Here is a 52713-nt window from a genome sequence, read left to right as displayed (position 1 = left end):
GGCAATGCCGGAATACAGGAGTCCTGTGGAGATGTGGATGGGTTCTGAGTTGGTACCGGCGATCATCTCATCAAGGCGGTTAATCAGGCGCTTGCCCTTCTCGCTTGACTCGGCGTACTGGCGGTTAACGTACATATCGCCCGTCACCTTCCCGTCTTCGTGGCTGACGTTCTGCAGCCATGCGCCGACGTGATATTCATTCACCGCCCGGACATCGCGAGCAGACACATGCTTGCCGTCAACCTTCGGGTGGCCCAGCGGCATCGGGTTACGCTCAAGCGTGTTGTAGGCCTTTTCGATTTCTGCTGCCGGGTACAACTTCCGGTTCATCACGATATCGTCCACGACAGGCGTGATGCCGCGAACCACGATATGTGGCTTGCCGTCGATGGTTTCAGTGGTGATGTTTGAAGCGGAGTTGACGACGGTCAGCACGTTAACGCGATTGCGTTTCATGCTGGGTCCTCATTGGTGGATTTCTGGCAATAAAAAAGGCCGCCGGAGCGACCTTTACTAAATTTATTGGTGTTAGATCTCTATATGAGTTTCATAAGCCTCATCAATACTATCAGCACCTTCATCTATCAGAGTGCTCAATCTTCGAGAACTAAGCTTTGCCCAATTTCCTGTCGTGGACATTACCATGAAGCATAAATCATCGTCATGGTTTTCAACCAGCATCCAACCCAACTCTGCGAGTTCATAGTCAAGCTCAGAAAGGAAAGATGTACGAATTGAGTTCCGACCTGACATTGTGCGAAGAGTGTTTTTCGATATCTTATATCTCGAAATATTTTTGTCCTTTTCTTGCCCGTAATAATAGGCGTTAAGAACAATCAGTTTAGCGGTGTGAGCAGCGGATAAACGATGTTTTGACATAATATGTCCTAATGTTTTGTGAATTAAGTTATGAACCACTCTATTGGCTCAAACCCAATATCACACAACACCAGTTCTGAGTCAATATCACAACAATGACTAGCTATAGATAGTGATATTAGTTTTATATGCCTTTCGCTCTTTCGCCAACTTATCTGCCAGCCCCTCATTGAAGATGCTACCGTCGTCGTTGAGCAGTACCGGAATCTGGCTGCAATAGCAGTTGTACCGGTTTCCGTTCTCAGCGTAGAAGTCCCGCACCTCTTCTGTGGTGTATACCTTGCCGTGGCGGCTGGCGTGCCAGCTGCGCGTGGTCGGCTTGAGCGCAGATAGCCACAGCAGGCCGGTATTCAGCCCAAGCCGATCCGCTGCCCAGTCTGTTTCGTTCCATTGCGCCTGCCGCAGCGCACCGACCTGCTCAGTCTGAGCGATGGTCTTGGCCTTCGACATCGAAACATCGAGGCGCTTGCTGATGACGCTGGCCGTCTCGCGAGGATTCACCCCGCGCGCGACCGCATCGGTAATGATGTTGGTCAGATCGCCGCGGGCGGTGTCGCTAATGACCTTCCAGTCACTGAACGTTGTAAGCCTGGCCTCCGCTATCTGGTTCAGATAACCTGGGCTACTCAAAAGTTGCGAGAGAGTTGTCTGGCTGGAGTACACCTGCGTCTGCTGCGAGAGGTTGTTGAAGGCCTCCAGCGTTCCGCGCTGCGCCTCTGCGGCGACGTAATCCATCGCCCACAGGTTTTGTTCGCCACCTTCCAGCAGGTAATCGTCGAGAATGGACTGTACCGCTTCGAGCAGGTCGGCCAACTCCTGCGCTGACATGTCGTAGATGAACTTGCCAGCGTTTACCTGGTAGAGCCGAACATCCTCGCCATGGTCGTGGCACAGGAAATGCCAGTTGTGGCTGTTAACCTCTCGCTCTCTACCGGTCAGACGTTGGTCGAAGAGCGATTTCAGAGCGCGCTTGATATCGAGATACCGCTCCTCGATATCCCGGAACATCGCGCTGACCTGCTTCGCTGATCGAGTCGGGTCAACCTTGCTGCGCGGAACTATCGGCAGCCCCACCTTTGCCGTCTGCTCCGGTGTCATCGGCCAGTGGATCATCGGTTGTCACCTTGTCATTCGGGTTAGGTGGTTGCTTTGGCTCAGGCAGAGGCTCGAGTCCTACAATCTCGCGAAGTTCGTTGGCCGTGAATGGCGGCTCGCCACCGTAGAATCCAGAGGTTTTCTGGACGATATCGGCCAGTTTCGAAGCGTTCTCGATTTTCTCTTTTTCGCCAGGTGCAAGCAGGTCAGTCCATGAAATGGTGACCTCTCCATTTGTCGGCGGATCGATAATGCCCAGGGTCCAGAAGCGCTCCAGCAAGGCTGTGATTCGGTCAGTCAGAAAGCCGTTACGGCGGGTGTTGCGGCGAATGGCCCAGTCGGTTTTATCCTCATCACTCGCTAGGCGCCCGGTCTGCTGACCAAACAGGATGGTGAAAGGGATTTGAACTGATGCCGCCAGTTCGTTCGCGGTGACCTCCCACGTCGGCCCAGGGTCGCCGGGTGTCACGCTCAGAACGTGCATCTGCCCGGCCTGCATAACCGCCGCCGCATCTGTGCCGCGGTTAAGCTTGTTGACCTTATCGCCCATCGCTTCGCCGAGGTCAGCATAACCAGCTTTCTTCGCCTGGTCGGCAAGGGTGGCCATGTCGGTTTCTTTGCTGAACTCGACAGCGATCTGCCGGCTGGCATTCTTCAGGAAGCCCTCAGCGCCACCGCCGGAAATCTTCTCAAGGTCGAGTCCTTTGTTGTATCCGGCCTCAAGCAGCGGGATTCCCGACAGAACGTTGTCATCTTCCGAGCCTTCGCAGAACAGGATCACCCGGCTCGGATGCACTGGCTCACCGCGCGTAGGACCGACGAAAGCCTCGTCTCCAACCGGCTGCTCGTTGAAGTTGAACATCTTCGGCTGGCCGAAGGTCTCGGACTGGCGATCGTTATCCCATTCGGCGACCGTTAACTGCGGCTCCCATGCCGGGATAAGTTTTACAAGCGCTGACTCGCCCAGGGTTTTCACCAGACTGGTATCTACTGGATCGCTCCATGGCTTGTTATCTTTCACCTGCAGCAGCAGTGCGGAGTAGCGCCCGACCATATTGCGGCGATCAGCATCCTTCACCTTCGGCCACAACTTCTTCATGAACTTGGTTACTTTCTTTTCCCAGGCGTTTGTTTTTTCCGCTTTCTGCGCTTCATCACCGTCAACAATGACCGGGTAGTCCTGCCAGCAACCATCCAGAAGACGATGCACAACAGCGAAGCCTGCGGCGTTGCGCCGGTACATGTTGTAAAAGTCATGGAAGGTAATGGTTCGCGGGTAGCCAAACTCCTGATAGAGGGTCGGGCGCTTGGTATTGCCTCCGCCGATACCGATGGCGTTAAGGTAATTCGCTCGCCGCATTTCAGTGGCGAGATTGTTCACAGCCAGTTGAAGGCCGTTATCTTGTTCGCTCACTGGCGATGCTCCTTAGAAGAATACTGTGCCGACCTGCTTGCGGTTGTTCTTCGCCACGGCAAAGTAACGAAAGCTGTCGGCGCCGTGCGATGTGAAGTCGTGAAGGGGTTTGTCTTTCCAGCAGCCGCGCTTGTCGTCCCACTCCTTGCGGTAACCTTCGAGGTGGGAGATGCCAACAGCGCACTTCTCCTCATCGAAAACGCAGGACTTGAGGATTTCACGCACCGACTCGATGCCGGTGTCGCTCCCCGCTTTCGGCACAACGCGGAAATTCATCGAATACATCCGGCCGTCAATCTCGTAGCCCTCGCGCGCCAGCTCTTTGCGAGACTTCGCATCAGCGGCAAACTCGCGGTTCTCGATGTCGTGCGGACCCCAGTGCTCACCGTACTCATAGCCGCGGTCTTTCAGCACCTTCATGTAGTGCCGAAGCCCCTCGCCAGAGTTTTCGTAGTAGTCGATGATGTGAAACTCTTCGCCGACCTCGCGAACGAACCAGATCGCCGTGGAGTCCCCCACACCAATATCCCAGAACGTGTGAACCGGTAGATGCGAGTTATCCGGGATTTGACCGATCCGCTTGTTGGTGTAGAGCCAGCGGAATTGTTTGGCGTAGTACGCGCCCTCGACCGACTGCTGGAAAGCCTCGGCCGGAATGGTCGGGTATTCGCGCTTCATGTCGTCGCCGAGCGTCTTTTCTTTGGCGTAATACCACGCCTTCTGCCTTTCGTTAACGACTACACCGTGTTTCGCCTCCATCTCAGCAAAGTACTCAATCAGGCGTGCAGGGAGCGGTTCTACCGGGTCAATTGCGTATTGCGGATTCTTCCACCAGGAGAAGAAGAAAAACTTCCAGTCCAGCGCAGATAACGGCTTGCCCTGCAGCAGTGCTTTCTCTGCCGTCTGGCAGTAATCGAAGAAGTAACCCGCCCGGCCCTCTGCGGTGCTCTCGATAGTAGCGAAGCATCCAGTCGATACCGCCTCAAACGCACCAGTGACGATTTCCCGGGCTTTATCCGGATACTTGGCGCATATCTTCCCGAATTCGGAAACATGCAGGTAACGCAGCGTGCCGCCACGAAATGAGGTACTAACGTATAGTGATCCGCCCTTCTTAAAGACCAGCTCACCGGCTGAGTCGTTGCTCGCCGGATTGGCCGCCTTTATCTCGGCCGGCAGCTTGTCGTAGGCATATTTCACCTTTTCCCGGCACAGGCGCTTTGCGTCATTCAGCGTGTGGGCGATCAGCGCGCACTTTGCCGACTCGAACAGAGCAGCGTCGAGCTGGATGATGCACACCTCTGTGGTAAATCCGAGCTGTCGAGCTTTCAGGATGATGTTGCGGGTGTGGATCCCCTCGAAGTATTCCCGCTGCTCCGGCGTCATTCTGAAGCGAGTCGGCTTACCTTCTTTGTCGGTGATCCAGTAAAGATTGTTCAGCCGCCAGTCTTTATCAGCTAGCAGCTTGAGATGCTCAGGTTTCATTACGCCCCCTGAGACAGTGAATCCATAAGGTCTGAAATTGAATCGACAACGTGTTCAGTTTTCACCTGCTCACGGAATGCCTGGACATCAATGTGCTTACCAATCAGTTCGAGGTTCTTTACCTTATCAGGCCACTTAATCTTCTTGAGCAGCGCGGCTGTGTTTCCCTCAGCTGACATCTCGACAACATCCAACCCGGATAGCGTCGTCCTCCAGACCTTAGGCCACTGAGACACCGGCTTGAGCTCACCGGTCGCGGTCAGGATGTCCAGCACGTCCATCTGGTCTATCTCAACAAGACGATTCAGGACGTATGTCGCATTTATACCAACCAGATCATTGCGCTGCGCTTTGAGTTCAGCAATTCTGGACTGGATGTCAGGTTTTGACAGGTTTTCGGACGCGGTGCGATTAGCTGTCTTAGCGCTGTACCCCGCCCGAATAGCCGCTTGCGTGGCGTTTAAATCGATGAGGTACTCGCGACAGAACATTTCTTGTTTGTCTGTGAGTGCCATGTATGTCTCATTTAAGAAGGAAGCTTTATGTCTATAAGTGAACGCAAACCAAAATTTAAGACCGGTGATATCGTTTATTTAGTTTCAGCCGGCCCGGCGATGGCTGTTCAGGAACCAATCATTAACACCTACAAGGAATTTACTGGCGATTACTGGTGCCAGTGGTTTGCGGGGAGGAAGCAAGAAAGAGCAAGATTCCCAGAGGACTCATTGACTGCAACCAACCCAAAGCCGTAAACCCAAACGCGCCGAAGTTATCTCTTACTGACGTGACGAACTGGATGATGGCGCAGTTGAAAAGTGACGATTGCCTATATCAGCAAGACGTAGTTGATTATTTAGTCAAAGTCGATAATGAGCAGCTTCTGAAAGAAAATGCTGATGGCAATCTGGTCTTATCTACGCCTGTCATTAACCAGTTCCGCAAAGTAAGCGGTGATAAAGTGGTTTGGGTTAAGCCTGAACGATACTGGCGATACCGCGTATCTGAAGATGAAGATGGTCGTGAGGCTCGTGGTTAACCTTAAGGGCGAACTATAGCCCTCTTTACGCCATTACGATGGACCTGCCTATGCTGGCGGCTATAATCGCGCCTTCGCAGGTGAAATTAACTGAGTGTTACCAAGCACTTCCAGGATTGTAGTCCTATCTCAATCACTGATGTGAGGAAACTATTATGGAGCAACATGACTACTCAGATATCGCTTTCCAGATAAGTACAATTCATGGATTTAAAAAGCTATTTATTGCCAGTGGGGCTGGAGTGGACATTCCGATCGATCATGGAAGATACCTTGTAGCGGTGAATGAACGTGGAGACAGACTGGCAGATAAATCACCAAATGGAACATGGATTATTGAAGGTAAATTTTATGCTGGCTTTGATCCAAACATCCCAAAATATAAACACGCGATAGAGGTTGTCCACCCGCCGCTTGAAAATAAGTAATCAATTAGACAAAAACTGAGTACGGATGTAGTCCTGCTACTGGCTGATTGCCCGGTAGTAGGCCTGCCAGCGGTACTTATCCAACCGAAGTTGGCGTAGACATTGAGAGGTTTCGACGTCCGATTGCAGGTCTTCGTCGGTGTCCTTCCCTGCGTCACTTGCTTTGCACGGAGGGCTCATCAAATCCGGGGATGGCGTTGGCAGCGTCGATAGCTCGCTGGCGCAGTTGCACAGCATCATCGTCAAACCGGCACACAGTACGATTCGGAGACTGGACATATTTCACCACGTCGCGGGTTATGGTTCGGTAGATGACCTTGCCCTCTTCTGTAGCGGCAGCGGCCTTTTCCTCAACTGGCTGGATAGTCTTTTCGGCTTTCTCTTTTTTCTTCGCCGCGAGGGCAGTGACATGGTCAGCGTGAGAATTCCAGCCAGACCGCCATGAGAAAATGCAGGAAAGCAGCAGAATAACTACAGCGCTGATAATGGCGGTTAACCGGCTCATTCATCTATCCCCCAACATGCCAGTGCGCTTTCCTGATCGCGACGAGAGACCTGTCCGTAACAATTGTTGGAACGCACGCGGCAATCTTTCCCGCCATCAAAAATCCACCGGCGAATTTCAGCGCAGGCACCTTTACGGTCACCTGCATTCAGCTTGCGGTAGAAAGTGGAAGGGAAGCACTTACCGGGCCCGATGTTATAGGGGCAGAAACTGGCAATCCCGACCTTTTGAGGAGGCGTCAGATGAACCCGCACATTCTGATCTACCCATGCCAGCGCCTTATTGCGCTCGACGGCATTTACCTGATCGCATTTGGCCTGGGTTAACTTCATCCCCTGCGTTACAGGTCTTCCATCTACCCGGGTAGCACCACGACATATAGTCCAGATACCGGCGCCATCGCGGTACGATATGAGGCTGTTACCCTCTTTCTCATCCAGGAACTGATCCATGAGAACGGGAGCTGATGCGCCAGCAGCGATAAGCGCCAGCATGGCCGCGCTGAGTTTTGTTTTCAGGGATGCCATAGTTATTCACCCCTCGCGGCTTTACGCCGATCTTCTTTAATTTTGAAATACAAATTTGTCAGGTAAGTGAGAAACCCAAAAACCAGACTTCCGATAACTCCAATAGCAGCCCATTGTGAAGGGCTAACCTTGTCGAGCAATTGAAAACCCCAGTAACCGGCATTTCCAACTGAAGCACCATATGCAACACCAGTCGCCATTTTCTCCATACGCTACTCACCTCCCCTCAGCGCTGAGCCAAAATACAGAAAAATTTTTAATATGTGTTGATCGTTTTTTTTTAAATGGATATAGTGAAAAAATCATCACCAGTGAATGACATACTTAATTTTCTTTCAAGCCATAAAAAAGATTCAGCCCTTAAGTTAAAGATTATCAACAAGACAATCCTAAGAAGGTTATTAAATGAATGGAGCATATGCACTATTAAATCTACTACCAGGAATGCACGCAAGCATCCTTTCAATTGTTGCCGCAATTATTACTTCTTGGTTCTTTTATGCTTTTCCAAAGCTAGTTGAAGCAAAAAACAATCTTGAATTACTTCTGTCCAACTCTAGCAATTTATTTACACCAGAAATCTGTAGTGAAACCGAACTTGACATCAGAGATTCTGATGGTTTGATTTCTTTTGAAAAAATACATCAACAATTGAACCACCAAAACTTTATCCCAAAAAACTCAGGTGCTAATGATAAAGTTCTTTTAGAAAATACCATCCATTACTTATTGATAATGGCATCTATAACAGGTGACAACACCTTCCAAAAATGGTGCAACCCAAAGCTTCGAGAAAAAGATTATAACTTATTCGATAATATCAATGGTAGAAACATTGCAATCCTTAAAGACTATATAAATATGACCATTGCAAGTTATGAATTTAGGGGCGACCAAATGAAACATCTCTTCAATACAGCTTATGAAATACAATTAAAAGAAACAATCAACCCACACGAAATTGGATACAATAATTTCATGGCAAGACATAAAAAAAATATAGAGCAATTTCAAAAAGATGGCGACATGGACGGTCTACAGGATTACATAAAAAAAGCGGAACCTTTCAAACAGAGTTACATAACTGACATGGAAAAACATGAACAAGAAATAATGAAGAATCCTTCATTCAGCCAAATATATGATTCAATAGCTTCAAGGTTATACGCGATTAGAGATATATTAATTCCCCAACTTGAAAATTCCTTGGCGCAAGTAAGATATTCCGAAAATTTACTCAAGCAGGGTGGGTTAATAAAAAATGTGGTACGTATAATATTTTTCAATGTTGTTCTTGGTATAGTGGCACCACTTTTTTTTATATCAATCGAATCAAATATGATTGATTGGAATTCTACTCCGGTAACATGGTTTACATTTACACTAGCAATGATAACTATTATTCCATATCTTACCATCTGTGCAAAAGCAATAAAGGCAATAAGGTAGCGGACAAGTCCACCCCAGCAAGCAATGATCAACAGAACCAGCCAGGACATCCCGGCAATGCTCTCTTTGTCTTGCATACGCTTAGCCATAGTTACCGCCTCCGATGAAAGATCGGGAAGCTGTGTGTGTGAGAAGGTCAGGGCCGTCGGGCTGATTTACCAACAAAGCGTCGAGGGTGATTCCCGCGACCCTGAAAATAAAAAACCCGCTCAAGGCGGGAAGGAATACCAAGGGTAAAAGCGACGGCGCGGTAGCCGTAATGGTCCCAAGGTAGAGGGATATGGCGGTTGTGTATTAACGGCCATGGTTTTCATGGAAGCCGTAAAAATTCTCGGCAGATTTTCTTGCTATCACGGCCTTTTCAAAGGTGGAAAAACTTCCAAGATTCATGTTTTTCCCATTTATGTTTATTTGTGACTTCCACTTTTTCAAAGAGTTATCAAATGTAACACCTACAACCCCAGACTTATTTCTCTTAGGTAAAGATAGATTCCGACAGTTTTGCTTCCTGGTGACCACTCGAAGATTTTCTATACTGTTATCGTCCCTTTGATGGTTGATGTGATCAAGTTCCATTCCTGCCGGTATATCTCCGAAGTGGTGTATCCAGACAAGCCTGTGAGCCATAAACCTTAGGCCATTAAGCTTTATATAAATATATCCGTTGGTGCTCAGACTTCCTGCATGCGTACCGGCATACAAGGTATTCCATCTTTCACATAGACCCGAGGTGGAAAACTCAGCTTCCGCCCTCTTTTTCCGGATCAGGCTTCCGTTTTCATAAATGAAATACTTTCTGACGGTATCCTGAGATGGATACTTTCTTTCGCTCATGCGTTTTCCTTACTTTGAAATGAACCTTTGCCGCAATGGAAATCAGCCCGTCGAGGCTCGCCAGCACTAACTGACTTCCTCAAAGGCTCATTTCAAAGGGGTTCGGATTCGACGTGGTTAAAAGCGCATTGCGGTGCGCTGTGTTATCTATTTTCTTGCGGGATGGAAGGCCATTATCTGGTGCTGGTTGAACCAACAATCTGGTTCAGGGCTCTTGCGCGGCGGGGGTCGACGTGTCGTGCAGCACGTCTCTACCCAAGAGCCCTGACCGGATAGCAGGCATAAAAAAGCCCAAGGCGTTAACCTAGGGCTTGAATTCTTTGTGTGTCGACAATCGAAGCTATGGCGACGATATCAGATTTACATGAAATATATGCCTTTCAGTTCGGTTTTGCAAGACTTACATCTAAATTTGTCGCCTTTTGTTGTGAACGTGATCGCGTTACCGATATGAGAGCGTCGCTATCAAGCTTCACAAAACCACTTCGCAGCGCCAGCCAATGAGGGAGGTAGGTTTCTGTCCATGTGGACTTTGCTACACCAACCAGCTCCGCCAGCGCCTGATATTCATACACCTCCCGGCCTGCTAGCTCGGCTTTGACGTCCTGCGCCGCCAGCCAGATGAGTTGACGAAGGCGATCGACTGTTTTCTTTGCAATGCGCACGCCAGCCAGCTTCTCGCTGAATTGCTCCCACGCCCACTGGGTGATCGCCACCTGGTGCTCCCAGCAGATATTGTCGCTGTAGTTCCATAGCAGCCACGATTTTTGGTGGTTGTCCAGCGACAGCAGAGCCCGTCGCCAGCTGGCCGTCGAATACTCAACAGGCAAAACGAGAGCGATTGATGAACCCTTAGCGCGGGACTGGCTGCCGCTCATCGGCGGGCCATCCGGGTTAACCATGCGTTGCTTGACCTCGCTATAAACTTTCTTCCTACCCCGGCTGCGCGCCGTAGCGGTGAATTTCGCGTTCTCTGCAAAGGCCACCAGTTGCCCTTTCGTCGCACCGCTCAGATCGGCGGTGGCCACTATCAGCTGCTGGCGAACATACTGGAGGTATTGGGTATTTATCATGCTGTCTCTCCCAGGGTCTGATAGATGCGAACGAAATTTCTCAGTATGCGGTAGTCAACCAGTACGGTGCCGCGGTGCCGGCAAAGTCGGAGCTTTTGCCAGCGGTCGCGGATGCGTTCGATAACTTCACGGCTCATTTGCCAGTCCTCGCCATAGCCTTGGCCATCGCCTTGTATGCCCTGAGCACATACGCGCTCTTTCCGTACAGGGTGATCTGGAAGGTAATGCCGCGGGACTCCCAGGTGTTGACCGGGGAAGCGTACAGTCCTGCATCCGCAATGTGTCTGGCCATAGCCAGCTGCCAAAACGGGCCAGTCAGCCAGATGCGGGAATAAGCCCCTTCGTCGCTATAGGTGATCTTCATGCAGCCTCCCGTTGTTTTATGAGCGCACGGCGAAGCGCGCTGTAATGGCGTCTGATGCCTTCCAGTTCTTCGCGAGTGTATGGGTGGATTTCATTGTTTTGCTCCAGCACCAGCACACGCTCTTCGCCGATCAGATCGACCAGAGCGGAACGGTACGCTTCGATGTTCCCGGATTTGTGAACGTTACACGCGGAGCACTGGAGCCAGACGTTATCTGGATTGAATCGAAGCTGTGGTGCGGCGGCGGTGGTGCGGTAGTGACCGGCATGCCACGCAAAAGCGGTTTTTGTCCCGCAGGAGATACATGCATGCCCGTCAGCCAGCAGCATTTCGCGCCGCCAGTCGTTGAAAACACGCTGAGTCATCTGGACCCAGTAGCGAATTGGCTTCAGCTCACTTCGACGTGCAGCACGCCGTTGGCGCCCCTCCTTCTCAGATTCGCGCTGGCGCTTCACCGCCCTGGCTTTCGCCGCTTCCCGGGCTTTTGCTGTCTGTTTTTTGCCGATCGCGCTGGCGCATTCAAAACTGCATACCACCTGCCCTTCCCGGGCAGGATGGAACCATTCGCGGCAGTGGGCGCATTTACGACGTGAAGGTTTACGCATGCTCACCACCCTGGATCTGCACCAAGGTCAGGCGGCCGCAGAATACAGCCCTAGTGTCGATATACATCTGATTGGCGTACTGGATTGGCTGATGTGCCGGGGTGTGACCAAAAATAAACAGGTCTGCACCGGATATTTCATTCACAATCCCATCCTGAGCCGCGCTCACTCGCTCACGATTCCAGATGACCTGTTCTGCATCGACGGGCCTGTCATACGCATATTGGTTATGCGGGTAGTCAGCATGGCAGACCACCACCCTCTTACTCTCGGTCATTACCTCGATGATGAGTGGCAAACCAGCAACCAAATGCGCCAACGCGATAGCCAGGCGTTCTTTGTCGTAGTCAAGGTTAAAGAACCATCCGCCACCGTTAGCAAGCCAGTGATTCACGTTCCCGGACGAGGATAGTCCGTCGAGCATCATCTGCTCATGGTTTCCGCGAACAGCCATGAACCAGGGCATTGTGATTAGCTCAAGGCATTCGACGTTTTCCGCCCCGCGATCGATAAGGTCACCTACTGAAATCAGCAGGTCACACAATGGGTCAAAGCGGACCCTTTCCAGCTCGTTCATCAGCAGCGTATGGCACCCATGCAGATCTCCAACAACCCAGATGTTGCGCCAGATAGCACCATTAATGCTTCGGTAGAGACTCATGCAATTTTCCTTCTGGCAGCGCGGCGCAGCCAGCGGACATCCGCCAGGTGAGCCGTATAGTGAAAGGTGGGGATGTCGGAAGGCTTAACTTCAACTTTGCGCTTGCGGCGCGCCGGTACGCGGAAGATGCCGCGATCCATGACCTTAGCGAGCAGACTGTGCATGCGAAGCCCTCCATTCCTGGGCCCATGCAATCCGACTGCTGGACTTCTCGCTGAACTTCACATTGTGCTCGGTGCCGAACCAGTAAATCGCCTCGATAACCTCGACCATGTAGCGCTTGCTGGATTGTGAGGTGCGAACGCCGAAGTAGACGCGTCCGCCGTTGATGCCCGGGGCGGATTTCTGCTCACGCTCCGGACTTTGCATCTGGCTGACCAGTACGGTGATGAGGTCTTTCCACTCCGCTGGCTCCAGCTTTTCGCCGTGCCAGATAACCTGATCACTCAGGTCTTTCAAAAGTGGCCACATGAGACGATTCTGTTTGTCGGTACGGCTTTCTTCTCGCGCCTCGATAATCAGTGGCGATCGGTGGTCTACAGGCAGAGACTGGATGAAGTTGACGACGTTACGCTTAACATTGTCGTTGATAAGGCAGAATTGTTGCTTCACGCTTCACCTCCGCAGAGGTCAAACGCTGAATGCAGAAAATCGCCGGTGACTTTCGCCATCGGTGACAGGGATTGCTGTAAGGTTTTGTGCGCCATGTGTCCCCACTTGGCGCCGGAAGTAAGTCGTCAGTTGCTCAGGCTGACGAGGTAATTATGACGGGCTAAATCCCGAATTGCAAAACGAGCATAGGCTATTTTTTCTCGTTCTGACTGGCCATTTCCAGATAGTGCGGATCGGATGCGCGGGGGAGCTGGATGCTCTGCTCGCGGTAGTAGCGGACGCGCTCCATAAAATACTCGCGCAAATGCTCAGGCTGCTCTCTGGCTACCACTTCGGCGACTACCGGCATGTTCAGGCGCTCTTTGTAGGCGACGCCGGAAGCTGCGAGGTCAACATTGACCTTGTCCTGCTCGTCTTTCGATTTGGCTGCAATGTTCCATTTTGATTGTGTCAATCTGCTGTTCTCCCTCTTTTATTCCGCGTGTCATAGGGCGACCTGTAGCCGTCAACAGAAGCGACCTCTTTCTCACCAAAGCGCCTTGCGTTGGCAATATCCGACTCAAGCCATCGTTTTTTATACCGCGTCCTTGATGCTTTGTATTTTTCGGCTGGAGTCATTTCTTCATTTGACATAAAAAATCCCCTCTGGAGTTGAGGGGATTATAGCTTAAGCCGCGACTCATGTCTGGCATATCTCAGCCTGATTAGCTCTCAACAAAGAAGGAACAAAAACCGGCTCAGGTGAGTAAAAATAGGCTAGTCATTTTATTTTAAAAATGTATTATTTTTCATTTAAAGCCCCAAGGATGATATCATAGTTTTTAGGTCCCTCATCGAGGTTCGAAGTGACCACTAAAACCAAAGTATCATCCTTTATCTCTAGAGATGTTATAGTAAAATCAGAGTCTTTTTCTAAAGTTTTAAGCCATGTAAGGTTTTCTATTTTGTGTCTGTTAGCATCATTCAAAGGATATATAAAAGTACCGTAATCCATCACAGATGATAAGCGACCATGAGGTTCACTTTTATAGTCTTTTTGACGAATTATTTTCTTTATCTCTTCAAGCTCAGAAAGGATATACCTAGCCTCAGAAACTTCTTTTTGCTGTATCTTTACAATTTCAAACGTCCCGTAATGTTTTAAAAAAGTAGTGTAATCGGGGTTGCTTATGGATTTTTTATGCGTCTCTACCAATTTATAGCTCAAAGTTGACTTGAACTCATTTATTATTTTGTATCTTAGGTCATCAGGATACCTAAGATGCTCAATAGGTGAGATATCGAAACTAATATCTGTTTTTATATCTTTTACGATAATTACTGGCTTATCAAATGCAAGTCTCATACCTAATTCTAACATTACATTTGGATTACGGCTACTAATATCACAAATGACAATAGGATTTGAGTAGATATTCTGTACTATACGTTTCTGAATTACCCCCACATCAGAATCAAAACTGACTAAGTTAGGCTTAAAACCAGCTGCATTTGCAGCCTCAGACAGAATAGCATATACATCCTGCCAATGCCCTTTTGGATAACCATCGGTATCTGCAATAGGCATTATAATTCCGCATACAGGTCTTTGATCTTGTGCTTCAACCTGTTCATCCGTATTTTTATTTTCATGTGCCACTTTACCCATATCTCAAGATCCTGTTCATTGGTTGATTTTCACAATAAGCTATACCATCAACATCGCTGTTACCACCTTCAGATTTAACGATTCGCAGCCGCGGCGTTTTCTTTATAATTTACAAACTCAACGACGAAAGTTAGCTTACCCATCACTTCACCTCCTGCTGGGAGGTTGCGAAATGCTCCACGCCTTTAGACCAGATTTCTTTGATAGTCGTCCAGGTAACCGGTACCGTGATTTCAATTCTCCCGCTACCGTCACATGTTTCACATTCATCATCACCAAAGCATTCCGGGCAGTTTACGAACTTGGTTTCTGAAAACTCACCGGATAGCGCCCCCTTCGCGCCGTTTTCAGCAGTTAACCTCATTGGCACCAACACGTAACCATCCGGAATTACCGGAGAGCTGCCAGCATGCACCGGACATGGCCAGCGCAGCGAACCGTCGCCGCTGGGGCATGTGCAAACAGGAGCAGCCTGGAGCATGGTGGCGCGGCAGGCGTCATACGCTTCTTTCATGGCGTCTCGCACCCAGCCGACAGGTTTCTGCTCAGTGCGCTCACACCATTCTTCGAATGTGGGTATACATACCGGAGCTGACGGGGTGGAGAATAGCTCTGTACCAACAGCAGGCTTGCGAGGCAAGCCGTTATCTGCGTACCAACAAACTCCGACAGCCTCAACCTTTGCCACCGGCTCGCTGTTCACCCCTTCCAGACATGCTAACGCACATTGCAAGAACTGAAGCTCTTCCTCCAACTCGCTGCGAACACCGGCGAATGCACTCTGTGAAATTGCATAAGTTAGATTTTTTGCTTTGAGTTGGGCGCGCTCCCGAAGCTGATCTCTGGTTAATTTGCTGGTCATTAGTTAAGCCCTCACCCAGCCTTTGAATGTACTGCGGATTTTTCCGGCTTTACGTAGCGCCTGAAGCCGGCGATCGAGAATGCGGAAAGGTTCTGGCTTATTCTCATCCTTTGCGATACGGACGCATTCTTCTGCTACACCCCTGACGTACAGACTGGAAAATGGCGTAGGGTGCGCATCAATTTTGCTCATTATTTTAGAGTCGAGTAATTCATATTTTGTCATTGGTTGACTCCCCGAAATAAAATTGCCTGCTGAAAACCGATTAAGAACCACAGCCCATCAGCACGCTGGCTCATTTCGTACCAGTCCTCTTGATTTGTGGGGAGGTGATCGTTTATGCATGGATGGATCGTCGCGGCGAAAACAGCGAGAAGCCTTACGGGGCAAGGCTTAGAGCCGGACTAGCCGTTTCTGCACGGCTGGTCGGGAAATGAGATTTTTTAGAGATTTATGCGTTAACTTCTGCACTATTATGGATTTGACCTGCCCCCAGTATTAGATACAACTTTCAGTTAGTAATGTCGGTTGATTTTTCTTCATGTTTCCCGTTACGCCAGCCTGCTGCAAATTCAGACGGCGTCTGGTAATTCAACGATGAATGGGGTCTGGACTCGTTATAGTCCTGCCGCCAGTCATTAATGATTTTCCGAGCATGAAGAACATCGCCGAACCAGTGCTCATTCAGGCATTCATCCCGAAAGCGACCGTTGAAACTCTCAATAAATCCGTTCTGAGTTGGCTTGCCCGGCTGGATTAAGCGCAACTCAACACTATGTTCAAAGGCCCATTGATCCAGCGCGCGGCAGGTAAATTCCGGGCCCTGATCGGTTCTTATCGTCGCAGGATATCCACGAAACAGCGCAATGCTGTCCAGAATACGCGCGACCTGTACACCTGAAATCCCGAAAGCGGCGGTGATCGTCAGACACTCCTTCGTGAAATCATCCACACAGGTCAGGCACTTAATCCGGCGGCCGCTGGCAAGTGCATCCATGACAAAATCCATCGACCATGTCAGGTTCGGCGCATCCGGGCGAAGAAGCGGAAGCCGTTCAGTCGCCAGACCCTTACGGCGCCGCCTGCGTTTAACACTCAGACCGTTAAGGTGATAGATGCGGTAAACCCGCTTGTGGTTGACGTGAAGGCCCTCCCGACGCAATAACTGCCAGATGCGCCGGTAACCAAATCGGCGGCGTTCAAGTGCCAGCTCTGTGATGCGTAGAGACAGTTGCGCGTCAGCAGCCGGACGCTGAGCGGAATAACGGCAGGTTGAAAGTGACAGACCGGCCAGCCTGCAGGCACGGCGTTGGGACAGACCTGTTGTCTCACACATGACTTCCACGGCTTCCCGCTTCTGGTCTGTCGTCAGAACTTTCGGCCCAGAGCCACCTGAAGCGCCTCCTTATCCAGCATGGCTTCAGCGAGCAGCTTCTTGAGACGAGCGTTCTCCTCTTCAAGTGACTTGAGCCGCTTCACTTCGGGGACTTCCATGCCGCCGAACTTCTTACGCCAAGTGTAAAAGGTGGCGTCTGAAATGGCATGCTTGCGGCAGAGTTCCCGGGCCGAAACCCCGGCTTCTGCCTCGCGGAGAATACTAATGATCTGTTCGTCGGAAAATCGCTTCTTCATGGGGATGTCCTCATGTGGCTTATGAAGACATTACTAACATCACGGTGTATTAATCAACGGGGAGCAGGTCAGATTGTTAGTGTTAGTTCTTAATAGTGTTTTATAGCTTTTAAACAACTCTCCCGTACCAAACAACTTTTCCTACAACGTCAAAATCTGAAGGGATGTTAGTTAAATTTATCGTGAATGGCTTGTATGCAGGATTAGTGCTAGTCACGAAAAGCTCAGAGCCTGGTAAGCGCTGGACTCTTTTTACTATAAGCTGACCATCAAGGCGCAGCACATAAATGCCTTCTCTAGGCTCCTTATCACCATGATTTACAAGGATAATATCCTTGTCATTAAGTACTCCTTCCATCGAATCACCTACAACGCTGATTACAGATAGTTTCGTTGGGTCCGCTTTTAAATGGTTTACGATCCAATATCTTCGAAAAGACACTGTGAACATCGGCGTTTCATCATCATTCCAAGCACCATATCCAGCAGCTGCAGCTACGTTGTAGCGCGGGACAAACACAAACTCGCCTAAGTCAACATCATTTCCATGAACATCAAGGACTCCGCTAGCTCCTGGAACCGTTTGTAGTTCCGTTCCTGTTAGAACAGGGCTGTTTTGCCCGGTAGCAAGCCATTCAATGCCTACGCCTGCGGTCTTGGACAAAATAACCAAATTATCAAGTGTAGGCTGAGTCGTCCCTGTGAAGTACTTATGCATAGCTCCGTAACTGATGCCGCAATCTATCGCAAACTGTCGAATGCTCTTATCGCCTATCGCTATACGCAACCTTTCCGCGAAAGTGGTTCCTTTTTGATTATCCAATAAAGGATCCATAGTGCCTTTTTTACCGTTTGGATCCTTTTCTGTGTAAGTCATTGATACCTCCTAGTTGTAACGCATTTAAATGATAGTGGTCACATCAATCACAAAAGGAACCAAAAAAGCTTGATGTTTTCCTTTTAGTGATCAACACTGTTATTACAGTTAGTAACACAGATGAGTTATTACTATGTATAAACGGGTAGAGTCTCAGAAATGCGCTTTAAATGGAACCACTTCATGCGATTGGCATCGAGCGGACATCATTGCTGAGTTACGTAAAAAAGGGACCACATTGGCTTCTTTATCTCGTAACTCAGGATTAAACGCGCGCACCTTGAACAATGCACTAGACCGTCGTTATCCCAAAGGTGAGCGGATCATTGCGTCAGCTATTGGTGTTGAGCCTTCTGAAATCTGGCCATCGAGATATGGTGAGGTGGCATGATGTGGTCAACGGTCGCTGAGCTTACAGGTTGCAATGGGATGCCTGCTACAGAACGGGGTTGCCGTAAATACCTTGATAACCTCGCTGCAAAAGTTCCTGATGTCCGCCGGAAACGCGTAGGTACAAAGGCGTTTGAATATCACATCGATTTTTTGCCTGCTAACACTCAGGAGGAAATAAAAAATCGTTATTACAACTCTCTGCTTTCAGAAAAGACAGTATCTACAAAAGTAGTCAGTACGCGACCGCGATCAGATACAGCAACAAAGAAAAATATTTCGCTTATACGTCAATGCCCTGCGCTGCTTGACCGGGAAGTTAATTCTCTGACCGAGAAGCAAAAGCAAATTGCCGACGCTCGCGCTGCATTGGCTCTGGAGGTTGAGAAGCTCCGGGGTGCAGGAATGTCACGCACTGCGGCCGTTAATTTTGTTTCTATGGGGTCGCGTAAAGGGACTTTGCCCGAGCATTTGATGAACTCTGCAGAGCTGGCCAATGCCCGCAAAGGCAGCAGTCGTGCTGGCGTCGGTACCCGCAGCCTGCAGGAATGGGTCAGTGTTTTTGAGTCAACAAAACCAGGTATCGAGCGTATGGCCATGCTGGCTCCCGGTCATCTTAAAGCGAAGAAACCAGAGCAGATTAAGTGGCTTCCTGACTTCCTGGCTCACTGGCGCAGTCGCAAAGGTCCTTGTCTTACTGAGGCGTACCGAGATTTTAAAGCCGAATGGACAGCTCTCTATGCTGACCAACCGGCAATGATTGCGGCGTGTCCCTCCTATGACGCGGTTCGCCGGGCGATGGAGAAGCTGCCGCGCCGAGAGAAAGCGCGTGGCCGTGTCAGTGGTTCTGCTGCGCTGGCTTATGAATGCTTCCAAAAACGTGACTGGTCGCAAATGCCGGTTAATGGTTGCTGGATTGCGGACGGTAAGTCTTTGGAAATGAAGGTCGCTCACCCCGATCATGGTCGTCCGTTCACACCCGAGCTGACCCTGATTATTGATGGCCGGACACGCTTTGTCGTTGGCTGGAGCCTGGCATTATCTGAAAGCGTAATCGCGGTGGCCGATGCCTACCGGTACGCCATGCGCCACTTCGGTAAGCCATTGTTTGTTTACTCCGATAACGGTGGTGGTGAAACCAACAAAACGCTTGATGCTGACGTGACTGGTATTTTCAGCCGCCTGGGTATTGAGCACCCGACCAGCATTCCAGGACGTCCTCAGTCTCGCGGGATCATTGAGCGTCTGAATAAGGGCATTCCACGCCGCGTAGCGATGCAGTTTGACACCTTCAGCGGCGACAGCGCCGACCGTGAGCACGCACGCATTACCGCTCGTGCTATTCAGTCGGCCGTCAAAGCGCAGGAGAACGGACGCGAACTAACGCCAGTACAGCGTACTGCTTTGGGGAAACTCCCTTCGTGGCAGCAGCTGCTTGACGCCATCGCTGAGGAAGTGGACGTCTACAACAATACCCACGAACACAGCGAACTGCCCAGGCGAAACGGTAAGCATCTGACGCCAGCAGCGTACCGCCGGGCCGTCCTTGAGCTCGAGGGTGACGAAACAGAGTATCTGACCGACGTCGAACTGCGGGAAGCGTTCATGCCCGAAATGGTGCGTACTGCGCAGCGTGGCTGGCTTCGTCTGTTCAATAACGATTATTTCTCTGAAGAGTTGATCCAGGTAGACAGCGAAGATGTGCGCGTGGCCTTCGATATCCACGACCCGCAGTCCGTCATCGTGCGCCGGATGGATGGTTCTTATGTCTGTACTGCAATCTGGAACGGCAATAAACGCGCAGCGATTCCGGTCAGTGCAATGGATGTGGCCGTTGAGAAACGCCGTCAGCGTCGTATGAAACGCGTTGAAGAGAAAGTCCAGGAGATCGAAGCCGAGGGCCGCTCTGTGTTACCGGGGCAACGATTCGATGACCTGGGGAGTTTCATCCCTGCGGAATATACCGTTGAGAAAGAAGAAGAACCTTATTTCTTCCTTGAGACTGACCGCGATGAATATCTGAAAAAAATCGGTAATACCCGGTAAGAGAGAGAAAATATGAGCATACATGTTGAACTGAATGACCTGATGACCCGCAAAGGCTACAGCCAGACTCAGGTAGCCCGCGCAATTGGCAAAAGTACCGCCACCATTAATCAATACCTGCAGGGGAAATATGCCGGTGATGTTCCCGCTATTGATAAGCTGGCTCGTAGCTTTATTAACCGTGAAGTAGAAAAAGAAAAATCACAGCGTATCACCGCCAGTTTTATTCCCACCATCACTTCCCGAAAAGGAATGGAAGTTATCCGCCTGGCTCATCTTGATGGTGATCTTAACGTTATCTATGGCGCTGCCGGGCTTGGCAAAACCATGATGCTACGTGAGTACGCCGCACAGCATCGTGATGCGTTGCTTATTGAAGCAGACCCGGGATATACCGCCCGCGTGGTCCTGGAAGAGCTCTGTGGCCTGCTGGGGCTAAGCAAGCGTGGCAACATGCACGAACTCAGTGAAGCCTGTATTGCTGCGTTACGCGAGTCTGGTCGCATTCTGATGGTGGATGAAGCGGAAAACCTGCCATACCGGGCGCTTGAGACCCTGCGACGTATCCATGATAAGTCTGGTATTGGCCTTGTTCTCGCAGGAATGCACCGCCTGATTATTAACCTGAAGGGTAAGCGCGGTGAGTACCAGCAGTTATATAGCCGTGTTGGCCTGGCTTTCTGCATCGGTGATTCACTGCCGCAGGACGATATTAGCGATATTGCGATCAGCATGCTGCCTGATGCCAGTAAGGCCGATGTGAATGATGCCCTGTTTAAAGCCAGCAACGGAAATGCCCGTCGTTTGTTTAAGTTAGTTCGCGGTGTCAGCCGCCACAGTGAGATCAGTGGTAATGCCGTCAGCGCTGGCGCGGTACGTAAGTTTGCCGAAATGCTGATTAATTAGGGGGAGCTATGAAAATTGAACATCAACGTTTTATTGCAATGGCTAAATTAAGTGGTGCAAAAATTTTGACTTTCTCTTGCCCTGTTTGCCTTGAAGACATTGAAACTCCGGCCCCTCCAGTTGGGGAGGTATGGGATTCATTTACAACCTGTCCGCATTGTTCTGGTCTGTTCTTCAAGGTTGCAACAAATGTCGTAGTTAATACCTTTTTATCTGAGGGAATGGAACATGGCCAAGATTGAAATATCTGTAACCCGAAAAGGAAAAGGCATTGATGTCCAGTGCCGAATGATTAAAGACGATTCTGACTCAGAACAGGTTAAGAAAGCAGCCCGGGTTATTCTGGTTTCACTTGGCGGTTTTATCCATTCAATTCTGAGAAAAATGTTTGGAACAGTTGAAGATTTATCGACTGTTCCAGTGAAAGGCAATGATTCATTTCATTAATTTTCAGGAGTCACTATGTGCCGTTTACCTATTAACGATCCAAAAATGATGGCCCCGATTAACCGTCTTATGCGCGGTGGCCTGCAGGTTCTGGACATTAACACCCGATTCCGTCGCCCAATCGTCGAGGTAGACCGCCCGTTTGAGGCGTGGCGCGGGAAGGAAGTCGAAATAACCGAACGCAAAGATGGCAAAAGCTCACAGGTCAAAATGCTTATCTGGCGCGGAATGCATGTTATCTGGAGGTAGCGTGGCTGAGATAGTTATTACGATCAGTGAAAGCGGCGAGAACCTGAATGTATCCGCGATTATATCAGCAGAGAAAAAGGACTCCCGTTTAGTTAAAGATGTTTCAAACATTATTGCACCGTTAATGCTGGCAGCTGCCAGTGCTGAAATCGCTAAATTTTTTCAACATTTAAATGAGGCCCATCATGGATAAGAAAGAAACACAATTTACTGCAACGACTGTTCCGGCTGATTACTGGGTTGATGCTAAAGGTGCATTAATCCCGGAGAAACTCCTTAAGCCCATCGACAAGGCTCGTGATGCTTTGGTTGGTGAAATTGTAACTAAAGCTATTGAGTTGAATAAACTGATGGCGGCTTTCAAGGCGGTGACATTTGCCGATATTGCGGCGTTTGTTGACCTTTCGGCTAATGAATATGGCGTAACAGTTGGTGGTAAAAAGGGGAATGTCACCCTATTTACCTTTGACGGTCGTTATAAAATTCAGCGGGCAATGGCTGACAGAATGCAGTTTGACGAACGCATCCAGGCAGCAAAAGCGTTAATTGATGCGTGTCTCAATGAATGGACAGAGAATGCCCGTAAGGAAATAAAGGCGATCATTGATCGTGCGTTCGATGTCGATAAAGAAGGGAAAATCAGTGTCAGTGCAGTTCTTTCCCTGCGTCGTTATGAATTTGACGACGAACGCTGGAAAAAAGCAATGGTGATTATCGGCGAGTCGTTGCAGGTTCTGAACACCAGTTCATATATCCGTATTTATGAGCGGGTTGGTGATAATGGTCAATACAGGCCGATTTCTCTGGACATGGCGGCGGTGTGATATGAACGCGAATGAGTTTAACCGGAAATATAAATCTGGTACCGCATTCTGGCATCAACGCCCAAAGGAAACCGAGCGTCGGGCCGTAAGAACTGTTTCAGCGGCTATGGATTTGGAATCCGCGACAGTTGTGGAAATTAACGTAGAGCCCTGGCTTGCAAACGTGAACTCACTTACGCGTCAGGACTAATTAAACCTTAAATGTTTTTAAATGGCGTAATGCGTCAGGGGATGCTTACGCCTGAATATGGGGTTTCAACAATGAAAATATCCGCTGAAAGATTTATTGACCGCCTGATGATGACCACTCATCTACGGGCGATTACCTGGTTGTTTTGCGTTTTCTTTTGCATCGCTGTATGGGGCGTAGGTATTCACTACAGTCTGAAAATGATTGAGCTGTTATTCACCATGTTTAAGGGGGCTTAAATGGGCTTTTATAAAATATCCACAAAAAAGGCGCTTGGCGCATGGGACAATGAAATTAACCAACGTATTTCTCTGAAAGAAAAAGCGGACGCATTCGCTAAAAAATTTGGCGGTAAGCCAGTCTTTTCTGGTAGCGCTACAGACTATCACTTTCACGGTCTGTCATTCGATGTCGCGCCACTTATTGGACATAGCAGTCTCTGGACGCTTTCCCGTTCGCAGAATGGTTATACCCGCGAGCCCCGTGGTAAGACCCGTATTCCCCGCGAGCGCCGCGAGGAACATCAGCAGCTGCTGGACGCATGGGATGACGGTCGCCCCACGGAAAGAATCTCAAGGGAGCCTTACTGGAAAGCCCTGGGTCTTGAATGGGAAATGTTGATCCTGTGTGGCATTACCCACTATCGGGTCGGGGACGTGATTTATTTCAAAACCGATGCCAGACCATCCCCGAATTCCGGTGCAATCGAGATTGTTGAATCGGAATTTAACGCTGCTGAAAAAACACTGGGCTCATAACAGGGGGCGATTATGGCTGGATATCTCTGTGTCTCAGGGTGCGAAGTTCTGGATAAGGGTAGCAAACGTATTTATCACCTTAACGATAACTCCGTTGTAATTGAGCATCCCGATTACCCAGGAAAGACACGATTTCAATTTTATACCCGTAGCGGTCAGTCAATTCGTAAACCGGCTGATAAAACCGCAATGAAACAAGCCGTAGAACGTCATAAGAAACGCTGGAGATTAGCATGAATACCGAAAACCGTTTTATTACCACCTGGTCAGGTCAGCACTTTTATTTTTGTAATTCAGGCGTTGACGTTATTTATATTGATGATATCGCCCAGGCCCTTTCTAATCTGTGTCGCTTTACGGGCCATCTGGATGAATTCTATAGCGTCGCTCAGCATTCTGTACTGGCCAGCTATCTTGTGCCGTCTGAGTTTGCGCTTGAAGCTCTCCTGCATGATGCCAGTGAGGCTTACTGCAATGATATTGCTGCGCCGCTGAAAGCGTTGCTGCCTGATTATCGCGGTATTGAAAAATGGGTTGAGGGTTTAATCAGCCAGAAGTTTGGCCTTCCCGAAACCATGAGTCCGGTAGTCAAACAGGCTGACCTCATCATGCTGGCCACAGAACGCCGTGACCTGTCTATTGACGACGATACCGAGTGGGCCATTCTCAGGGGTATTCAGCCTACGGATAAATTTATCATCAGCCCGCTTAATCCACGTCAGGCCAGAAAGTTGTTTATGGAGCGTTGGCATGAACTTAAACCAGCAGCATAAAGATATCGAGAAACAAAAGCTGATGACTGACGCATCGAGATTCAGGGATCCGGCAGAACGTCGTAGTTTCTGGTCAGTCATCTTCATCACCTTTATTTCAGCATTAGCTATCGTCCTTTTTAACTTTATTTTTTAGGAAAATTACCAAATGAGTCATGACAAAGATGTTTTAAATAGATTCCTGATAAATACTGCCAATCACACAATGAAGGTTCACCGCGATGATGGTGTTTATCGTCATCTGGAGTTTTCACGTAATGGCAGTAACAGTTATCGGTTTGATCTGGTTACATGGCCAGGCTATCTGTGCGTCACCGGCGATATGGGAACGTGGACCTTTAGCCGCATCACAGACATGTTCGATTTTTTCACGGCCAGCCATTTCGGGCGGCAGGAAAGCTTTCTTATTAACCCTGGCTATTGGTCCGAGAAATTTGAAGCTGGTGCAGGACGTGGTCGACGTGAATCGCCCTGTTTCGAGTTCGATGCACAGGCCTTTGATCGCGGGTTACAGCAGTGGCTCGATGCCTATATTGAAGAGTGTGACGACGATGATGATGCTGAAGAAGTTAGAAACGCTATTAGTGAGCTGAAGGACAACAACTTCACCACAGAGAGCGATGCGTATCATGCCCTCGATAGCGCCTATTTCCCAAGTGATGTCATCGCGTACGACATCTGGGATGGGATTGAAGGTCTCCAGGCGTACAGCGTCCACTACCTCTGGATTTGTTATGCGATTGTGTGGGGTATAGAGCGTTACCGCACCACCAAACTAACTGATAAGGCAATGAATATATTCTTGGCTGTAAGGGGTAATTCATGAATATCAGCGCTCTCACCACTGTCCGATGCCTGTTTCTTGGGCATCGTTTTGAAACTCACCTTATTCGCTGTAACGGCTCACATTTTATCTGCCGTAAATGCGGAATGCACATCTGGCGGCCTGCATTTCCAGAGGTTGGTGATTTTATTCGTGAATTCAGAGAGGAATGAAAATAATGACCAGAGAATTAACAGACGAGCGAATTGACGCTCTTTTAGAAAAAGTAGGCGTGTTCACCATTGAGTTATCGCAAGACCTTCAGGACATAGCTGCGGCGCTGGAAGAGCTACAGGAACGCCGCAAGAACCAACAGACCAGAGCTCTGGTTATGTGGATTAAACGTCTTTCGCTGGCGCTTCGCTCTGCCAGCCCAGATAACAAATTACCTAAAGCGGCGATGGGCTATCTGCAAAACAACGGTCTCATCAGCATTGCTGATTGCCTTCGGGGGAACAATGAAGAACCTCCTGCGTAATATGACCGCCGGTAACTTTAACCTGCGTTATCCGGTGGGCTCCCGGTTCCGGTATTACATCGTTCCCGGGATGCCTGAAGTGGAAGAAGTTATCACCACCTCTGAAGCCTGGCATGTACGTAACGGCCGGCTGGTCGTCCGGGTTGCCGGGAAAATCGGGGGCGTGTCGGTTAATAAACTCGAACCCATTCAGTGAGTCATTCTTGCAGGCACTTTGCGGAGTGCCTGCCGTAATGGCAACCAACAGGAGGTAATATGTCCACTCCAGCAAAACGCGGCCTTATCGGGGCCATCAAAGCCGGTCAGGCTCATCTGGGCTGGGATGACGCGACATATCGCGCTGTTCTGGCCCGCCTGTGTAACGGCAAAACCTCATCCACAAAATGTTCCCTCGACGAGCTGCAGGCCGTGCGTGAATACATGCATGAGCAGGGCTTCCCCCGCCAGTCAGCCCGTCACGGCAAGCGGCCAAATGTGGCCCGTTCGCGCAAAACGATGCTCAGCAAAATTGAAGCTTTGCTTGCAGATGCAAAACGCCCGTGGAATTATGCCGAGAAAATGTGCGATCATATGTTTCAGGTAAAGCGTGTGGAATGGTTGACGGATGAACAGTTAACCAAGCTGATGCAGGCGCTGGCCATAGACGCAAAACGGCGTAAAAAACGGGAGACAACAGATGAATCTGCAACAGGTGACAGAACTACTGCCCCCGGCAGTAATACAGATAGCTGACCTGATTGGCTTCCCGGCCACCGAGCAGCTGCTATCCGCGTTCGGTGGTACCACTTTCCCTATTGGTAAAGGTCTCCGCGCTCTCGGCGCTAACCGCGCCGCTCTTCTCCGCGATACCATCGGCGACCACAATACCCAACTCCTGATCAAAAACTTTGGCGGTGAGGTGCTTTATCTTCCTCGTTGCGATCGGGCGTTACGTGAGCTGCGTAACCGTCGGTTCCTGGCTGAGTTTGACACCGTTCGTCAGGATGGCACCTCTTCACTGATGGCCATGACTCAGCTATGCCCGCGTTATGGTTTTAGTGATCGCTTCGGATGGCAGCTGCTGGCGCAACAAAAAGTAGAAAAATCTAATATGAATCAAAACGAATTATTCTGAGGAGCTATGAAAAAAATAATCACAATACTTACTATGGTCATTCCTTTGTTTGCATATGCAGATAAATCAGACCTTCAGAATAAACAAAAGATAGCTCAGGATTTTTACACAAAAGTTAATGCAGTTATGGTGAATACCGATGAGGCGAAAGAGTCATATCGGCAAGGAAATCCTGCGATGTGGAAAGCTATTAACAGCGACTTAAACGCGCTTATCAATGAAGCGGACTCCGAGTTCGGATCAGAGCTTACCTCATCATTTCATGGTTGTTTTAAGCTGGGGACGGCTGCCAGAGACCTTTGGACTGATAAGATGATGAATTCTGCCACGCTTGATATAACAAAAAGCAACTACGAAAATGCGAAGCGAGAATGCAAGCAGAATATAATTAACCCGCAGGCCAAAAATGATAATGTAGCAATTATTGACGTTACACAGTAACCCACTGAACCCCTTCACCTGATTCCCTGATCCCCCTCCCGCGATACTGACAGCACCTTTATTTTCCGTGGTGTCAGTACATGAATCTCAATGACTTCCAGCGTGCCGCCGGCATTACGCAACAGCGAGCGCAGCAATGGCTTGATCCGCTGAATGCGGCCATGGCCGAATTCTTTATCAATACCCCGTTGCGCCAGGCTGGCTTTATTGCACAGCTCGGGCATGAGAGCCTTCGGTTTACCCGAGTCGTCGAAAGCCTGTACTACCGCGATGCTGCGCGTCTGGCGATGATTTTTCGTTCCGACTTCGATCTCAACAAAAATCGTAAGATTGAGCCGTCCGAACTGGCACTGGCTCAGCAGTTCGTCGGCAGGCCGGAAGCGACCGCCAATTTTGTCTATGCCAACCAGGGTGGCAACGGCCCGGAGTCCTCCGGTGACGGCTGGCGCTATCGTGGCCGTGGACCGATTCAGATCACCCTCAAAAACAACTATCGTGCCTGCGGTCAGGCGCTGGGGCTGGACCTGCTGAACAACCCCGATTTGTTGCTGGAGCCGGTTCATGGCGCACGTTCTGCCGCCTGGTTCTGGTATCAGCACGGCTGTAATGCGCCGGCGGATGCGGCCAACGTGGTCGAAGTTACCCGCAAGATTAACCCTGCGTTGGTTGGCCTTAATGACCGCGCCATGCTCTTCGAGAAAGCCCGGAGGGCGTTATGTCCCTCAAAGAACTGATATCTAACCCGTCGGGCCGGCTCAGCACCAGCGACACTATTACGTTTTTTACCTTTCTGGTCACGTCCGCGATCGTCATCTGGTACGGCTACAGCCTGCAGTTGCAGGAGTGGATGTTTACCGCCTACATCGTCGCGTGGGCGGGCCATAACATCGGCTCCAAACTGGTGGCCATGAAGCGCGATCAGCCTGCCACCGGTACAAACGGAGGTTCTCCTGATGGTCAGTAAACTCTGGACGCTGGTTAAACCGCTGCTCCCCTGGCTGGTTGCTATAGCGCTGATTCTGTTTGCGGGGATCTGGATTGGTATTCAGGTATGCGCCAGCCAGATGCGTGGAGATGTACAGACGGCGAACAACGCGACGGCGACCGTCCAGAAGGCGTTCGACGATTACAAGATTGAGCGCGAAAAAACGGATGCCGATCAGGCCAGGCAGAACCAGTCACAGCTGCAGGCTCAGGTAAATCTTGCTGAACACTACCGCCAGCAGGCGGACAAATTGTCCGGGGAGCTGCTGGCCAAAGGCAAAGCGCTGACGATCGCACAGCAAAAACTGAAGGAAAAAATTGATGAACTCGCACGCAAAGATGGTGCTAGCTGGACTGGTATCGGTCCTGGCGCTTTGTGCCTGTACCAGCAGAACCTCGGCTACCCAGCCGGACCCGGTTGTAGTCAATACCTGTCAGCAGCCAACAGCGGAAATGCTGGATATTCCGGCGATGCCGGCAGCGCCGGCGGCGGACTCTCTCCCCGGGGAATCCTCGGCCACAGCAACGAATACGGCGAATGGTGCCAGCTCATCCGCAACAAACTGAACACCATCCGCCAGCTCTACGGTAAGGAGCCACAATGAACCCAGACCAGCTTTACCAGTTACTTCTCGGTCTTGTCACGTTGTTCGGCGGTATCTGGATCCGCCGCCTGCAGCTCGATATCCGCGATCTGGAAGAATCGGTTGACCGTATCAGAACCGAATACCAGCGCCGGGACGATGCCTCGCGTGATTACAGCCTGGTATCGGACAACATCCGGGACATCAAGAACTCACTGAACCGCATCCTCGACAAACTGGACAAGAAGGCAGACAGGACATGAAGGCCAGACAAAAGCGGCGGCAGCGTCGTATTACCACAGCAAACGTGACGCCGTCGGTCAGGCTGGCCAGCGATGACCCGTTAATGCTCCTGCAGCAGTTGCTGACAGAACAGCGCCGGCCGTTCTCCCCCGACATCATGCCGGAGCTGGAGAAAATCTCCGGGGCGGTGATGCGTATCGATCGGCGTATTGATGCGATGGAAACCCGGGTTATCCGTCAGGGTGCTATCTCCGGCGGGCTGACCGGGGCGCTGTCGGGCGGGCTGGTCGTGACGACCATTTCCTTAATCAAGGCCAAGATGGGGTTCTGATATGGCGCATCCGCCCGAGACAAGGGAAAAAGTACGGCGGCTTTATATTCAGAGCCAGCTGTCACTGCAGATCGTTTCTTCGCAATGCGGCGTCAGTTTTGCGACGGCCGCCCGCTGGAAGAAAGACGCGCAGGACAGCGGCGACGACTGGGACAAGCTCCGTGCCGCGAACGTGCTGGCGGGTAATGGTATGGAGGACGTCGGCCGGGCCATCCTGATGGGGTTGCTGGTCCAGTATCAGACCACCATTGAACAGCTCAACGTTGATTCACAGCTGCCGCCACAGGCACGCGTTGAGCTGCTGGCCAGTCTCAGTGATGCCTTCAATAAAGCGACGGTGGCGAGCAAGCGCGTTTTGCCGGAGACCTCGCAGCTAGCCACGGCCATGGAAGTGCTGACGATGCTCAGTACCTTCATCAGTGAAAAATACCCGAAGCATATGGAAGCCTTTGTCCAGGTGCTGGAACCCTTTGGTAATGAGGTGCAAAAACACTATGGCTGACAAATTAATCCGGGTGAATTCCCGCGTCAGCGTGATGGCCAGCCAGGTGGCTTACGTCATCGCGCCGGAGTTTAAGGATCGTATCGACGTTCACCTGCTCGATGGCCGCGTTGAAGAGCTGGAATACTCTATGCGTAACGAACGCTGGAGCGCTAAAGACCGCTTTGAACAGGCTGTTAACGACGCTTTAAAGGGGGAATAAATCATGTTTATTTCCGCCGTTGTGAAAAATGTGTCTCACGATCGCCTGTCTTTCATCTGCCCGGGCTGCGGTTTTCCCCATCAGGTGACCATTGGCCAGGGCGACGGCCCGCGCTGGGACTGGAACCATGATTATGTTCGCCCGACTTTTAACCCCAGTATCCTGGTGACCTGGGAAGAGCCGAGCGATAACCCGGCATTTTTTGATGACCGGGCTAAGGACCAGCACCGTGTCTGTCACAGTTTTGTGCGCGATGGCCTTATCCAGTATCTGGCGGACTGCACGCACGAACTGGCCGGGCAGACGGTCCCGCTTTCGCGTATCGGGGAATAACTGTGGCGCGTAAAAAGAATGTCTCCCTGAACAAAAAGGAGTTTGAGGCCCAGCTCAACGAGCTGGCCGCATCGCTGCGCCGGTCCATCGAGGCGGAACAGGTCGGCTTTGACCCGTCTCAGGAGGCCGTCAATCAGCGCCGTGAGGCGGTCAGGGATCCGGTTAACGGCTTTCGTTACTTCGTGCAGAATTACTTCCCGCACTATATCCGCCATAAAGATGAGTCGGAGCTGCATAAGTTCCTGTTTCAGCGTCTGCCTGAAATCGTCACCTCGACCGTCAGTCAGCAGGATGCCATAGCGGCCCCGCGCGGTGAGGCCAAATCGACCATTGTCAGCCAGCTCTGTACGCTTTGGTGCATCATCCTGGAGCTGAAAAAATACCCGGTCATCATCATGGACAGTATCGACCAGGCGTATCCGATGCTGGAAGCCATTAAGGCTGAGCTCTGCTGGAACCCGCGTCTGAAGATGGATTTTCCCGAAGCGTGTGGGGCTGGCCGTGTCTGGCAGATGGGTACCATCCTGACCGCCACCGACATCAAGGTGCAGGTTGCCGGCAGCGGTAAAAAGCTGCGCGGCCTGCGTCATGGTCCGTATCGTCCCGATCTGGCTGTACTGGATGATATCGAGAACGATGAGCTGGTCCGCAACCCGGACCAGCGCGACAAGCTGGATAACTGGCTGAAAAAGACCGTCCTGCCGCTGGGTGGCGCGGGGGCCAAGTTCGATGTGATCTACATCGGGACTATTCTGCATTACGACTCGGTGCTGTCACGCACCCTGAAGAATCCCCTGTGGAAACGTAAACGCTTTAAAGCGCTGATCACCTGGCCGTCAGACATGACACTGTGGGATAAGTGGGAAGAAGTCCTGCGTAACAATGACGAGGACGGCGAGCTGCTGGCCCGGGCGTTCTACGATGAACATCGGGAGGCAATGGAAGCCGGCGCGGTAGTTTCCTGGTCAGCGCGGCCACTCTATACCCTGATGTTGATCCGCGCCCGTGACGGTCACAGCACCTTCGACAGTGAATACCAGAATGACCCGGTCAGCGGCGATGATGCGCCGTTCGCCACCTGTATCTCCTTCTGGGTTAACCGGCTGAAGGAATGGTCATTCTTTGGCAGCATCGACCCCAGCCTGGGTAAGAACGGCAATTCCCGCGACCCGTCGGCGATCCTGGTTGGCGGGTTTAACCGGATGACCGGAGTCCTGGATGTCGTCGAAGCCCGCATCAAAAAGCGTCTGCCGAGCGTGATTATCAGCGACACCATCGCGCTACAGCGCGAATACGGATGCCTGTGCTGGTCGGTTGAGGCGGTCCAGTTTCAGGAGTTCCTGCGTACCGAGCTGGTCCGACAGTCGGCAGAACTCGGGGTCCCGGTACCGGCGATGCCGGTTATTCCGCACTCGGACAAAATCCTGCGTATCGAGTCGCTGCAGCCCTACGTGTTCAACCAACTAATTCGGCTCAGCCCGACTCAGGTCACCCTGATAGAGCAGCTCCGCCATTTTCCGATGGCAGACCATGACGATGGCCCGGATGCCCTGCATATGCTCTGGGCGCTGTGCAATTCCTTTGGGACGCGCGACGGTTTCCGCCACGTTCCTCGCCGGCAGGACGATGACAGAGATGATGACAACAGACATTCAGGCCAGCAGCGCCAGCGTTCCCGCTCGCGCTTTGGTAACGGAGGATGGTAATGGGCAAGATAGTTGATCAGTGGGGCCGCCCATTTGATAAGGCGGTAACCAAAGCGCCGCAGACAGCACGGATGATTCAGCTTAACAGCACGTATCCCGATCACCCGTCGCGGGGGCTGACGATTCGCCGTCTGCCCCGGCTACTGCAGGAAGCCGAGCAAGGTTATCTTTCCGCGCAGGCAGACCTTTTTGACGATATGGTTGAAAAGGACGGCCATATTTTCTCGGAGATGGCCAAGCGTAAGAATGCGCTGCTGGGTCTCGACTGGAGCATCGAGCCGCGCCGTAACGCGACAGCTGAAGAGAAGAACCTCGCGGCGATGGTTCAGGAGTGGTTCGACTCACTGGATAATCTGGAAGATATCATCCTGCAGGCAGCGGACGCGATCGGGCATGGTTTCAGCTGTCAGGAGCTGGAGTGGGAGCTTGAAGAGAATGTCTGGCTACCCAGCGAAGCCCACCTGCGGCCGCATCGTTGGTTCCAGGCTCGCCCCGACCGTGGCGATATTATCCGCCTGAATGATGGCAGCATCGAGGGTGCCGAGCTGATGCCGTTCGGCTGGATGGTACACAAGCATAACGCGAAAACAGGCTTTACCGGTCAGTCTGGCCTGTATCGCGTGCTGGTCTGGCCGTACCTGTTCAAGAACTTTGCGGTTCGTGATCTGGCGGAGTTTCTGGAGATTTATGGTCTGCCGGCACGAGTCGGTAAATATATGGCCGGCGCAACGGACCAGGACAAAGACGCGCTGTTCGAAGCGCTGGTCACCCTGGGCCATAACGCGGCCGGTATTATTCCGCAGGGTACCGATATTGACTTTAAATCGGCAGCATCTGGCCAGGCAGACCCGTTCGTCGCGATGATGGACTGGTGTGAACGCACCGAATCTAAAGTCATTCTCGGGGCCACGCTTACCAGCCAGGCCGATGGCAAGACTTCCACCAATGCGCTGGGTAACGTCCATAACGACGTCCGCCACGATATCCTGGTCGCGGATGCCCGCCAGTTGGAGGGGTTCTTTCGCAACATGATTGATATGTTGCTGCGGATTAACGGGTATGAGGTTTCACGCCGCAAGCTGCCTAAACTGGTATTTGATACCCGGGATATCGAAGATATCGAAACCTTCTCTGCAGGGGTGAAAAACCTGGTGGAATCGGGTGTGAAAACCATTCCGGCATCCTGGGTGCATACAAAGCTGGGTATTCCTGTTCCCCAGAAAGATGAGGCCGTACTGGTGGCCCCGGCCCAGACCGGCACACCGTTACCCGTTGCACTGAGTCAGCGGTTCCGGCGCATTGCTGCCCTGACCACCGCCGCAGAGCTGTCAGACCCGGCGCAGGAGGCGCTGGATAACGGCCGTCCGGTGCCGGAGAAGATCGCCGCCGCCATGCAGAACCTCATTGCGCCGCTGGTCGCTGCCCTGCAGGATGGCCGCCTGCCTGATGAGGCTATGGATATTATTGCCGGCAGTTACCCGGATCTGGACGACAGCGAGCTGGTGACCCTGCTGGAGCAGGCGCTTTTTGTCGCGGACGTATGGGGGCGGCTGAATTCCGATGCCTGACAGCGTTGACCTGAGCTATGCGATTGGCCTGAAGCCGGCGCAGGCCATCGAGTATTTCCAGTCCAAGGGCTACACCATAGGCTTTAACTGGCATGAGGTGGAGGCGCGGGCGCACGCGACGGCGTTCACCGTCGCCGGCATCCTTCGCCAGGATATCCTGCAGGACGTTCGCGCAGGACTGCAGGACTCACTGGACAACGGGTTGACGCTGGAACAGTTCCGCCGGCAGATGACGCAGAAGCTGACGCAGAAAGGCTGGCTGGCCGATAAGGCGAAGCTGGTCGCCGATGAGGATGGCGTACTGGAGGGCAAGCAGTTAACCCCGCGCCGGCTACGCACCATCTTTGAAACCAATATGCAGTCCTCCTATGGTGCCGGCCGCTACGCCCAGCAGATGGAGAACGCCGCCGACCGCCCGTACTGGACGCGCGTGGCGGTCATGGACCTGCGCACACGGCCCGCACACGCGGCGCTGAACGGACTGACGGCCCGTTATGACGATCCCATCTGGCAGTTTGCCTATCCGCCCGATGGCTGGGGATGCCGCTGCCGCGTCCGGGCACGTTCGCAAAACGATATCGACAGCAAAAGCATCTCCGTCTGGTCGAGCGAGGGGCATCTGGAAACCGTACAGCAGGCATGGGGGCCGCAGGATACCCGCGAGGTGCAGGCGTTCCGCTACAACGGCCAGCTCTATACCCCTGATGCCGGCTTTGGCCATAATCCGGGTCAGGGCTGGCTGGCGGGTCTCGGTCAACGCCTGATGGACCGCTCAACCACAGCACCACCACAGATGGCCGCGCTGGCTGTTCAGCACACACTTTCGGAGCCGCAGCTGCTTGACGCGATCACGTCCGACATGCGCCGCTTCGTGAACCAGTCGCTGCTGCGTGAGCCAGCCGGTGCTTTCCGTCATGCCGGCGCACTCAGCACCCGCACGCTCGATGCGCTGGCCAGTCGTGGCCGTATGCCCGACGCCGCAGTGATGACGGTGACCGACAGCGCGGTGGTACAGTCACCCGGGCCGCTCTGGGAGCTGTTGCCGGCACAGCTGCGCCAGCCTGCAGCGGTTCTGGCTGATGGTGACGATCTGCTTTATGTCATCCGCAATGGCGAGTCACTCCACCAGGTGCGGGCCGTTCCCGGGCAGAACGCTGCCGGTTACGCGCTGCAGTTACCGGACGGCGGTGCAGAACTGACACCGGCATCCCTGCAGTCGCTGGCTGAATTACCGTTACTGGAGGGTGCGTTAAATGGCCTATGAAATCGTTTTTGACGTCACCGACTTTGAGCGCTCGCTGGGCGAGCTCATCAGGAGCTTTGAGGATCGTGCGCCACTGATGCGAATGCTGGCCGGGATGATGGAGGATGCCGTACAGGAGAACTTCGAGCAACAAGGCCGGCCTAAGTGGCTCGGATGGAGCCCACGTTATGCTAAGCGGCGGGGGCCAGGTCAGATACTGCAGCGGTCTGGTCGGCTGGCTTCGAGCATCGTTCAGTACAGCGACAACGATATGGCGACCGTCGGGACCAATGTCATCTATGCCGGCATTCACCAGTCGGGTGGTAAGATTAGCATCCCCGCCCGTAGCCAGCAGGCTTATTACCACCAGAACAAGGACGGCACCCTGAACAATCAGTTTGCCCGCAAGAGTAAAGCTAATTACGCAGAGTGGAATACCATCCCGGCGTATGAGATTAAAATGCCTGCCCGCCCGTTTCTTTTTCTGGCCGAATCCGACGTCAGCGCTATGGAAGAAAAATCGGCGAATTATTTCAGTCAGATCTACCGATAACCCGCGAAAACCAAAAACGCGCTGTAACGCATCACAGGGCGTTTCTTTGTCTTAAACGGAACGGAACTACCTTCAAAGGGTGTTCAGGCGTTTTTAAAAGCGGTTTAAAAGCGTTTAGCGCTATTGCCCTGCACCCTGACAGAGTGACATGATGTTGACGCGGTTCCTTCCTTTATATACCCACTGAAGTCCTTCAACTGAAATCGTCGCCGGCATCCCCGTAATGTCAGCGTCATGAAAACTCGTATCGCGTCACTCTCACAGGTTATCAACGCCGCCACTCGCGGCGTGATCCAGCTGTTACCGGCCGGCACCTTCCGTGCCGGCGATGGTCGCCCGGCTGAATGCCCTGACGGCTGGTTTATTGACGGCACTATCGCGGCCGCGCTTATCGCGGCGGCTGACGCCCGCCAGACCCCCTATGTCATCGACTACGAACACCAGACCCTGCGATCGGCGAAGAACGGTCTGCCGGCTCCGGCTTCCGGCTGGTTCAAAAAGCTGGAATGGCGCGAGGGTGTGGGTCTGTTCGCGGTCGATGTCGAATGGACTGAGGCCGCCGCCGCCGCTATCGACGCCGGCGAATACAAATTTATTTCCCCCGTATTTTTGTACGACACCAGTGGTCTGGTCACCACGTTAATCAACGCGGCCCTGACCAATACGCCCGCCCTGGACGGTATGGATGAGGCGATGCTTGCCGCCGCGTCTCTGCTGGCCATCAATTCAACTGAGGATTCAACAATGGAAGATTTACTGGAGCAGCTCCGCTGGTTTCTGGGACTGCCGCTTTCGTCAACGGAAGCCGACATTTTGAACGAGCTACAGAAGCTCATTAACAAAATTAAGGCTTCGGACAGCCAGGCCGCCGCCGGTCTTGCCTGGATTAACGGGCTGGAAGCGAGCGTCGCTGCGCTGACGTCTCAGGTTGAAACCCCGGATCCGGCACGCTGGGTCTCTGTTGACGTCATGAATCAGGCGATCGAGCAGGCCCGCGCATCCGGTGAAGAGCAAATTGCTCAACTGACGCTGCAGCAGTCCACCGACCTGATTCAGGCAGCATTGTCTGACGGCCGTCTGTTGCCGGCGCAGAAAGGCTGGGCGGAGGCGCTGGCCAAATCCAGCCCCGACAAACTCCGTGATCATCTGAGTAAGCAGCCTCGCATCGCCGCGCTGACGACTACTCAGACCGGTGGCCGAGCTCCTGCAGGTCAACTATCCCGCACTATTTCCGCCCCGGACGATGAGCTGAATCCGGCGATGCTCAGCATCATGGGGCTTGATCCGAACAACTTTAAAGAGGAATCCGGCAATGCCTGATCGTAATACTCCCTGGCGTAACGGCGATCTGGTCGCCGTGCCTGTGGCTGCGGCCACGATGATTTATGGCGGACACCTGGTCGGCATCAACGCCAGTGGTCTGGCTGTTCCGGGGGCAGCCACTGCGGCCCTGACCATCTTCGGCGTCTCCGATGAGTATGCCGATAACACCGCCGGTGCGGCCGGGGCGACCTCTGTTCTCGTGCGTCGAGGTAAGGCGTGGAAGCTGGCGAACTTTTCCGGGGATGCCGTAACCCAGGCAGATGTCGGTAAGCCCTGCTATGTCGCCGACAGCATCACCGTGGCAAAAACCAGCAACACCGATGCACGACCGGTGGCCGGTAAAGTTATTGCCGTCGAGTCCGACGGCGTCTGGGTTGAAATTTAAGGAGAGCAGCCGTGATTGTTAACAAGCAGAACCTGAAAACCATTTTTATCGGTCTCAAGAAGACCTTTCAGAATGCGTTTGATCAGACGCCAAACGACTGGCAGCAGATTGCGATGGTCGTGCCGTCCACCACCAAAGAAGAAAACTACGCCTGGCTTTCGCGCTTCCCGAAAATGCGCGAGTGGATTGGTGAAAAAGTGGTGAAAGCCCTTGAAGGCTTCAGCTACACCATCCGTAACAAAGACTGGGAAGCGACCATTGAGGTCGAGCGTAACGACATCGAAGACGACACCATGCTGGGCTATGCACAGCAGGCACAGGGCGCGGGCCAGTCGGCAGCAGAACTGCCGGCCGATATCATCGGGCGACTGATGAGTGGTGGTTTCACCAACCTTTGCTATGACGGTCAGTATTTCTTCGATACCGATCATCCGGTGGGTAAAAACTCGGCTTCCAACAAAGGGACCAAAAAACTGTCTGCGGCGACGTTCGCAGCGGCTCAGGCATCCTACGGTGCCGGTCGTTCAGCGATGCGTGATTTTAAGGATGATGAAGGGGAAAGTCTGCGTATCAATCCTGGCGTACTGGTTGTCCCGCCGGCGCTGGAAGATACCGCCAACTACCTGATGACGGCTGACCGATTCCCGGATAACACGCCGAACATCTACAAGGGGACAGCGAAAGTACTGGTCTGGCCAGGGCTGGCGACGGATACCGAATGGTATCTCTTTGATACTACCAAGCCCGTCAAGCCGTTGGTCTACCAGGAGCGTAAAAAGCCGGTATTCGTTGAGCAGACGAATATGGACAGCGACGACGTTTTCCTTTTGAAGAAATACAAATTTGGTGCCGAAGCCCGCTCCAACGGCGGTTATGGCTTCTGGCAGATGGCTTTTGGTTCAACCGGGGTGGATGCATAAATGCCTGAAATTACGATTACCTCCAAGCGCGACGGGTTCCGTCGCTGTGGTGTGGCACACCGTGACGTGCCTGTGACCTGGCCGGATGGCAGTTTTACCGAAGAGCAGATCGCCATCCTGCGTGCCGAGCCGGCCCTGGTCGTGCATACCGGCGCGATTAGCGGCGATGACGACAAGCTGAAGGCCGCACTGGGACGCATTCAGGAGCTGGAGACCCAGCTGGAGGAAGTGACCACTGACCGCGATCGTCTGCAGGCAGCGCTGGCACTTCAGACGGCGAGCCTGTCACCGGAGGCGAAGGATAACGCTGCTGACGATACTGCAGCGGCTGAGTCTTCGGCTAAAGCGAAAAAGTAAGCGGAGCCAGCTATGTACGCAACCCGGGACGATATGGTCAGTCAGTTTGGTGAAACGGAATGTATCGCGCTTTCCGATCGTGACTATACCGGTGAGATTGACGACGACGTGCTGAACGGTGGCCTAGAACGGGCCACCGCCACCATCGACAGCTACCTTGCTGGCCGTTATCCGGTGCCATGGACCGATACGCCCGGGATCCTGACGGGTAAATGTTGCGATATTGCCCGGTACGAACTGACCGGCGCACAGACGCAGAACACGGAGGAGATACGTCAACGTTATGAAGACGCAATCAGGTATCTGGAGCGTGTGGCTGATGGCCGCATCACGCTGGGCCGTCTCCCGGATGGCTCAGTCGCTCAGGGCGGGAGTGTTTCCCGCTTTTCCTCGAATGGCCGGGTTTTCGGGCGCAGTGAAACGGATGGGGGTGCATTTTGATTATCACGCAAATCGAATCCGCCATTATCGACAGGCTCACCCGGGGGCTCGGCAAACTGGTCCGCGAGGTGCGTTCCTACAGTGGCGAACTCGATGGCGAACCTGCTGAGGTGGTTCGCCAGTTGCCGGGGGTATGGGTCACGTTTGGCGGTGTACAGGGTTCAGAGCTGCTGAGCACCGCCCGTAATAAGTGGCGTGATACCGGGCGTTTTGTGGTCATCGCGGGCGCGCGAAGCGTGCGCAGTGACCAGGCTACCCGGCACGGTGGGCCGTCATTCAACGAGGTCGGCTCCTACCAGCTGGTTTACGCCATACGCCGGCTGCTGGCGCGGCAGGATTTAGGGTTACCGATTGACCACCTGATGCCCGGCAAGGTGCGAACCCTGTTTAACACGCAGGTCCAGAAGGCCGCTATGTCCGTATTTGCCTGCGAGTTCGACACCCGTTTTGATTCTGAATCACTGCAAAATGGCCGCTTCCCGCTGGCTCCTGCAGACCTGCCGCCCGGCCATCCTGACCAGATTTTTGGCGAGTATGGCGGTGCAAGCAGCGAAGACGATCCGGCCTGGCTGACCACTGATTTGCAGTATTTCCTGAACGGCCGGGAGCCGTTCGCTGCTGAGGACATTATTCATCATGAAAGTTAAAGCCCGTGAAGGGATCCGAGTACCGCGCGAGGATAACCCCCGCCGCTACATCGAGCAGGAGCCTGTAGAGGTTCCCGGGAGCACCTATTACCAGCGCCGTCTTAACGAGAGCGACCTGGTCGAAGTGACTGAAGCGACTACCGGCAAAGGAACTAAATAATGTCCAGCCCGAATATTTCTTTCGACAATATCCCGTCGAGCATCCGCAAGCCGGGGCAGTATTTCGAGTTCAATACGCGACTTGCGGTACGCACGTTGCCGGCGAACGCGCAGAAGGTGCTGATTGTCGCCCCGATGCTCGCCTCCGGTAGCCTCGATCCGCTTGTGGCCACCAGTGTATTCAGCGGCGATGAGGCTGCGGTTTACTTTGGCTACGGGTCCGTCGCGCACCTTATGGTCGTGACGGCCATTAGCACCTATGCCTATCTTGACCTGACCGTTATCGGTGTCAGCGATGCGAGCGCCGGCGTTGCCGCCGCCGGTACGCTGACCATCACAGGGCCTGCCAGCTCGCAGGGCGTTGTCAGCCTGTGGGTCGGTAAAACCCGCGTGGATGTGGCCGTCAGTGCGGCAGACACTGCAACGGCCATTGCTGCAGCAATGAAGACTGCGATCGACAATCAGCCGGAACTGCCCGTTACGGCCGCAGTGGCGGCTGGCGTCCTTACGCTGACCGCGAAGAACAAAGGTACCGCCGGCAACGATATCAGCCTGCGTGCGCAGACCACCGCGTCAGGTACGACGACTGCCATCGTTGCGATGGCCAGTGGAGCCACTGACCCGGATATCGCGCCGGCGCTGGCGAACGTCGTGGCTGCAGGTCATAACATCATCATCAGTCCGTTCTGCACCCAGGCAACACTGACAGCACTGCGTACCCATCTGGATTTTGTTTCCGGCCCGATGGAGCAACGTGGCGCGGTGGGCGTCGCCGGCTGGCGGGGTACGCTTGCCGGCGGTACCACGCTGGCGTCACAAATCAACAGTGGGCGTATTACGGTGGGCTGGCATAACGGTTCCGTCATGCTGCCGGCAGAGATTGCGGCGGCATATGGCGCACGTATTGCCAGTGAAGAAGACCCGGCCCGACCGCTTAACACCCTGACGCTCGCGCTGGATGTGACGGACCTCGCCAGCCGCCCTGGACGAACCGAGCAGGAAAACGCGCTGCATAACGGCCTGACTCCGTTTGAAGTGGGTTCCGGTGAGACGGTGCAGATCGTCCGGGCCATCACGACCTATACCCGCAATGCCAGCGGCGTCGATGATGTGTCCCTGCTGGACCTGACGACCATCCGAACCCTGGATTATGTGCGTAAAGCCTGCCGTGAGCGTATTGCGCTGCGCTTCCCGCGTGAAAAGCTCTCTACGCGTACGCCTCCGCTGGTCCGCAGCGAGCTCTATGACGTGCTGCTGAAGCTGGAAGAGCTCGAAATCATTGAGGAAGTTGACGCCAATAAGGATGCGCTGATTGTCGAACGCGACAGCCAGGATGTTAACCGCCTGAATGCCCGTATTCCGTCGGATGTGGTGAACGGTCTCCACGTCTTCGCCGGTCGTATCGATTTGCTTCTGTAAGGAGAGCATGTAAATGGCACTTGAAGAATACGTCGGCTCAATCGTCCTGTACGTGGACGGCCAGGAGATTGAGGTTACCGATATTCGTCCCCAGACGAACACCGGCCGCAAGCTGGTGAAGACGATGAACCGTACCGGCCGCGCGAAAGGCTTCGCAAAAGGCATCGCCGAGCACCAGTTGCAGATCACCGTCGTGATGCCGAAAAACGTTGCGCAGCCGGACTGGGATGAAATGGAGGGCGCAAAACTGACCACCATGGATATGGACGGTAACCCGCTGTATAGCTACCTGGACTGCTTCACCACCCAGACAGGCGAACAGTACACCGTGGATAACGAAGCCCGCCGCGATATCACGATCCAGTCACTGCGTAAGGTACAAGGCTAATGAAAGCATCAGGACAATTACTCTACGGCGTGCCTCACGGTGACACCATTCACTATGACTACACCGTGACGGTTCCGGTCATTCGCCATACCGTCGCAGCGCTGGCGGCGACGACGGAAGCTATGGGAGAAGCCGAATCCCCGGCCGCTTCCATGTACTACCGTGCCGCAATTATGGCTGAAGTGATTGAGTCGCTGGGCGACCTCCCCAAAGAGGAGATCACCGCCGAGCTGTTGCTCGATGGCCTGACCGATGAAGATATGGATCTTCTGGATGCCGAGCTGACCGGGCTTAAAAAAAAGCGGATGCGCGTGCTGCCGGCCTCTCAGGGCTCAGGCGAGCCACCCTCATCCTCGGACGATTCGGCATCAGCGCAGACCGCATCGAAGGAATGACCGTCAGCGAGCTGACCAGCTGGCTGGATGACCTCGACGGGTTGCATGGCAGGAAGCCAGCAGCCCGTACACCTCACGTCAAATCCCGCAGGAAAAAGAAGGGGAAAAGGTAAATGCGTGCTCTACAGCTTGCCATGACCCTGATGGCAAAAGACCAGGGGTCTAAGGTACTGCGCCAGACGCTGGCCGACGTCTTAAAGCAGACCAATGCTAACAAGAAAGCCGAGGAGGAAGCCGCCCGCGCCCGTGAACAGTCGGCACAGAGCGGCATCCGCGCATCCCGAACCCTGCAGCAGGAGTATCAGCGGGCAGCGAATGCCCGTTCTGTGCTGGGGATCCGTTCTGAACGCGACATCCAGCGCGAGATAGCGCAGACGCAGGCCGCCTATAATCGTCTTCTCCGAACCGGCACCCTCACCGCTAATGAACAGACCCGCGCGTTTCGTGCGATGACGAACCAGGTCGCGCAGCTGCGCACCGAGCTCAATGGTGCCGGTCAGTCAATGTCACGCATGGAACGCGCCCGTATGTGGGGTGGTAATGTCACAGCGTTCGCCGGCGGTATCGCAGCCGCGGGGGCCATTGTCGCCCCCTCAGTGCGTAACCAGATGACGTATCAGCAGCGTCTGGCCATGATGGCCAACACTGCGTTTGCAGATGATAACCTTGCCGGCCGTCAGGCAGGCATGCAGTCGATGGATAAGTTGATCCGCCGTGCCGTTTCTGTTGGTGGTGGTAGTAAGGAGACGGCTGCTGATACGCTTGATACGCTCCTGGCCTCTGGGGCTGTTGATTACGGTTCAGCAGAACGTCTACTCCCCACACTGCAAAAATATTCAACGGCAACAGGTGCTGATTCTAAAGACCTCGCCATGATAGCGATTCGTCTGAAGCAAACTTTCGGCCTCAATGATGGTGATATACCTAAAGCTCTCAACATGGCGATAAGTGCTGGACAGGCTGGCTCATTCGAGCTTGCCGATATGGCGAAGTTCTTACCGGCTCAGCTTGCGAATGCGAGTAATGCCGGCATGAGAGGCCTGGACGATTTCGCTTCCCTCCTGGGTTTTAATCAGGCAGCTGCTATTACTGCAGGTTCCAGTGATCAGGCGGGTACGAACGTAACTCAATTGTTGGCAAAAATAACGAGCCAGGATGCAGCAAATGCTGCTGCCCGTATCGTTTATAACGGTAAAGGTATTGATCTTCCGGGCTCCATTGTTGCCGCCCAGGGTAAGGGATTGAATGCTCTTGATGCATTTAGTGGGATAGTAGACAAGATCGTCGCGAGTAATCCTGCATATCAGAAACTTGAGAAACAACTAGCGGGTACGACTGACGGGTCTACCCGCCAACAAATAATGGCATCTCAGGCAAAAGTACTGGAAGGCTCTTCTGTTGGGCGAATTATCGCAGATCAGCAAGCACTGATGGCCCTGGTTGCCTACAGAGCGAATCGCAAATATGCCTACGATGTCCGAGATAGCGCCAACCTTCAGCGGGATTTGCCTGAAGGGCAGACAGCTGGTGAGCAGAACTTTGAGTTAATCAAAGGGACAAACCTTTTCAAGGTCAACCAGCTCAACAATACCCGGGATTTTGCGCAGATGGACTCTATCCAGCCGCTGTCAGATGTGCTGGGTAAGCTCTCTGGCGAACTCAACGATTACGCTGGCGCGTATCCGGGCCTGACAAAAGCACTAGCTGGCGCTGAAACCGCAATCAAAGCAATGACGGCCGCAGCATGGGCGTTCGCCGGCATCAAGTTTCTTTCCTCTGCAGGTGCGGCAGCAACAGCCGGCGGTACTGCAGCGGCAGGTGCTGGAGCAGCCAGCCGTATTCCGGGCTGGGCTGGCCGGCTCGGCCTCATCGGTGGTCGTGTACTGGCACCGTTTGCACTCTGGCAAGGTGCTGACGCCGCGCCACTGTTGCAGGTCAGTCGTGGTGATGCCGAGGCGCGCGCCCGGCTTGAAAAAGGTAATTACCCTAACGATCAGGCCAGGATGCTTGATGCACTGAAATCCCGCCCGGGGCTCATGGATGCATGGGATGAAGTAAAAGCCTGGTGGGCTTCACCATCAAGTATCAGTATCCCTCAGTCAGCCAACGGTTACCCGGTGCCGCCGTTCGCGCAGCAGCCAGCGGCGCAGCCCCCCATCAACATCACCACCCAGCTGCAGGTCGATGGCCGGGTACTGGCAGAGGTCGTTAACGAAGCTAACGGCCAGTCTGCTGCGCGTGGGCCGCAGGGAGGACCGCACTGATGGCATGGGAAACAGACCTGCAGGACGCCAGCTTCCGGGGCGTCGCGTTCGATATCATTACCGCGCGTGACAGCGTGCAGCGCGATATCGCCCAACATGAATACCCGTATCGCAACGGGGCTAATATTGATGATCTCGGCGCTAAACCTCGCAGCCTGCAGTGCCAAGCTGTGTTTTTTGGCGACGACTACGAAAGCCGGCTGCAGGCGTTTATCGCAGCCCTCGATACGCGTGGTCCGGGCGAGCTGATTCACCCGGTGTTCGGCTCCATGCCGGATATGCTGTGTTACGTCTACCAGGTAAACCACGACGCGGATAACCCCGATTACTGCACCGTTGATCTGCAGTTCCTGCAGTCAGGTCTGGATGTCGAGTTCTTTGTACGCGAGTGGCCACTCAGCCAGGCCGACGCCATATTCAACCAGGCTCAGGGGATCCTCGATAACACCGCGACGCTGCTGGATAACGCCATGAAGCCGCTACGAACGGCGCGGCAGTATCTGGCCCGGGCCAAAGCGCTGGGCGTGACGGCGCTGAATATGGTTGCGGTTCTGCGCGGCGATATCACCGGGTTTATCAGCAGCACCACCGATTTTGTGAATTTTCCGTCCGCTTTCATGAACGATATTCAGTCGGCCCTCAGCCTGCAGAGCTCAGCGGCGATGAGCTCCATCAGCAGCGACTCTGCCGTCTATGCGTCAGCGCCGGCCGTGGTCATCGCGGACTGGGCGGCGGTAAAAACACAGGCCGATGAAGTGGCCGCGCTGCCGGGGGGTCTGGTCACTGGCGATGTAACGGCATCAGTCGAGATGCCGGCAAACGTGACCACCAGTGATATCCGCGAGCTCATCGCCATGACCATGATCAGCGTGGCCATCGAGCTGGCGCAGCAGGCATCAGACCTTCTCAGTGATGAGACCATTACGGCCTCGCTCAGTCCCGATGATATCAGTCTGATCGCCGGTGATGCCCGCCACGCGGTACAGAACGCCATCGACAGCGTGCGCAGTACCTGGGCGGCGGAGATGGAGACCGTCAGCAGTTCGGAGACGTCGATCGCCCTGCAGTATCAGCCGGTGATTGATGGCCTGCGCGATACTGCGCTGTCCCTGCAGTCGATGGCTGTGGCCCTGATTAATGCCCGGCCGCCGATGATTCAGCGTACCGTGGCCAGCGCCACGAACCTGCACCTGCTGGCGCACCTGTGGTACGGCGACTACACCCGCGCAGGCGAGCTGAAGCTCCTTAATCCGTCCCTCCGTGACCCTAACAACATCATCCCGGGAGACGTGCTGAATGGCTACGCAGAATAAACAGGCCACGCAGGATATCGACCTCGACAAGGTCTCTGTGATCGTCGGTGGTAAGGTGCATTCCGACTGGTCCGGCTACGGTATCGACAGTGACTTTCTTATCCCCGCCGATGCCTGGTCGATGCGTCTCGGTCTGCCTGCAGGCATCTTCCCTGACGGCGTGGCCCGGGGCGTTCCTGTCCAGGTTCGCGTCGGGCCGGATGTTGTGATGTCCGGGCGCATAGACCGGGTTTCCCGTACCGTCAGCCGGGATCAGGTATCGCTGTCCGTCTCCGGCCGTGACGGTGCGGCCATCCTGGTGGACTGTGCATCACCTTTGCTGACCAGCCGTCAGACCAGCCTGGAAGAAGTCATCGCCCAGGTCGTGCGGCCGCTGGGTATCAAAAACATCGAGCTGCACGCCGAGAGCTCCATCCGCAATGACAAAATCACCACCGAACCGGGCGAGCGGGCATGGGATATCCTGCTTAGGGCCTGTGCCGGTCGCGGGCTCTGGCCATGGTTCCGGCCTGATGGCACGCTGGTCATCGGTGGCCCGGATTATACGGCCGCGCCGGTGGCCACGCTGGTAATGCGCCGTTCCGGCGAGGGCAATAACCTGCTCAGTCTCACCGATGAAAGCAGCATGGAGCGCAGCTTCTCCCGCCTGACTGTGCTGGCGCAGGGACATGCACACTCGACCAATAACAAGAAAAAGCTGGAGACCGGTATTATTGACGTCACCAGCCCGGCATCCCTGACGATATCCACGGATAGTGACGACGCAGCCGCAGATACCGAGCTTGATACCGGCATCGCCGAGACTGGCCAGCATGGCCTGCAGTTTGTTGTGGAGGATCCAACCGTCACGTATTACCGGCCGCAGGTGATGGTCATGCATGACGCCGATGACCTGGAGCAGGTTCGCTACCGCGCCCGTAAGATGATGGCCGATGCCCGCCTTGAGGGTTACAGCCTGATTGCCCGTGTTCAGGGCCACCGTACCAGCGACGGCGTGTTATGGGAGCCAGGGCAGCGCATCCACGTTATCAGCGAGCCGCACGGCATCGATGCTGTTTATTTTCTGATGGGGCGGGAGTTCACCGGCGGACGTCCGGGCGGCGCGGTGACCACGCTCAGGCTGAAAGAAGACGGCGTCTGGATACCTGACGCGTGGCCGAAGAAGAAAAAGGCCCGCAAGGGACGGAAAAAGAAAAAACTGGAAACGGGGATTGTCGATGTGGAACCAGGTTGATCAACGTATCCGCTCCGCACTGCGCGGTATCAGGCTCGCTTTCAGAGGGCGTTTAACCCGTGTTAAAAGCGATTTAACTATCCAGCAGGTACAGGTTAACGGCCTCGCCGGCGAGAAGCTGCAGGACGCCGAACTGTTCCAGCACTTCGGGTTTACCAGTTGCCCGCCTGCCGGCACTCAGTGTATCGTGCTCCCCATCGGCGGCCAGACGTCGCACTCTATCATCATCGCCACGGAGAACGGCGCATACCGCCTGCAGGTGGCGAGTGGTGAAGTGGCCATCTACTCCGACGAAGGCGCTTTTGTGCATATCAAAAAGGGTCGAATCGTCGAGGTGGAGTGCGACGAGTACCACGTGAAGACAAAAAAATATACCGTGGATGCTGAGGACTATGGCGTCACCGCCACCGCCGGCGCAACATTTGAAACACCATTACTCAAAGCCTCAGACCAGCTATCTGACGGTAAATCCACGCTTGATGCGATGCGTGAAACCTATGATAACCATGACCACGAGCATGGCGGCGACGCCGGCACAACGGATAAACCGAACCAGCAGATGTAACCCCCTCCGAACCCACTGAACCTCTTCAGCTTAATCCGTGTATACCGCGCTGCCATCATGGCAGCGTGGACAGACTATTAGACCCGACAACCGGCGACTACGCCGGCACGAGCACCAGCACCCTGGCTAACGCAGTGTATCTGCGTCTGACCATCCCGCTCGGCTCGTGGTGGGCGCAGCCGGACGTCGGTTCAAAGCTTTACCTGCTGAGGAGAGAGAAAGATGTAACCCGCGTACATAAGCTCGCTCGCCAGTATGCCGAAGAGGCGCTGGCACCGCTGACGGCCGATACCGACGGTCGGGCAAAAAGTATCACAGTAGAAACCTTTCAGGGGGAGCCGGGCTGGCTCCTTTTATTGATCACCGTTATTCAGGCCGATGGTATTACCGTCCCCTTTAAGCATTTTGTGAGGGTTATTTAATGCCGTTTATCACGCCGACGTTTGACGATATCCGCAGCGATATTCTGCGCGATATTAAAAACCTGAATACAGACGCGGATATCGGCGTTGACAGCGACTTATATATCCGCGCCAGCGCAGTCGCCAGCGTGGCCACCGGTATTTATCAGTATCAGGGCTGGATAGTTCGCCAGATATTTCCCGACACCGCCGATACCGAGTTTCTCGAATGGCACGCCCGCACACGCGGCTTGTATCGCAAGTCGGCCACCACGGCCAGCGGTACCCTGACGGTCACCGGCGAACCCGGCGCGACGGCAACAGCTGGCTACAGTGTGACGCGCGGTAGCCTGACGTATACCACCACAGCGGCGATCACGCTTGATGCCGAGGGTAACGGCACGGTAGCGGCAAGCTATTCCACTGCCGGCGCTGCCGGTAATACCACGGCTATCACAACAGGCACATTTACCAGCACGCCGACAGGGTTCGACAGTACCGTTATTATCGGGATTATGTCCGGGGGGACTGACCAGGAATCGGATACCGAGCTGCTGGACCGTCTGCTTGACATTATTCGTCGCGCTCCAGCCGGCGGGAATAAGTACGATTACCGCCGCTGGGCGATGTCCGTGGATGGCGTCACGGCCGCTTATGTATATCCTCTGCGGCGCGGGCTGGGTACTGTTGACGTGGTTATTACCTCAGCCGACGGTTTACCCTCCGCCGAAATTATTGCCGCCACGCAGGCATATATCGACGATGTACGTCCGGTAACAGCAAAGAACTGTCTGGTACTGGGGCCAACGATTAAAACGGTAGACCTGGATATTCAGGTTTCGCTTGATGGTGTGACAATTGATGTGGCGCGTGAAAACATTATTTCTACGCTGACCGACTATATCAATAAATTACCGCCGGGTGAGCCGTTTATTCGCTCACAGGCTGAGATGCTGATTTCTATCGTGACCGGTGTCGTGGACAGGGTCATCGTCTCGCCGACGTCGAACGTATTTCCTGACGTCAGTGAAACCGTCGTGGAATGGATCCGTGTCGGCAGCATCGAGGTATCGCAGCTATGAGCAATGCGAAGAACCTCTTATCCCTGTTACTGCCGCCGGTTGCCTACGATACGCAGCAACCAGCCTTATCTGCTGAGTTATCGGCAGAAGGTAACGCATTCGATGCAACGGATGAATCAGCAAATAATGCACTGAACGCTGTTGCACCCTTTTTTGCTGATAACCTGCTGACAGACTGGGAGCGTGTTTTAGACGTCACGCCTAATGAGGATGACGGGTATCAGCAGCGTCTCGATCGCGTCCTGATTAAGCTGTCAGAAATTGGTGGTTTGAGTATTCCGTATTTCATCACCATGGCCAGCAGGATTGGTTACACCATCACTATTGATGAATTACAACCTTTCAGGGTCGGTTCCAGTCGTTGCGGTGACACGCTCTATATCGACGATATTATTTTTACGTGGCGGGTAAACGTCTATGGGTTAGAAGTTCCTCTTTATTATTTCCGCGCCGGGACTTCCCGCGTTGGCGAACGGCTCATGACGCTGGGCGATAAAGTTCTTGAAACGACATTCAATGAATTAAAGCCCGCACATACCCTTTGTTATTTCCTCTACGAATCCGAAATGACCTGGCCGCTGTATCTGGATGGTTCATTTGCGCTGGATGGCGAACAGCCAATGACCGGCTACGTAGAAAAAACCACCGATTAACGGAGTATTTTATGCAAAGCCTGATGCCCCCGGTTGATGCACCAAATAATGAATTCAGCGACGGTAACCCCTCGCTGGGGACGCTGGGAACCATTGTCAGAGCATTGTTCCTGAATAATGTGCAGGGTGCCATCCGGTCTGTACAAAGTGAACTGCTGTCTATTCTGGCTGCTGCAAATATCAATCCTGATGGCGACAGTAATACGCAGGTTTTGCAGGCCATTAATAAAATCATGGTGGATTCAAATATGTCGGTACCTTACGGCATACCGCTACCCTGGCCAACCAGTACACCACCGACGGGTTATTTAATCTGCAACGGAGCGTCATTCAGCGCTGTGACCTATCCGAATCTGGCGGCGGTTTATACTGGCGGCTCGTTACCTGATTTACGTGGTCAGACAATCAAAGGGTTACCGGCCTCTGGTCGTGCGCTGCTAAGTCTTGAAGGTGATGGAAATAAATCCCATACGCATAACGCATCTGCATCGGCTACTGATTTAGGAACCAAAACCACCAGCAATAACGGTGACCATAGTCACTCCTGGGGTTCTGGTATGCAGAAACAGGGGGGTAGCGATCAGGAAGTGGGTAGCAATAGTGGCGATGGTTTCGGGACAACTTCAACAGCTGGTGCGCATACACATGATGTTGTTTTGGGATCGCACTCTCACACGATTACTGTCGATGCGTCTGGTAATTCAGAAACCACGGTTAAAAACATGGCATTTCATTATATTGTGAGGGCGGCGTAATGTCTGGCGATATTAAAGCAGTATTTGACAGCAATTTGATTGCAACTCAGGCGGGTACGGCTCAGGTATTTCATTTTGATATGACTTCCCGTGAGTTTATCGGTACCGAGGAAGTTTATATTCATGTCGGTGTTGGCCTGCCTGCCTTTTCATGCCTGGAAGAACCTCCTGTACAAAGTGAATATCAGGTTGCTGTTCGTTCTGACGATAATTCGTCCTGGTCTGTTACCGATGATTATCGCGGTATCACCGTCTATGACATTCAGACGCTGGCCAGCCACGTTATTACCGAGCCCGGCCCCATACCTGACACTGTAACGACCTCTGCACCATCAACCCCATACGACAAATGGGACGGCTCTGCCTGGGTAACAGATGCAGACGCTCAGCATGCCGCTGATGTTGCCGCAGCTGACCAGCAGAAAAAAGAGTTAATTTCTCAGGTAACGGCGGATATTTCCATTCTTCAGGATGCAGTGACTCTTAATATGGCCACTGAAGAAGAAAAAACACGTCTGTCTTGTTTACAGGCATATCGCGTATTGCTTAACCGTGTTGATACATCCCTTTCGCCGAATATTATTTGGCCTGCTACGACGATCAGGGAGAGTGATGATGTCTAATTTACCTGAACAACCTGCATGGGAATCTGGTATACATCAACTTGAAGAGTCAGAAAGAGCTAAAGCTGGTCCTGGTGGCATATTGAACCTTCAGGCGTCACAACTTGCCAATAGGACTAACTGGCTACGTATTCTGGTAGAATCAGCCAGTGATTACCGTGAATATACGTTCTATAAAACTGTATCAGACCCGGATGGTACAATCACAGGCTTAGCTAATACACCGAGTGGTAAAATATTTCGTGTTGCTGAGGGAGTTGGCAGCAGTTTGTCTTTTAATTATTACCTCAATGATGCCGGTGTAGCACTAAAAATTGCATCCATGCCTGGCATGGGGGCAATAACTAATACAGTCCGTTTTTTTACAGCCTTGCCTGATGCTCAAAATGATGTCCTTTACGGTAATATTCTGAATGGTTCTAAATGCTGGGTAACGAGCACTGAAGATATCACCCTAGCAAACGAGTACATCAATAACGATGGTATTCTGGAGGCGACCGGGAGGCAGATGCCGTCTCAGGAAGCCTTTGAAAGGATCGCTATTTTTCTCTCTTTAATGAACCCATCTGTTTATAAGGGAAATGGCCCTGTATTTCCGTGGCAGACTGACCTTGCCGGGAAAGTGCTGCTTGGCTACGACAGTGAGAAGGAATGCGTTATTGGTGCAGGACTTCTTGCAATCGACAAAGTTAATGAGCTGATCCAGGTTCAGATAAAAACGGCCCTACAGCAGCTTGGCCTGGCCATGTACAAAGGCGATGGTCCTGTGTTCCCCTGGTTTACCGATACGACCGGTAATAAGGTTCTGCTGGGCTACGATAAAGATCAGCAACGCGTGGTCGGCGCTTTTACGGCTGATCCTAACCAGATAATCAGGGCTCCACTTATCCCGCTTGCTGAAAATCTTCGCCCTATCGCGAAAGCGATGAACATCATGCAGGGTTACGGGCAGTCTCTGAGCGTTGGCGCAATGGGAACGCCGGTTATCTCGACCGTGCAGCCGTATTCCAACGTGACATTTTCGAGCGGTCCGCGTGGCTACAACCACATCTACACTGCGCTTGCGCCACTGGTGGAAGACAATCGCACAGCACCGGACGGCGGCGGAAATCGTGGCGAAACCTTCTGTTCTGGCGCGGCAAACTACGCAACGACGCTGGCAGCAATCGAGAATGGTATGGACCCGTCGGACCACGTCATTTTTGCCGCTACTGCAGGCAAGGGCGGGACAAAGATTGCAGACCTGGTGAAAGGTACTGCCTGGTATAACTCGAACTTCTTACCGCAGATTAATGGCGCGTATGCGCTGAACCCGGATTCAGCGGTCCATGTCATCCCCTGGCTCCAGGGCGAGACGGATAACGACCAGTCACCACCGACGACCTATGTTGTGTATCGGGGACACCTTGAAGGCCTGCAGGTCAGCACCGAGACGGACATCAAAGCTATCAATGGCCAACAGTCGCCGGTTCATTTCCTGACGTATCAGTGTTCGTACAAAGTCCGAACCAGTACAGCCGTTGCGCTGGCGCAGCTGGATCTGGCGAACGAAAACGAGAAGTTTCACCTGACGACGCCGTGCTACCACCTGCTGTTTGCGTCAGATGGCACCCACCTGACAAACGTGGGCTACAAATGGCTAAGCGGCTATATCGGTAGAGCCTACAAGACACTGGTACACGACAAGTGCGTACCGCAGTACCTCAAGCCGGTGT

General features: G+C 53.0%; 77 protein-coding genes (2 of these 77 cut by a window edge). 53 read left to right on the top strand and 24 right to left on the bottom strand.

Annotated elements, in window-relative coordinates; all coding sequences use genetic code 11:
- From R0140_RS10635 to R0140_RS10610, 6 genes are all read right to left on the bottom strand, one after another.
- Positions 1–456, bottom strand: the beginning of a protein-coding gene (locus R0140_RS10635; RefSeq protein WP_048291439.1) for a DUF2213 domain-containing protein. It extends 930 nt beyond the left edge of the window; the window shows 456 of its 1386 coding nt (coding positions 1–456); its start codon is at positions 454–456; the stop codon falls past the left edge of the window.
- A gap of 72 nt (positions 457–528) precedes the next feature.
- On the bottom strand, positions 529–879 hold the full coding sequence (locus R0140_RS10630) for a hypothetical protein (RefSeq protein WP_049185996.1): 351 nt from the start codon (positions 877–879) through the stop codon (positions 529–531).
- A 99-nt stretch (positions 880–978) separates the two neighbouring features.
- Entirely contained in the window at positions 979–1992 is a 1014-nt protein-coding gene (locus R0140_RS10625; RefSeq protein ID WP_317704020.1) for a phage minor head protein, read from the bottom strand.
- Positions 1919–3388 (bottom strand): DUF1073 domain-containing protein, encoded by a 1470-nt coding sequence (locus tag R0140_RS10620; RefSeq protein ID WP_317704019.1) that lies wholly within the window; start codon positions 3386–3388, stop codon positions 1919–1921. The genes R0140_RS10625 and R0140_RS10620 overlap by 74 nt, the downstream gene beginning before the upstream one ends.
- A 12-nt stretch (positions 3389–3400) precedes the next feature.
- The gene (locus tag R0140_RS10615) at positions 3401–4873 is read right to left on the bottom strand and encodes a terminase (protein ID WP_317704018.1); all 1473 of its coding nucleotides are present in this window, start codon (positions 4871–4873) and stop codon (positions 3401–3403) included.
- A complete protein-coding gene (locus R0140_RS10610) occupies positions 4873–5388 on the bottom strand; it encodes a terminase small subunit (protein WP_060579344.1) in 516 nt (171 codons plus the stop codon). The genes R0140_RS10615 and R0140_RS10610 overlap by 1 nt, the downstream gene beginning before the upstream one ends.
- 27 nt (positions 5389–5415) lie before the next feature.
- Between R0140_RS10610 and R0140_RS10605 the strand changes: the two genes are divergently transcribed.
- From R0140_RS10605 to R0140_RS10595, 3 genes are all read left to right on the top strand, one after another.
- A complete protein-coding gene (locus tag R0140_RS10605) occupies positions 5416–5625 on the top strand; it encodes a YodC family protein (RefSeq protein WP_060595339.1) in 210 nt (69 codons plus the stop codon).
- 44 nt (positions 5626–5669) lie between these two features.
- Complete coding sequence (locus R0140_RS10600; RefSeq protein ID WP_373617595.1) at positions 5670–5909, top strand: DUF6953 family protein; 240 nt, start codon at positions 5670–5672, stop codon at positions 5907–5909.
- Positions 5910–6064: 155 nt separating this feature from the next.
- Positions 6065–6337, top strand: a complete 273-nt coding sequence (locus R0140_RS10595; protein ID WP_060579343.1) for a hypothetical protein — start codon at positions 6065–6067, stop codon at positions 6335–6337.
- Between the two features lie 154 nt (positions 6338–6491).
- Here the strand turns inward: R0140_RS10595 and R0140_RS10590 are convergent, their stop codons facing one another.
- Genes R0140_RS10590 through R0140_RS10580 form a run of 3 tightly spaced genes read right to left on the bottom strand, consistent with a single transcriptional unit; the run spans position 6492 to position 7578 of the window.
- Positions 6492–6842 (bottom strand): hypothetical protein, encoded by a 351-nt coding sequence (locus R0140_RS10590; protein ID WP_317704017.1) that lies wholly within the window; start codon positions 6840–6842, stop codon positions 6492–6494.
- Entirely contained in the window at positions 6839–7369 is a 531-nt protein-coding gene (locus R0140_RS10585; protein WP_265698426.1) for a lysozyme, read from the bottom strand. The genes R0140_RS10590 and R0140_RS10585 overlap by 4 nt, the downstream gene beginning before the upstream one ends.
- Before the next feature lie 2 nt (positions 7370–7371).
- The gene (locus R0140_RS10580; RefSeq protein ID WP_040190046.1) at positions 7372–7578 is read right to left on the bottom strand and encodes a class II holin family protein; all 207 of its coding nucleotides are present in this window, start codon (positions 7576–7578) and stop codon (positions 7372–7374) included.
- A gap of 196 nt (positions 7579–7774) precedes the next feature.
- Here R0140_RS10580 and R0140_RS10575 point away from each other — a divergent pair, with 196 nt between their 5' ends.
- Positions 7775–8818 (top strand): hypothetical protein, encoded by a 1044-nt coding sequence (locus tag R0140_RS10575; RefSeq protein ID WP_317704067.1) that lies wholly within the window; start codon positions 7775–7777, stop codon positions 8816–8818.
- Between the two features lie 294 nt (positions 8819–9112).
- Here R0140_RS10575 and R0140_RS10565 read toward each other — a convergent pair whose 3' ends face one another.
- From R0140_RS10565 to R0140_RS10495, 15 genes are all read right to left on the bottom strand, one after another.
- Positions 9113–9652 (bottom strand): HNH endonuclease, encoded by a 540-nt coding sequence (locus R0140_RS10565; RefSeq protein WP_317704016.1) that lies wholly within the window; start codon positions 9650–9652, stop codon positions 9113–9115.
- A 380-nt stretch (positions 9653–10032) separates the two neighbouring features.
- Entirely contained in the window at positions 10033–10722 is a 690-nt protein-coding gene (locus R0140_RS10560) for a bacteriophage antitermination protein Q (protein WP_317704054.1), read from the bottom strand.
- Positions 10722–10862, bottom strand: a complete 141-nt coding sequence (locus R0140_RS10555) for a YlcG family protein (protein WP_032723550.1) — start codon at positions 10860–10862, stop codon at positions 10722–10724. The genes R0140_RS10560 and R0140_RS10555 overlap by 1 nt, the downstream gene beginning before the upstream one ends.
- Positions 10859–11089 (bottom strand): hypothetical protein, encoded by a 231-nt coding sequence (locus R0140_RS10550; protein ID WP_317704015.1) that lies wholly within the window; start codon positions 11087–11089, stop codon positions 10859–10861. Before R0140_RS10550 ends, R0140_RS10555 begins: the two co-directional genes overlap by 4 nt.
- Positions 11086–11694 (bottom strand): recombination protein NinG, encoded by a 609-nt coding sequence (locus tag R0140_RS10545; protein WP_317704014.1) that lies wholly within the window; start codon positions 11692–11694, stop codon positions 11086–11088. Before R0140_RS10545 ends, R0140_RS10550 begins: the two co-directional genes overlap by 4 nt.
- Positions 11687–12355, bottom strand: coding sequence for a metallophosphoesterase (locus R0140_RS10540; protein WP_317704013.1), 669 nt, complete (start codon positions 12353–12355; stop codon positions 11687–11689). Before R0140_RS10540 ends, R0140_RS10545 begins: the two co-directional genes overlap by 8 nt.
- Positions 12352–12519 (bottom strand): NinE family protein, encoded by a 168-nt coding sequence (locus R0140_RS10535; RefSeq protein ID WP_012542614.1) that lies wholly within the window; start codon positions 12517–12519, stop codon positions 12352–12354. The genes R0140_RS10540 and R0140_RS10535 overlap by 4 nt, the downstream gene beginning before the upstream one ends.
- Positions 12500–12967 (bottom strand): recombination protein NinB, encoded by a 468-nt coding sequence (locus R0140_RS10530; protein WP_317704012.1) that lies wholly within the window; start codon positions 12965–12967, stop codon positions 12500–12502. Before R0140_RS10530 ends, R0140_RS10535 begins: the two co-directional genes overlap by 20 nt.
- A gap of 190 nt (positions 12968–13157) precedes the next feature.
- The gene (locus tag R0140_RS10525; protein ID WP_317704011.1) at positions 13158–13421 is read right to left on the bottom strand and encodes a DNA polymerase III subunit theta; all 264 of its coding nucleotides are present in this window, start codon (positions 13419–13421) and stop codon (positions 13158–13160) included.
- Positions 13418–13600 (bottom strand): hypothetical protein, encoded by a 183-nt coding sequence (locus R0140_RS10520; protein ID WP_317704010.1) that lies wholly within the window; start codon positions 13598–13600, stop codon positions 13418–13420. Before R0140_RS10520 ends, R0140_RS10525 begins: the two co-directional genes overlap by 4 nt.
- A 148-nt stretch (positions 13601–13748) precedes the next feature.
- Positions 13749–14615, bottom strand: a complete 867-nt coding sequence (locus tag R0140_RS10515; protein ID WP_317704009.1) for a hypothetical protein — start codon at positions 14613–14615, stop codon at positions 13749–13751.
- A 142-nt stretch (positions 14616–14757) separates the two neighbouring features.
- Positions 14758–15477 carry a hypothetical protein gene (locus R0140_RS10510; protein WP_317704008.1) on the bottom strand — a complete coding sequence of 240 codons (720 nt, stop codon included), beginning with the start codon at positions 15475–15477 and terminating at the stop codon, positions 14758–14760.
- Between the two features lie 3 nt (positions 15478–15480).
- Positions 15481–15702, bottom strand: a complete 222-nt coding sequence (locus R0140_RS10505; RefSeq protein WP_317704007.1) for a hypothetical protein — start codon at positions 15700–15702, stop codon at positions 15481–15483.
- Positions 15703–15988: 286 nt separating this feature from the next.
- A protein-coding gene (locus R0140_RS10500) for an IS3 family transposase (RefSeq protein WP_317704006.1) occupies positions 15989–17109 on the bottom strand; the annotation gives its coding sequence in 2 pieces (ribosomal slippage) (positions 15989–16851 and positions 16851–17109; 1122 coding nt in all).
- 109 nt (positions 17110–17218) lie between these two features.
- On the bottom strand, positions 17219–17986 hold the full coding sequence (locus R0140_RS10495; RefSeq protein ID WP_317704005.1) for an XRE family transcriptional regulator: 768 nt from the start codon (positions 17984–17986) through the stop codon (positions 17219–17221).
- A 133-nt stretch (positions 17987–18119) separates the two neighbouring features.
- Here R0140_RS10495 and R0140_RS10490 point away from each other — a divergent pair, with 133 nt between their 5' ends.
- The 49 genes from R0140_RS10490 to R0140_RS10250 form a co-directional block, all read left to right on the top strand.
- Positions 18120–18377, top strand: coding sequence for a helix-turn-helix domain-containing protein (locus R0140_RS10490; protein ID WP_317704004.1), 258 nt, complete (start codon positions 18120–18122; stop codon positions 18375–18377).
- On the top strand, positions 18377–20422 hold the full coding sequence (locus R0140_RS10485) for a Mu transposase C-terminal domain-containing protein (RefSeq protein WP_411555542.1): 2046 nt from the start codon (positions 18377–18379) through the stop codon (positions 20420–20422). The genes R0140_RS10490 and R0140_RS10485 overlap by 1 nt, the downstream gene beginning before the upstream one ends.
- A gap of 12 nt (positions 20423–20434) precedes the next feature.
- Positions 20435–21328 (top strand): AAA family ATPase, encoded by an 894-nt coding sequence (locus R0140_RS10480; RefSeq protein WP_071199252.1) that lies wholly within the window; start codon positions 20435–20437, stop codon positions 21326–21328.
- An 8-nt stretch (positions 21329–21336) separates the two neighbouring features.
- Positions 21337–21570 (top strand): hypothetical protein, encoded by a 234-nt coding sequence (locus tag R0140_RS10475; protein ID WP_317704002.1) that lies wholly within the window; start codon positions 21337–21339, stop codon positions 21568–21570.
- Positions 21557–21775, top strand: coding sequence for a hypothetical protein (locus R0140_RS10470; protein ID WP_317704001.1), 219 nt, complete (start codon positions 21557–21559; stop codon positions 21773–21775). The genes R0140_RS10475 and R0140_RS10470 overlap by 14 nt, the downstream gene beginning before the upstream one ends.
- Before the next feature lie 15 nt (positions 21776–21790).
- Entirely contained in the window at positions 21791–22024 is a 234-nt protein-coding gene (locus R0140_RS10465) for a hypothetical protein (RefSeq protein ID WP_020804713.1), read from the top strand.
- Between the two features lies 1 nt (position 22025).
- A complete protein-coding gene (locus tag R0140_RS10460; RefSeq protein WP_071199251.1) occupies positions 22026–22217 on the top strand; it encodes a hypothetical protein in 192 nt (63 codons plus the stop codon).
- Positions 22210–22848: a DUF3164 family protein gene (locus R0140_RS10455; RefSeq protein WP_071199250.1), complete on the top strand. Its 639-nt coding sequence runs from the start codon at positions 22210–22212 to the stop codon at positions 22846–22848. The genes R0140_RS10460 and R0140_RS10455 overlap by 8 nt, the downstream gene beginning before the upstream one ends.
- A gap of 429 nt (positions 22849–23277) precedes the next feature.
- Positions 23278–23796: a hypothetical protein gene (locus R0140_RS10450; protein WP_317704000.1), complete on the top strand. Its 519-nt coding sequence runs from the start codon at positions 23278–23280 to the stop codon at positions 23794–23796.
- Positions 23797–23808: 12 nt separating this feature from the next.
- On the top strand, positions 23809–24033 hold the full coding sequence (locus R0140_RS10445) for a hypothetical protein (protein ID WP_074188852.1): 225 nt from the start codon (positions 23809–23811) through the stop codon (positions 24031–24033).
- The gene (locus R0140_RS10440) at positions 24030–24569 is read left to right on the top strand and encodes an HD family hydrolase (RefSeq protein ID WP_317703999.1); all 540 of its coding nucleotides are present in this window, start codon (positions 24030–24032) and stop codon (positions 24567–24569) included. The genes R0140_RS10445 and R0140_RS10440 overlap by 4 nt, the downstream gene beginning before the upstream one ends.
- A 148-nt stretch (positions 24570–24717) precedes the next feature.
- Entirely contained in the window at positions 24718–25395 is a 678-nt protein-coding gene (locus R0140_RS10435) for a hypothetical protein (RefSeq protein WP_317703998.1), read from the top strand.
- Positions 25396–25570: 175 nt separating this feature from the next.
- On the top strand, positions 25571–25870 hold the full coding sequence (locus tag R0140_RS10430; RefSeq protein WP_317703997.1) for a hypothetical protein: 300 nt from the start codon (positions 25571–25573) through the stop codon (positions 25868–25870).
- Complete coding sequence (locus tag R0140_RS10425) at positions 25851–26066, top strand: hypothetical protein (protein ID WP_317703996.1); 216 nt, start codon at positions 25851–25853, stop codon at positions 26064–26066. Before R0140_RS10430 ends, R0140_RS10425 begins: the two co-directional genes overlap by 20 nt.
- Positions 26067–26125: 59 nt before the next feature.
- Entirely contained in the window at positions 26126–26602 is a 477-nt protein-coding gene (locus R0140_RS10420; RefSeq protein WP_087731934.1) for a gp16 family protein, read from the top strand.
- A complete protein-coding gene (locus R0140_RS10415; protein ID WP_317703995.1) occupies positions 26547–26984 on the top strand; it encodes a Mor transcription activator family protein in 438 nt (145 codons plus the stop codon). The genes R0140_RS10420 and R0140_RS10415 overlap by 56 nt, the downstream gene beginning before the upstream one ends.
- Before the next feature lie 6 nt (positions 26985–26990).
- Positions 26991–27425, top strand: coding sequence for a hypothetical protein (locus R0140_RS10410; RefSeq protein ID WP_087731935.1), 435 nt, complete (start codon positions 26991–26993; stop codon positions 27423–27425).
- 80 nt (positions 27426–27505) lie between these two features.
- Positions 27506–28159, top strand: coding sequence for a glycoside hydrolase family 19 protein (locus R0140_RS10405; RefSeq protein WP_215811372.1), 654 nt, complete (start codon positions 27506–27508; stop codon positions 28157–28159).
- The gene (locus tag R0140_RS10400) at positions 28141–28389 is read left to right on the top strand and encodes a DUF2644 domain-containing protein (protein WP_048756496.1); all 249 of its coding nucleotides are present in this window, start codon (positions 28141–28143) and stop codon (positions 28387–28389) included. The genes R0140_RS10405 and R0140_RS10400 overlap by 19 nt, the downstream gene beginning before the upstream one ends.
- A complete protein-coding gene (locus R0140_RS10395; protein WP_317703994.1) occupies positions 28379–29014 on the top strand; it encodes a hypothetical protein in 636 nt (211 codons plus the stop codon). Before R0140_RS10400 ends, R0140_RS10395 begins: the two co-directional genes overlap by 11 nt.
- On the top strand, positions 29011–29256 hold the full coding sequence (locus R0140_RS10390; RefSeq protein WP_064360196.1) for a hypothetical protein: 246 nt from the start codon (positions 29011–29013) through the stop codon (positions 29254–29256). Before R0140_RS10395 ends, R0140_RS10390 begins: the two co-directional genes overlap by 4 nt.
- Complete coding sequence (locus R0140_RS10385; RefSeq protein ID WP_317703993.1) at positions 29253–29567, top strand: hypothetical protein; 315 nt, start codon at positions 29253–29255, stop codon at positions 29565–29567. The genes R0140_RS10390 and R0140_RS10385 overlap by 4 nt, the downstream gene beginning before the upstream one ends.
- A gap of 1 nt (position 29568) precedes the next feature.
- Positions 29569–30069 carry a DUF1804 family protein gene (locus R0140_RS10380; protein ID WP_087731937.1) on the top strand — a complete coding sequence of 167 codons (501 nt, stop codon included), beginning with the start codon at positions 29569–29571 and terminating at the stop codon, positions 30067–30069.
- Positions 30062–30271 (top strand): hypothetical protein, encoded by a 210-nt coding sequence (locus tag R0140_RS10375; protein WP_020804740.1) that lies wholly within the window; start codon positions 30062–30064, stop codon positions 30269–30271. The genes R0140_RS10380 and R0140_RS10375 overlap by 8 nt, the downstream gene beginning before the upstream one ends.
- 3 nt (positions 30272–30274) lie before the next feature.
- A complete protein-coding gene (locus R0140_RS10370) occupies positions 30275–30604 on the top strand; it encodes a ubiquitination-like system serine protease family protein (RefSeq protein WP_071199237.1) in 330 nt (109 codons plus the stop codon).
- A 2-nt stretch (positions 30605–30606) separates the two neighbouring features.
- Positions 30607–32310: a phage terminase large subunit gene (terL, locus tag R0140_RS10365; protein WP_275047672.1), complete on the top strand. Its 1704-nt coding sequence runs from the start codon at positions 30607–30609 to the stop codon at positions 32308–32310.
- Complete coding sequence (locus R0140_RS10360; RefSeq protein ID WP_275047673.1) at positions 32310–33878, top strand: DUF935 domain-containing protein; 1569 nt, start codon at positions 32310–32312, stop codon at positions 33876–33878. Before terL ends, R0140_RS10360 begins: the two co-directional genes overlap by 1 nt.
- The gene (locus tag R0140_RS10355) at positions 33871–35142 is read left to right on the top strand and encodes a phage head morphogenesis protein (protein WP_317703992.1); all 1272 of its coding nucleotides are present in this window, start codon (positions 33871–33873) and stop codon (positions 35140–35142) included. Before R0140_RS10360 ends, R0140_RS10355 begins: the two co-directional genes overlap by 8 nt.
- Entirely contained in the window at positions 35132–35674 is a 543-nt protein-coding gene (locus R0140_RS10350) for a phage virion morphogenesis protein (RefSeq protein WP_087731941.1), read from the top strand. Before R0140_RS10355 ends, R0140_RS10350 begins: the two co-directional genes overlap by 11 nt.
- 234 nt (positions 35675–35908) lie before the next feature.
- Positions 35909–36994, top strand: coding sequence for a phage protease (locus tag R0140_RS10345; RefSeq protein WP_317703991.1), 1086 nt, complete (start codon positions 35909–35911; stop codon positions 36992–36994).
- Positions 36987–37382, top strand: a complete 396-nt coding sequence (locus R0140_RS10340) for a hypothetical protein (protein WP_087731943.1) — start codon at positions 36987–36989, stop codon at positions 37380–37382. The genes R0140_RS10345 and R0140_RS10340 overlap by 8 nt, the downstream gene beginning before the upstream one ends.
- Before the next feature lie 11 nt (positions 37383–37393).
- The gene (locus tag R0140_RS10335; protein ID WP_087731944.1) at positions 37394–38302 is read left to right on the top strand and encodes a Mu-like prophage major head subunit gpT family protein; all 909 of its coding nucleotides are present in this window, start codon (positions 37394–37396) and stop codon (positions 38300–38302) included.
- On the top strand, positions 38303–38659 hold the full coding sequence (locus tag R0140_RS10330) for an HI1506-related protein (RefSeq protein ID WP_275047676.1): 357 nt from the start codon (positions 38303–38305) through the stop codon (positions 38657–38659).
- A 12-nt stretch (positions 38660–38671) separates the two neighbouring features.
- Positions 38672–39100: a gp436 family protein gene (locus R0140_RS10325; RefSeq protein WP_110540631.1), complete on the top strand. Its 429-nt coding sequence runs from the start codon at positions 38672–38674 to the stop codon at positions 39098–39100.
- Entirely contained in the window at positions 39097–39747 is a 651-nt protein-coding gene (locus R0140_RS10320) for a DUF1834 family protein (protein WP_087731946.1), read from the top strand. Before R0140_RS10325 ends, R0140_RS10320 begins: the two co-directional genes overlap by 4 nt.
- The gene (locus R0140_RS10315) at positions 39737–39907 is read left to right on the top strand and encodes a DUF2635 domain-containing protein (RefSeq protein WP_317703990.1); all 171 of its coding nucleotides are present in this window, start codon (positions 39737–39739) and stop codon (positions 39905–39907) included. Before R0140_RS10320 ends, R0140_RS10315 begins: the two co-directional genes overlap by 11 nt.
- Positions 39907–41325 (top strand): phage tail sheath C-terminal domain-containing protein, encoded by a 1419-nt coding sequence (locus R0140_RS10310; protein WP_317703989.1) that lies wholly within the window; start codon positions 39907–39909, stop codon positions 41323–41325. The genes R0140_RS10315 and R0140_RS10310 overlap by 1 nt, the downstream gene beginning before the upstream one ends.
- Before the next feature lie 13 nt (positions 41326–41338).
- A complete protein-coding gene (locus R0140_RS10305; RefSeq protein ID WP_110540628.1) occupies positions 41339–41713 on the top strand; it encodes a phage tail protein in 375 nt (124 codons plus the stop codon).
- Positions 41713–42108 carry a hypothetical protein gene (locus tag R0140_RS10300; RefSeq protein WP_224742551.1) on the top strand — a complete coding sequence of 132 codons (396 nt, stop codon included), beginning with the start codon at positions 41713–41715 and terminating at the stop codon, positions 42106–42108. Before R0140_RS10305 ends, R0140_RS10300 begins: the two co-directional genes overlap by 1 nt.
- A 113-nt stretch (positions 42109–42221) precedes the next feature.
- Positions 42222–44372: a phage tail tape measure protein gene (locus tag R0140_RS10295; RefSeq protein ID WP_317703988.1), complete on the top strand. Its 2151-nt coding sequence runs from the start codon at positions 42222–42224 to the stop codon at positions 44370–44372.
- Positions 44372–45685 (top strand): DNA circularization protein, encoded by a 1314-nt coding sequence (locus R0140_RS10290; protein WP_317703987.1) that lies wholly within the window; start codon positions 44372–44374, stop codon positions 45683–45685. Before R0140_RS10295 ends, R0140_RS10290 begins: the two co-directional genes overlap by 1 nt.
- Positions 45669–46919, top strand: a complete 1251-nt coding sequence (locus tag R0140_RS10285) for a phage baseplate assembly protein (RefSeq protein WP_317703986.1) — start codon at positions 45669–45671, stop codon at positions 46917–46919. Before R0140_RS10290 ends, R0140_RS10285 begins: the two co-directional genes overlap by 17 nt.
- Positions 46903–47484, top strand: coding sequence for a phage baseplate assembly protein V (locus tag R0140_RS10280; RefSeq protein WP_317703985.1), 582 nt, complete (start codon positions 46903–46905; stop codon positions 47482–47484). Before R0140_RS10285 ends, R0140_RS10280 begins: the two co-directional genes overlap by 17 nt.
- Before the next feature lie 65 nt (positions 47485–47549).
- Positions 47550–47906 carry a phage GP46 family protein gene (locus R0140_RS10275; protein ID WP_060591309.1) on the top strand — a complete coding sequence of 119 codons (357 nt, stop codon included), beginning with the start codon at positions 47550–47552 and terminating at the stop codon, positions 47904–47906.
- A complete protein-coding gene (locus R0140_RS10270; protein WP_317703984.1) occupies positions 47906–48967 on the top strand; it encodes a baseplate J/gp47 family protein in 1062 nt (353 codons plus the stop codon). The genes R0140_RS10275 and R0140_RS10270 overlap by 1 nt, the downstream gene beginning before the upstream one ends.
- Entirely contained in the window at positions 48964–49620 is a 657-nt protein-coding gene (locus R0140_RS10265) for a YmfQ family protein (RefSeq protein WP_248887539.1), read from the top strand. Before R0140_RS10270 ends, R0140_RS10265 begins: the two co-directional genes overlap by 4 nt.
- An 11-nt stretch (positions 49621–49631) precedes the next feature.
- Complete coding sequence (locus R0140_RS10260) at positions 49632–50375, top strand: phage tail protein (protein WP_317703983.1); 744 nt, start codon at positions 49632–49634, stop codon at positions 50373–50375.
- A complete protein-coding gene (locus tag R0140_RS10255) occupies positions 50375–50998 on the top strand; it encodes a tail fiber assembly protein (protein WP_317703982.1) in 624 nt (207 codons plus the stop codon). Before R0140_RS10260 ends, R0140_RS10255 begins: the two co-directional genes overlap by 1 nt.
- Positions 50988–52713: the 5' portion of a hypothetical protein gene (locus R0140_RS10250; protein ID WP_317703981.1), read on the top strand. It continues 380 nt past the right edge of the window; only the first 1726 of its 2106 coding nucleotides appear in the window; the start codon lies at positions 50988–50990; the stop codon falls past the right edge of the window. Before R0140_RS10255 ends, R0140_RS10250 begins: the two co-directional genes overlap by 11 nt.

Source organism: Klebsiella sp. w6, assembly GCF_033100215.1.
GTDB classification, from domain to species: Bacteria; Pseudomonadota; Gammaproteobacteria; order Enterobacterales; family Enterobacteriaceae; genus Klebsiella; species Klebsiella variicola.
This window is presented reverse-complemented; position numbering and strand designations above follow the sequence as displayed.

What these genes read in the sequence shown, in the direction of transcription:
- R0140_RS10595 (WP_060579343.1), top strand. Translation starts at nt 6,065, where the DNA reads ATGGAGCAACATGACTACTCAGATATCGCTTTCCAGATAAGTACAATT.
- R0140_RS10505 (WP_317704007.1), bottom strand. Translation starts at nt 15,702, where the DNA reads ATGACAAAATATGAATTACTCGACTCTAAAATAATGAGCAAAATTGAT.
- R0140_RS10465 (WP_020804713.1), top strand. Translation starts at nt 21,791, where the DNA reads ATGTGCCGTTTACCTATTAACGATCCAAAAATGATGGCCCCGATTAAC.
- R0140_RS10355 (WP_317703992.1), top strand. Translation starts at nt 33,871, where the DNA reads ATGCCTGACAGCGTTGACCTGAGCTATGCGATTGGCCTGAAGCCGGCG.
- R0140_RS10490 (WP_317704004.1), top strand. Translation starts at nt 18,120, where the DNA reads ATGTATAAACGGGTAGAGTCTCAGAAATGCGCTTTAAATGGAACCACT.
- R0140_RS10550 (WP_317704015.1), bottom strand. Translation starts at nt 11,089, where the DNA reads ATGAAGATCACCTATAGCGACGAAGGGGCTTATTCCCGCATCTGGCTG.
- R0140_RS10565 (WP_317704016.1), bottom strand. Translation starts at nt 9,652, where the DNA reads ATGAGCGAAAGAAAGTATCCATCTCAGGATACCGTCAGAAAGTATTTC.
- R0140_RS10300 (WP_224742551.1), top strand. Translation starts at nt 41,713, where the DNA reads ATGAAAGCATCAGGACAATTACTCTACGGCGTGCCTCACGGTGACACC.
- R0140_RS10255 (WP_317703982.1), top strand. Translation starts at nt 50,375, where the DNA reads ATGTCTGGCGATATTAAAGCAGTATTTGACAGCAATTTGATTGCAACT.
- R0140_RS10405 (WP_215811372.1), top strand. Translation starts at nt 27,506, where the DNA reads ATGAATCTCAATGACTTCCAGCGTGCCGCCGGCATTACGCAACAGCGA.
- R0140_RS10590 (WP_317704017.1), bottom strand. Translation starts at nt 6,842, where the DNA reads ATGAGCCGGTTAACCGCCATTATCAGCGCTGTAGTTATTCTGCTGCTT.
- R0140_RS10435 (WP_317703998.1), top strand. Translation starts at nt 24,718, where the DNA reads ATGAGTCATGACAAAGATGTTTTAAATAGATTCCTGATAAATACTGCC.
- R0140_RS10285 (WP_317703986.1), top strand. Translation starts at nt 45,669, where the DNA reads ATGGCTACGCAGAATAAACAGGCCACGCAGGATATCGACCTCGACAAG.
- R0140_RS10630 (WP_049185996.1), bottom strand. Translation starts at nt 879, where the DNA reads ATGTCAAAACATCGTTTATCCGCTGCTCACACCGCTAAACTGATTGTT.
- R0140_RS10540 (WP_317704013.1), bottom strand. Translation starts at nt 12,355, where the DNA reads ATGAGTCTCTACCGAAGCATTAATGGTGCTATCTGGCGCAACATCTGG.
- R0140_RS10400 (WP_048756496.1), top strand. Translation starts at nt 28,141, where the DNA reads ATGTCCCTCAAAGAACTGATATCTAACCCGTCGGGCCGGCTCAGCACC.
- R0140_RS10360 (WP_275047673.1), top strand. Translation starts at nt 32,310, where the DNA reads ATGGGCAAGATAGTTGATCAGTGGGGCCGCCCATTTGATAAGGCGGTA.
- R0140_RS10450 (WP_317704000.1), top strand. Translation starts at nt 23,278, where the DNA reads ATGGGCTTTTATAAAATATCCACAAAAAAGGCGCTTGGCGCATGGGAC.
- R0140_RS10395 (WP_317703994.1), top strand. Translation starts at nt 28,379, where the DNA reads ATGGTCAGTAAACTCTGGACGCTGGTTAAACCGCTGCTCCCCTGGCTG.
- R0140_RS10600 (WP_373617595.1), top strand. Translation starts at nt 5,670, where the DNA reads ATGATGGCGCAGTTGAAAAGTGACGATTGCCTATATCAGCAAGACGTA.
- R0140_RS10310 (WP_317703989.1), top strand. Translation starts at nt 39,907, where the DNA reads ATGTCCAGCCCGAATATTTCTTTCGACAATATCCCGTCGAGCATCCGC.
- R0140_RS10260 (WP_317703983.1), top strand. Translation starts at nt 49,632, where the DNA reads ATGCAAAGCCTGATGCCCCCGGTTGATGCACCAAATAATGAATTCAGC.
- R0140_RS10510 (WP_317704008.1), bottom strand. Translation starts at nt 15,477, where the DNA reads ATGACCAGCAAATTAACCAGAGATCAGCTTCGGGAGCGCGCCCAACTC.
- R0140_RS10575 (WP_317704067.1), top strand. Translation starts at nt 7,775, where the DNA reads ATGAATGGAGCATATGCACTATTAAATCTACTACCAGGAATGCACGCA.
- R0140_RS10345 (WP_317703991.1), top strand. Translation starts at nt 35,909, where the DNA reads ATGAAAACTCGTATCGCGTCACTCTCACAGGTTATCAACGCCGCCACT.
- R0140_RS10385 (WP_317703993.1), top strand. Translation starts at nt 29,253, where the DNA reads ATGAAGGCCAGACAAAAGCGGCGGCAGCGTCGTATTACCACAGCAAAC.
- R0140_RS10615 (WP_317704018.1), bottom strand. Translation starts at nt 4,873, where the DNA reads ATGAAACCTGAGCATCTCAAGCTGCTAGCTGATAAAGACTGGCGGCTG.
- R0140_RS10520 (WP_317704010.1), bottom strand. Translation starts at nt 13,600, where the DNA reads ATGTCAAATGAAGAAATGACTCCAGCCGAAAAATACAAAGCATCAAGG.
- R0140_RS10470 (WP_317704001.1), top strand. Translation starts at nt 21,557, where the DNA reads ATGGCCAAGATTGAAATATCTGTAACCCGAAAAGGAAAAGGCATTGAT.
- R0140_RS10425 (WP_317703996.1), top strand. Translation starts at nt 25,851, where the DNA reads ATGAAGAACCTCCTGCGTAATATGACCGCCGGTAACTTTAACCTGCGT.
- R0140_RS10610 (WP_060579344.1), bottom strand. Translation starts at nt 5,388, where the DNA reads ATGGCACTCACAGACAAACAAGAAATGTTCTGTCGCGAGTACCTCATC.
- R0140_RS10340 (WP_087731943.1), top strand. Translation starts at nt 36,987, where the DNA reads ATGCCTGATCGTAATACTCCCTGGCGTAACGGCGATCTGGTCGCCGTG.
- R0140_RS10605 (WP_060595339.1), top strand. Translation starts at nt 5,416, where the DNA reads ATGTCTATAAGTGAACGCAAACCAAAATTTAAGACCGGTGATATCGTT.
- R0140_RS10495 (WP_317704005.1), bottom strand. Translation starts at nt 17,986, where the DNA reads ATGACTTACACAGAAAAGGATCCAAACGGTAAAAAAGGCACTATGGAT.
- R0140_RS10480 (WP_071199252.1), top strand. Translation starts at nt 20,435, where the DNA reads ATGAGCATACATGTTGAACTGAATGACCTGATGACCCGCAAAGGCTAC.
- R0140_RS10350 (WP_087731941.1), top strand. Translation starts at nt 35,132, where the DNA reads ATGGCCTATGAAATCGTTTTTGACGTCACCGACTTTGAGCGCTCGCTG.
- R0140_RS10295 (WP_317703988.1), top strand. Translation starts at nt 42,222, where the DNA reads ATGCGTGCTCTACAGCTTGCCATGACCCTGATGGCAAAAGACCAGGGG.
- R0140_RS10415 (WP_317703995.1), top strand. Translation starts at nt 26,547, where the DNA reads ATGAATCTGCAACAGGTGACAGAACTACTGCCCCCGGCAGTAATACAG.
- R0140_RS10325 (WP_110540631.1), top strand. Translation starts at nt 38,672, where the DNA reads ATGTACGCAACCCGGGACGATATGGTCAGTCAGTTTGGTGAAACGGAA.
- R0140_RS10380 (WP_087731937.1), top strand. Translation starts at nt 29,569, where the DNA reads ATGGCGCATCCGCCCGAGACAAGGGAAAAAGTACGGCGGCTTTATATT.
- R0140_RS10515 (WP_317704009.1), bottom strand. Translation starts at nt 14,615, where the DNA reads ATGGGTAAAGTGGCACATGAAAATAAAAATACGGATGAACAGGTTGAA.
- R0140_RS10330 (WP_275047676.1), top strand. Translation starts at nt 38,303, where the DNA reads ATGCCTGAAATTACGATTACCTCCAAGCGCGACGGGTTCCGTCGCTGT.
- R0140_RS10580 (WP_040190046.1), bottom strand. Translation starts at nt 7,578, where the DNA reads ATGGAGAAAATGGCGACTGGTGTTGCATATGGTGCTTCAGTTGGAAAT.
- R0140_RS10270 (WP_317703984.1), top strand. Translation starts at nt 47,906, where the DNA reads ATGCCGTTTATCACGCCGACGTTTGACGATATCCGCAGCGATATTCTG.
- R0140_RS10280 (WP_317703985.1), top strand. Translation starts at nt 46,903, where the DNA reads ATGTGGAACCAGGTTGATCAACGTATCCGCTCCGCACTGCGCGGTATC.
- R0140_RS10265 (WP_248887539.1), top strand. Translation starts at nt 48,964, where the DNA reads ATGAGCAATGCGAAGAACCTCTTATCCCTGTTACTGCCGCCGGTTGCC.
- R0140_RS10430 (WP_317703997.1), top strand. Translation starts at nt 25,571, where the DNA reads ATGACCAGAGAATTAACAGACGAGCGAATTGACGCTCTTTTAGAAAAA.
- R0140_RS10315 (WP_317703990.1), top strand. Translation starts at nt 39,737, where the DNA reads ATGAAAGTTAAAGCCCGTGAAGGGATCCGAGTACCGCGCGAGGATAAC.
- R0140_RS10410 (WP_087731935.1), top strand. Translation starts at nt 26,991, where the DNA reads ATGAAAAAAATAATCACAATACTTACTATGGTCATTCCTTTGTTTGCA.
- R0140_RS10375 (WP_020804740.1), top strand. Translation starts at nt 30,062, where the DNA reads ATGGCTGACAAATTAATCCGGGTGAATTCCCGCGTCAGCGTGATGGCC.
- R0140_RS10445 (WP_074188852.1), top strand. Translation starts at nt 23,809, where the DNA reads ATGGCTGGATATCTCTGTGTCTCAGGGTGCGAAGTTCTGGATAAGGGT.
- R0140_RS10420 (WP_087731934.1), top strand. Translation starts at nt 26,126, where the DNA reads ATGTCCACTCCAGCAAAACGCGGCCTTATCGGGGCCATCAAAGCCGGT.
- R0140_RS10305 (WP_110540628.1), top strand. Translation starts at nt 41,339, where the DNA reads ATGGCACTTGAAGAATACGTCGGCTCAATCGTCCTGTACGTGGACGGC.
- R0140_RS10555 (WP_032723550.1), bottom strand. Translation starts at nt 10,862, where the DNA reads ATGAGCCGTGAAGTTATCGAACGCATCCGCGACCGCTGGCAAAAGCTC.
- R0140_RS10545 (WP_317704014.1), bottom strand. Translation starts at nt 11,694, where the DNA reads ATGCGTAAACCTTCACGTCGTAAATGCGCCCACTGCCGCGAATGGTTC.
- R0140_RS10390 (WP_064360196.1), top strand. Translation starts at nt 29,011, where the DNA reads ATGAACCCAGACCAGCTTTACCAGTTACTTCTCGGTCTTGTCACGTTG.
- R0140_RS10535 (WP_012542614.1), bottom strand. Translation starts at nt 12,519, where the DNA reads ATGCACAGTCTGCTCGCTAAGGTCATGGATCGCGGCATCTTCCGCGTA.
- R0140_RS10290 (WP_317703987.1), top strand. Translation starts at nt 44,372, where the DNA reads ATGGCATGGGAAACAGACCTGCAGGACGCCAGCTTCCGGGGCGTCGCG.
- R0140_RS10625 (WP_317704020.1), bottom strand. Translation starts at nt 1,992, where the DNA reads ATGATCCACTGGCCGATGACACCGGAGCAGACGGCAAAGGTGGGGCTG.
- R0140_RS10455 (WP_071199250.1), top strand. Translation starts at nt 22,210, where the DNA reads ATGGATAAGAAAGAAACACAATTTACTGCAACGACTGTTCCGGCTGAT.
- R0140_RS10440 (WP_317703999.1), top strand. Translation starts at nt 24,030, where the DNA reads ATGAATACCGAAAACCGTTTTATTACCACCTGGTCAGGTCAGCACTTT.
- R0140_RS10370 (WP_071199237.1), top strand. Translation starts at nt 30,275, where the DNA reads ATGTTTATTTCCGCCGTTGTGAAAAATGTGTCTCACGATCGCCTGTCT.
- R0140_RS10475 (WP_317704002.1), top strand. Translation starts at nt 21,337, where the DNA reads ATGAAAATTGAACATCAACGTTTTATTGCAATGGCTAAATTAAGTGGT.
- R0140_RS10585 (WP_265698426.1), bottom strand. Translation starts at nt 7,369, where the DNA reads ATGGCATCCCTGAAAACAAAACTCAGCGCGGCCATGCTGGCGCTTATC.
- R0140_RS10485 (WP_411555542.1), top strand. Translation starts at nt 18,377, where the DNA reads ATGTGGTCAACGGTCGCTGAGCTTACAGGTTGCAATGGGATGCCTGCT.